We start from the raw sequence: 57,671 nt of genomic DNA on the forward strand, positions 1-57,671 counted from the left end.
GTGAACAAAAAAGCATTACAAAGAATGTACGGTTTGGAAGAAAAAGATGTGCCTATATTCGCCATGGTTACTAGATTAGTTGAAAATAAGGGGCTTGAACTTGTAAGATACATTATGGATGAGTTTTTGACGACGGAAGATGTACAAGTGATAATTTTGGGTACAGGCGATTATTCTTATGAAGAAATGTTCAAATATTATGAGTGGAAATTCCCAGATAAATTAAAAGCAAATATTTATTATAATAATGAAGAATCACACAAGATTTATGCAGGAGCAGATTTCTTGATGATGCCATCAATATTTGAACCTTGCGGAATATCTCAATTAATTGCTATGAGGTATGGGACAATACCAGTAGTGCGTGAAACTGGAGGATTGAGGGATACTGTTCAATCATTTAACGAATTTAGCAAAGAAGGAAATGGATTCTCCTTTACAAATATCAACGCGCATGACTTCTTGTACACACTGAGACGTGCAATATCTTTTTATTACAATGATGATTTCAAAATAATTCAAGAAAATGCTATGAAGTCAAAAAATGATTGGGAAAAATCTGCAAAAGAATACATCCAACTTTATGAGGAGATCATTAAATGATTGATATTTCCGAAGATCGATTAAGAAAGTTATTGCAGATAAAATTATCGTATAACTCATTAGTCGATCTTCAAGATGCGGATGTCTATGAAATTAGAATAGCATTAAATGAAGTAATTAAAGAAATTATTTCTGAACAATACACAAATATAACTACTAACAAATCTTCTAGAACATATATAGTGTCGTTTGAACTAATGGTAGAAAATTTGTTTGAAGATTATATTGAAAAACTCAATTTAAAAACTCCATTACAAAAAATATTACAAGAAAAATATGAAGATATTGTAAATATGGACAATGATCTGCACTTAGGACAAAGTTATATAGGAAGATTCTCAGTAGATTTGTTTGAGAAACTTTCAAAACAAGGAAAGTTTTGTAAAGTGTATTCTATTTTTTACAAAAATTCACAGTTTAAACAACAAATAGTCGATGAAAATCAAATTGAGACAGTATTTAATAATCAAAAAACAAGCGTCGTTTTTAAAAGATCTAATGAATACGACATAGAATTAGATAATAATAAAATTAAATCACAAATATACGATATTCCTTATATAAATTGGAATACGAATTTTATCAGATTATTTGCACCGAAAGCTAATCCCAATCTTAATTACGAAAATTTTATTCGCGGAAAAATTGAGGAGATTTATTCTGAGGAAAACAAGCTAGACTCAATTTGCCAATTTGTTTACACACCTCAGATTGATGAATTTGGAAAGTATATTAAATTCTTGCAACAAAAATTTCTTGCAGATTCAATAGTGGACGACATATTTAATGACGAAATCAAATTTTTCAAAAATCCAGATAATATCGAAGACCATATTCAAATTAATATCGTTGAAACAAATGTTGCTCTGGTAATAATCGCATTCTTGCAAAAATTATTGGATTTTGGATATGATTTTGAAAAAGCTTTTGAAAAATCTAATAAAATTTTCAAGTATTATAATATTAATCTGCACAGAGAGTCATTTGAATTAATGGATTTGAGATTTTTTTATCAGTTTGATTATATTAAAAATATTATTCATTTGCTAAATGAAAATGCTCAGAAAAATGAGTACGCACAAATTATCAAAGACAATTTTCTAGATTGCTTTAATCTTATTGCTTTCGTAACACATTCTATAATTGTTGGGTCTGATTATCAAAAAAAATATCTATTGAATAGCAAATATGTAGATATCACCAGAAACGTTGAAAGTAAAATTGTGATAGAAACCTATGGGTTTAACGACGATTTATTCTATAAAAGTCTGGAATGTGATAATTTGTATTCTAGCAAACTAAAATATAAGAAAAAACTTGTAGAAAAGTATAGTTTAGAAAATATAAATGATAAGAGCATTTTTAATATGCAATTATCAGATTTCCACGAGGGTAAGAGACAAGCTCTAAATGTCTTTTATATTTTGTATTTGTACTTAAAACTAAAAGATAATGTGAATACGATAATTACTCCTACGACGTTTTTTATTGGAGGGATGAGTTCGTTTGATTATTTGTTTTGCAAAAAAACAATTAGTTTGTGTCTTGGTTTATCTAAGATAATTAATTCGGATAAGCTAATTCAAGAAAAAATAAAATTAGTGTTTGTCGAAAATATTATGCTTGATAAAATGCCAGATTTCGCCAAAGCTTGTGATGTTTTCAATTATATACCATATAAAAACTTCGATATTTCAAACACATATCCTTACGCATTTATGAATAACGGTTCAATTATTTTGACAAGTAATTCTAATGTTTATGAAAATATGAGTCGATTAAAAGATATTGGAGTATTCAAGTTTGATGAAGAAAATTTCGCAAATACAGAATCCAGTTGTATGGATTTTATATTAAAAAATATAGAATTATTAGAAAACAAAAAATTCATAGATGAATTTTATGAGATTTATAATTTGATTCTTAAATACAACGATAGTTTTAATGTGATAAATTCTTTTGATAATTTTGTTAAAGTTAATGAAAAAATTCAAAAATGGTATTTGAATGAAAATTTATGGAATGATTTAATGATTAAAAATATAGAAATATCCAAAAAATTCGGAATTAACTATTTAAAGGATGTTTAGGAGTTATAAATGTATGATTTAGGGTTTAATTATAATAAAGAATATACAGTTTTTAAGATTTATGCTCCGCAAATAACTAGTGTCAAATTATTGTTGTACGAAAATTACGATGATGTCAGATACAACTCCATAGATATGAAAAAAAGTGGTGGATATTTTGAAGTTAAGGTTGAGGGAGATTTGGAAGGAGTTTATTACAAATATCAGCTTGATGAAAAGTTTGAAATTGTAGATCCATTTTGCAAAGCTTCTTCAATCAATAGTCTAAAGTCATGTGTCGTAGATTTGAATTCCACAAATCCAGTAGGGTTCATCGATGAACAATACAAAATAGCAAATAGGAATGAAGCTATAATTTATGAATTGTCGATAAAAGATTATTCTTCAGATATTTCTAGCAAAGTTGATGAAAAGTATCGCGGAAAATTTTTGGGACTGGTAGAAGAAAATCATGTTTCAGGAATAAATCATTTAAAAAATTTGGGCATTACACATGTTCATTTAATGCCTGTATTTGATTTTGTAGGGGTTGATGAGAGAAATTCAGAAAAATTTTCTGAAGATAATTACAATTGGGGTTACAATCCTGAAAATTATAACTGTATTGAAGGTAGCTTTGCTACAGAACCAGAAAATCCAAAGAATCGAATTTTTGAATTGAAAAAAATGATTCAAACTTTACACGCTAATAATATCGGTGTGATTATGGATGTGGTTTATAATCACACTTTTAGAAATAAAGATCATCCATTTAATTTGATTTATCCACAATTTTATAGACGCGATAATAATGGAGATTTTACAAATGGATCTGGTGTTGGTAATGAATTAAACACAGAAGATGAATTTGTGAGAGATTTTATTATTCATAGCTTATTATATTTTCAAAAAGAATTTCACATTGATGGTTTCAGATTTGATTTGATGGCTCTGATAGATTCAGAAACAACTGATAAAATCGTAAGTGAACTTCGAAAAGAAGATGATAATGTAATTATTTACGGAGAGCCATGGATGGCAGATGAATCTCCACTACCAAAAAACAGAAGAACCACTTTTGGTAGTCAAAAAGGAAAAGATTATGCGTTATTCAATCCTTTTTTTAGAAATGCCATTAAAGGTGATAACGATGATATTTCTACAGGTTTTGTTCAAAAAAATGTAGATAAAATTAGTTTGGAAGTAGGAATTTGTGGATCAATTTACTATGACGAAGAAAGACGTGGGTTTTGCAAAAGTTCTAATGAATCTATTAACTATTTTAATTCACACGATAATTTAATACTTCAAGATAAATTACTTAAAACAAATGCAGATATTGTAACATCTACAAAACTTTGTTTTGATTTGATAATGCTAAGTCAAGGGATACCATTTTTCCATTGTGGAAATGAGTTTTTGAGAAGTAAATTGATGCTTAAAAATACTTATAATCTACCTCTTGATATTAATGCAGTGAATTGGAAGTTGAAATATGATAACAATGAAATATATCAATATGTAAAATCGTTAATTGAATTTAGAAAAATACATTCAGAATTTAATCTAAAAGATGAAAATGAGATTAGAAACAAAATCAAATTTTACGATTTAAATGATTTTTGTATTTGTTTTAGTATTAAAAATGATAAAGGATTTTTGCTTGTTTTTATAAATTCAGGAGAAAAATTCGAATTTGATTTGAGCAATTATTTTAAATATTTTGTAAATTGCACGAAGATTTTTGATGAGAAAATAATTGAAACAGAAGTAAGCGGAAATGTAATTTTGATTGGGGAGAGAAAAAGCGGGGTATATTCAATAAGTATGGAGAAATAATGGATACTAGATATGAACTTAAAGATGTAGATAAATTTTTGAGTATAGAAGGTTTCTTTGGTGGAGATCAACAATGGTTTGAAGATGTTTTGCATTCAAACTATCTTACTAAAAAAGGTTGTTCAGTAATTGCCATCACAAATTTTCTTATCTACATTGCAAATACAAAAAAAGAATATGCTAAGTTAGTTCCAGAAAATTTTATCGGCAGTCCGATAAATAAGACTGATTATATAAAATTTGCTGACAAGTTATCTACATTTGTTAAACCTAAACTATATGGCGTTCCATTTTTATTTCCAATGAACAGTGCTATTCGAAAGTACGCTAAGAAAAACGGAGCGAACCTTGTTGTACAAAACTACAATTTTACTTGGAATATCAGAAATATAGTGACATATATTATTGGCGCAATCGCAAATGGATATCCAGTTTTGATGTTGACGTTGAATCACAAAAATCCTGATGTTAAATTTCATTGGGTTACGATAACTGCGATTTATTATGATGATAGTTGGAAAATTGAATGCTCAAACTGGGGAACGAAGAGAGTGTATGATTTAGAAAAATGGTTTAAGGAAAAGTCTTTGTATAAAGGTTTAATTTATTATCAATAGGAGGATTTTATGGATTATTTAAAAAAATATAATGAATGGTTAAATGATGAGTGTTATGATCAACAAACCAGAGACGAATTGATGTCAATAAAAGATGATGATGAAGAAATAAAAGATAGATTTTATAAATCATTAGAATTTGGTACTGCAGGTTTGAGAGGAAAAATCGGGGCAGGTACTAATAGAATGAACAAGTACAACATAATGAAAACAACACAAGCACTTGCAGATACTATAAAAAATTACGGCGATGAAGCTTTGAAAAGAGGCGTAAGCATTAGCTACGATGTTAGAAAATTCTCCAAAGAATTTGCAGAAATATCGGCAAACGTATTAGCTTCTAATGGAATAAAAGTTTATTTGTCTGACGATATTAGACCAACACCAATGTTGTCTTATTCAATCAGAAAATTCAATTGTATTTCAGGAATTATGATTACAGCATCTCACAATCCAAAAGAATATAATGGATACAAGGCTTATTGGGAAGAAGGTAGCCAAATTCTTGAAGATAAGGCTAATGAAATTTTGAATAATTTGGACAAAATAGAAAGTTTTACAGAAGTGAAGATTGGAGATTTTGAAAAATTAATATCCGATGGGAAAATAGAATATTTTGGAGAAAATTTGGATAAAGATTATTTTGATGATGTTCTAAGCCTTACAATTAATGACGATAATATTGATAAAAATGTTAAAATCGTATACACTCCTTTAAACGGAACCGGAAATAGATTTGTAAGACATATCCTAGATGTTAGAGGATTCAAAAATGTTTATGTTGTAAAAGAACAAGAAAATCCAGATAGTAACTTCACAACTGTTCCTTATCCAAATCCTGAAAATCCAGAAGCATTTGAATATGCCATTAATTTGGGAAAAGAAGTTGGAGCTGATTTGTTATTGGCAACAGACCCAGACGCAGACAGAACCGCTGTAGAAGTTTTAAGTGATGGAGAATATGTCTTCTTAGATGGTAATAAAATTGGAGCATTATTGACTAATTATATTTTAAGTCAAAGATACGAAAAGCATGATTTGCCAGAAAATCCAGCAGTTGTTAAATCAATTGTAACAGGAGATTTGTCTGCTAAAATTGCAAAAAAATACGGCGTTGAAATGATTGAAACATTAACTGGATTCAAAAATGTTTGTGGAAAAGCAAATGAATACGAAAAAACTGGAGAAAAATCTTGGGTATTCGGATATGAAGAAAGTATTGGTTATTCCTATGGAACATTTGTAAGAGATAAGGATGCTGTAAGCTCTTCAATGATGATTTCAGAAATGTTAGCTTTTTATAAGAAACAAGGAAAGACATTGATTGATGTTTTAAATGATTTGTATGAAGAATTTGGATATCATGAAAATTCACTTTCTTCTGTTGTGTTAGAAGGATTAGATGGTCAAGAAAAAATCGCAAGAATTATGGAAGAATTCAGACATAATCCAATTAATGAAATAGGTTCTACAAAATTAGTTGAAACAAAAGACTACAATGTAAATTATGCGGATTTTGGAACTCCAAGATCAAATGTTTTGAAATATTACTACGACGATGGATCATGGTATGCTTTAAGACCTTCTGGAACTGAACCGAAAATCAAACTATATATTTATTCTGTTGCAGATTCAAAAGAAAAAGCTGAACAAAAAGTTTTGGATATCGAAAAAATAGCAAAAGAAAAAATGATGAATGTTAAATAATTTAAAATATCACTTGCCCTTTCATTCTTGGGTAAGTGATATTTTTTAATTGGCAAATATTGAGATTTTTTGATATTGTATGTATAATATACTATATTAAATTCTAGGAGAGAAAAATGAGAAAACTTGAAGAAAGAATAATGAAAGATGGTCAAGTATTACCAGGAAATATACTTAAAGTAGACAGGTTCATTAATCACATGATTGATCCTGCTCTTTTTGAAGATTTGGCAAATGAATTTTATGAAAAGTATAAGGATAAAAAAATAAACAAAATACTTACGATTGAAGTTAGTGGAATTGCAATTGCGTATGCATGTGGGATTAGATTTAATTGTCCTGTTGTTTTTGCAAAGAAAACAAGTTCAAAAACTTTGGGAGATAATTGTTACAGAACAGAAGTGTTTAGTTTTACTAAAAATAGAAGCTACGAAGTAATGGTTTCAAAAGAGTACTTAGATGAAAATGATCATGTTTTATTAATTGATGATTTCCTTGCAAATGGTAAAGCATTGGAAGGTTTGATTGATATTTGTTCACAAGCGAATGCAACTGTTGAAGGAATTGGAATCTTGATAGAAAAAGTTTTTCAAAAAGGTGGAGACCATTTAAGACAACAAGGTTACACTATAGAATCATTGGCGAGAATTAAAGGATTCACCGACGATTCTGTTATATTTGAGGATTAATTTTGACAAATTGTAACTTTATTATTCATTTTTTAAGTCCAAAATATGATATATTAGATTAGGATAAAATGTGAAAGGATGGGAGCCTATGAAATACATTATTGACATATTGGACGCATTCTTTTCTATACAAATTACTCCAAATTTAAAATTATATAATTTAATTTCTATGTTTTTTAAATATTTGTTTGTAATAATAATTTACTATTTTATTTTCAACATAATCAAGATGATTTATTTGGACATAAAAGGAACAAACAATATGAATTACAGTTCAAATACTTATTTAAAACTAATTAATAGAAAAGAAAATTTGCCTTTTAAAATACAAGAGCATTATTTTATAGGAAGAACTGCTACTATAGGAAGAGACGACAGCAATCAAGTTGCATTAAAGGATAGGTTTATATCGAAGAGACATGCACGTATTTATAAAGAAAAAAATAATTATTATATCGAGGATTTGAATTCTGCTAATGGAACTTTTTTGAATGGACATAAATTGATTAATTCTGCAAGATTGAACGACAAAGATTTGATAGATATCGGGCAAATTGAATTTATGTTTGTAAATGGTGACAAAGATGCAAACTAAACGTAAGAAAAATAGCAGATTTAAAGAATTTATCGATAATTTAAAACCAATGCGTGTAAATAGTAAAATGATAAAGCCAGTTTATTTGATATTACTGTTTAACATATTTGGTTTTTTTCTAGCTTTGGGTTCAAACGAAAAAGGATTAGATTCGAAAGCTTTAGCTTATTTTTTGTTTGCTACAATTTTAATGTTTTTGGCAAATAAATACGTAACGAGAATCACTAAAGGTGATGGATATATATTACAAATCGCTTGTATGCTATTTAGTATTGGTATAATCGTGATTTATAGGCTTAATCCTTATGAAGGATTGAAGCAGATAATGTGGTTTACTATAGGGATATTATTGTTTTTTGGAACATTTTTTATTTTAAAAAGCTACAAAAAGTGGTACAAATTCACAGCACTTTATTTGATAGGTTGTGTTGTGATGTTTCTATTGACATTACTTCTTGCTGAAGATAAATACGGAGCTAGAAACTGGATTAGCATATTTGGAGTTGGATTCCAACCATCTGAAATTACAAAAATTTTGTATGTATTTTTCTTAGCTAGTTATGACTATAACACTGATTTGTTAGATAAGATAAATATAAAGTCTGCGCAAAAATACAAAAAATATCTACCTATAATCAAAAGATATTTCTTGATGATTGTTGTGTATCTGTTTATTGGGATGTTTTTCTTGCAAAAAGATTTGGGAACTGCAATGATTTTTTACGGGTTATTTTTAGTTTACCAAATTGTAAATCAAGAAGACATCAGATTAATTTTGTTAAATTTACTCATAGCTATTGCCGGAGCGGTAGCTGCATATATGCTTTTTTCCCATATACGAATAAGAGTGTCTACATGGCTTGATCCATGGAAGAATATCGATGGAATAGGATATCAAATCACACAAGCTTTGTTTGCGATTGCGAGTGGAGGATTTTTTGGAACTGGACTGGGACTAGGAAGACCTGATGTAGTTCCTGTAGTCACAAGTGATTTTATTTTCGCAGCGATATGTGAAGAAATGGGGACTTTCACAGGAATGGGTGTAATAATGTTGTTTTTGATTTTGATTTACAGAGGAATGAAAATTTCTTTGTATCAATCAAATAAATTTTACAAGATTGTGGCGCTTGGAATTTCTGTTATTTTTGCAATTCAAGGTCTTGTTATGTTTGGCGGTGTTATGAAGTTGGTTCCTTTGACAGGAATTACGATACCATTTGTAAGTTACGGTGGTACTTCAATGGCGATGTCATTTATTTGCCTTGCTATTTTACAATTCTGTTCAACTGATCAAGGAGAGGAAGATATTTATGCAAAATAAAATGAACAAAAGAATTATTGTGGTTTTATCTTTCTTGATGACTATATTTGTATTGTTGGTTTTGTATTTGACTTATTTCCAAATAGTAAAAGCTGATAAAATTGCAAACAATGAATACAACAAAAGATTGTGGGTAGATGAAGATAAGGTTGAACGTGGAACAATCTACGATAGAGATAAAAATGTTTTGGTAGAAACTAAGAAAGATTCATCTGGGAAAAATTATAGATTTTTTGATTATGCCGATATTTATGGAAATATAACTGGATACAATTCAAAAACCTACGGTACAGCTGGTCTTGAAAAATCATACATGAAAGAACTATTAAACATTAACAAAGACACGCCTTTATCACAATTGAGAAATATCGTAAGCTCAAACAATAAAGGTAACGATCTTGTTTTGACCACAAATTCCACTCTACAAAAACTTGCATACAATTTATTAGACGGCAAAAAAGGTTCAATCGTAATGATGAATCCGACAACTGGTGAAGTTTATGTAATGGCAACTTTTCCTTCATATAATCCAAACGAAGTTTCATCACAATGGCAAGAACTTTTAAATAGGGAGACATCTCCACTATTAAATCGTGCAACACAAGGAATGTATACTCCGGGATCGGTTTTTAAAATAATTACTGGTAATGCAATATTAGAAAATGAAGACAAAGTTGACAAAGTTGTAGAAGATAATACTGGTACAATTGAGTTTAACAAGTACACTATTTCCAATAATAATGGCGCTGTTTTTGGAGAGACGGATTTGAGAAAAGCTCTTGAAAAATCATCTAATGTTTATTTTGCATCGCAGGGTGTAAAATTGGGTAACAAAATTTTAGAAGATAATGCTTCAAAATTTATGATTGGCAAGAAAATTCCTTTTGATTTGCCAGTAGCAGTAAGCGTTAATGGATATTCTAAAACAAAGAGTAATGCAGATATTGCAACAACAAGTTTTGGTCAAGGAGAAACTTTGGTAACTCCATTGAATATGGCGATGGCAATGAGCGCTGTAGCAAATGATGGGCAAATGTTAAAACCTTATTTGGTTAGTCAAATAATAGACTCAGAAGGCAAAGTAATTAAAGAAACTAAGCCTGAATTATTATCTGAAGTTGGCAATAAGAAGAATATGGAAACATTGAAAGACTATTTGAGATCTACTGCAGAAAGTTACGATACACTTAATGTTAGTACATCTGTAATCGCGAAATCAGGTACGGCAGAAATTAAAGATAAAACAAGTACACACGCTTGGTTTGTCGCTGCAGCACCAGCAAAAAAACCAAAATTTGCGATAGCTGTTATTTTGGAAGATGATAACTCTTATGGTGTAAAAACTGCAGGACCTATAGCTTCAAAAATGCTCAACGCAGCAATTAATGAATTAGGATTAGAAAAATAAAACAAAACATGGATAGCTTTGATGATTCATTGCGATCCATGTTTTTTTATTACTTATAAGAATTTGTCTTTGATATTTAACCAATACCAGTCTTTTAAGAAAACTAATTTATTGATATACTGATCTGAATAAGTGAAGTTTACATAATCTACATTGTCATAACTTCTATTCAATCCATCGGCTAAAACGATGGAGCTTTTTCTGTCGAAATTGTGATCTCTAAAATACAATGTAACGTTACTTTTTGATGGAACAACGAGGGAATTTAAAAGAGAACGGTATGCTTTTGAATTAATTGGGGCAAGAGGCGTTACTTGAAAACCATCAAGCCCGTGATACAATACCGATCCACCTGCTGAGAAGTTATACGCAGTCGATCCAGAAGGAGTGGATACTATTATTCCATCTCCTGCAAAGGACTCCAAGTGGTTATCATCAATGTATACATCCAAATACACAATCGATGAGTCATCGGTTTTTACTACAAATTCGTTCAGCGCTTTGTGCGTATAAGTTTTGCTACTATTTCTGATTGCAGTTTTAGATTCTAGTAGAGAAATTTTTTCAATTCCGTAATTTTCGTTAATTAAATCTGAAATGAATTTGTCGATATTTGGGATTAGAATTTCTTGATAAAAGCCTAAGTGACCGGTGTTTATTCCAACAAAAGGAATAGTTGAAAATTCGTATTTGTGAACTGCTCTTAAGAATGCTCCATCTCCACCGATACAAAGATTAATCAGCGCATTCTCATCAAAATCGAATGTAGGTTTGAATCCTTTTTGTTCTAATTTTTCCTTTACAATTAAAGCTGTTTCAAGTGATTTTTGGTTATCGTTTACATATATATTTATAATTTTGCTGTTTTTGTTCATTTATACTAAAAGCTCCTAATATTTGATATAATTTTATTATACCAAATAACTGGAGATTTAAACAATGAAACAAATTAGTTTTGATGTAGATAAAAAAATAAGATTAGATGAGTTTTTGAAATCAAATCACATTTCCAAAAATTTATTTCTCAGTATTTACAAAGATGATATTTTTATAAATGAGAAACATGCAAAGAGAAATTCTAAATTAAAACCAGGTGACAAAGTAACCATCAATCTTAGAGATGAAGAGAATAATTACAAACCAATAAATTTATACATTGAAGTTTTGTATGAAGATGATGATATTTTTGTATTAAATAAACCTGACAAACTTACAATGAATACACACGGAGAAGAAAGCTTAGCGAATTTTGTGTCTTATTTATTTGAGCAAAGAAATATTAATCAAAAAGTTAGATTTATCAATAGATTGGATCAAGATACATCAGGTGTTGTAATGGTTGCTAAGAATAAAATAGCTCAAGCTTATTATCAAAAAACTTCGTTTGAGAAAAAATACTTGGCAATCGTAAAAGGAAATCCTAAAAATCAAAAGATAGAATTAAATTTAAAACGCGATGGAATTAAAACTGAGGTTGATGAAAATGGTAAAAATAGTGTAACTATTTTACAAAATCTTAAAAATTATGGAGATTATTCATTGGTTAGTTTAAAGCTTTTGACAGGTAGAACTCATCAAATAAGAGTAAGTATGGAATATATTAATTGTCCAATAGTCGCAGATAGTTTGTACGGAGAAAAAATAGAAGGATTTTCTCAAATGCTACATGCAAATGAAATAGAATTTGTTGATATGAAAAGAAATAGGCATATTATTACGACAGAAATTCCACAAAGATTTAATAAATTTTTGAATAATTAATCTTACTTGAAAACACTTTTATGTTGTAGTATAATTAAATTAACCTCAGAAGAGGAACCCTGAAAAATTAAACCGACACACACTATAAGGGATGACGGACGTTCAATAATTGATGACGAGCCCTCTTTGAAGGGATGTCAGATGTTTGAGACAGTCAACCCACCTTCACATACTGAAGGTCATTAATTGATTAGGGTCTTCTGAGGATATTTTGTAAATAAAAGCGATTTCGCTTATTAGCATGGGACAAAATCTCATGCTTTTTTCTTATGTGTTTAATTTGAGATTATCTATTCACTAAAGTAGTATGAGAATGTATAATATATGATAGATAAGGTGAGTGATATTATGAAAGATTCTAATTTAAAGAAATGCCCAAATTGTAATTCATTTGTTGGCGTTGAAGATAGATTTTGTAGAGTTTGTGGTCATGATTTTTCAAAAGATGATGATTTTTCTTCTGAAGGAAAAACATTTGAGGATTTTTTGTTAGAGGCTTCTAAATTTAGAAACGAAACTCAAAATCACGATCTTGGTTCTATAAAAAAAGAAGAGGATAGTTCAACAGATAATGAAAATAATTATTCTAAGATAGATAATGGCTCTAATCAAGATACAACCGATAGATTAAATGTTGTGGATATTGAATCAGAATCATTGAAAAAAGAAAGAGAAAAAGCATTCCACGAAACAAATAGCGGTGATGATTACTACGATTATTATGATGAAGATGATGAAAAATCATCGATATTTAAGAAAATTATATTTTCAATTATTGGTGTGGCTTTATTAATTGGTATTGTATTTGGTATTAAATACATAAAACCTATGTTCCAAGAAAATCTAGCTGAAAAGACCATTACAGCAGAATCTGTAAAAGGTAAATTTATTCAAGCAGTACAAGCGAAATCCTCAGAACAAATGATAAGTATTGTAAAATCATCAAATCAATCTGTGCCGTTTAGAAACAAAGATGCTGAAGAATTTATTAATGAAATAAATTCTAACCCTGAGTATCAAACAACTATTTTGAAATGGTTAGAAGATGATGAAGCAAATCTAAAATCAGATAAATCTTATAAAAGTACTAACCCATTAAAAATGGTCAAGGATAATGACGGATATAAAATCTTGATTGATCCTATAAAGTTAACAATAGAAAATCCAGAAAACGCAAAGTTGAGTTTAGAAAATGCTTCACAATACGCATTTCCAGGAAAGAAAATTTTATTAATAGAATCTAATGATTTAACATTGAGACAAAATTATGATTTATCTTTCTTCTCAAAAAATAATGCAATTAATTGGGATATTGTAGACATAAATAAAACATTACCTGATTTTGATGTATCAAGTGGAGAGAAAAATTATGAAATCAGAAAAACAATAGATGATGATTGCCTTGTATTTGTAAATGACAAAAACACTGGACTTACTACAGATAAATTTAATGAAAAAGGCAGAAAGAATTTAACAGAGGACCAAGATTTTGTTAGAATGGTTGCCAAAGGCAAAAATGGTTTATTAAAATCGCCAAAACAAACTGTAGGTTGGGAAACTTGGGTTAGATTGTATTTGAAAGATTAAAACTTTATAAATAATTCACTAATAATGTTTGAGATATGAAATTAGAGGGTATACAATAATCATAAGAAAATTTATTTAAGGAGATGTTATTATGAGTTTAATGGATTATTTAGAACATAAAAGAAGAGAAAAGGAAAGACAAATCAAATGGGAAATTGCTAAACGTAAATATGAAGACGAAGCTAAAATTACTTTAGGTACAGTTATTGGTGCTTCATTAGGTTTAGCAGCAGGATTATTATTAGCACCTAAATCAGGTGAAGAAACTAGAAAAGACATCAAAAAATTTGCAGAAGAAACTAAGAAAACAGCAGTAAATAACTTTAACGATGCAGTAGATACTGTAAAATTAACTGCTGACAATGTAACAGACAGTGTTAAAGACAAATATCAAGATTTCCAAGATAGAGGAATGACTGAATTAAATAGAGTTTCTGATCAATTCGATGAAGTTAAAACTGATTTGGGAGTTCTTGGTGAAGATCTTAAAGATGTAGTAAAAAAAGACGGAAAAGTAATCAAAGAAGACGTTAAAGACACTAAAGACCAAGTAAAAGATTCTGCAGAAAAAGTTGGAGATTCAGCTAAAAAAGTAGCAGAAGAAGCAAAAGACGGTGCAGAAAAAACTGCTGAAGAAGGAAAAAAACAAGCAAAGAAAACTGCTGACACTGCAAAAGAAGAAGCAAAAGAAGTTAAAAAAGAAATCAAAAAGTAGGTAAGAAATGATAGATGCTTTATATATATTTAAAATAATATTATATATTTGTTTATCTGGATTCTTAATTGCTTTAATCGTATTTTTGTTCAAACTTACTGACTTAATAAAGAGCATAAAAGCTGTTTTAGCAGATAACAAAAAGGATATCGATAGATCAATTGGTGAAGTACCACAAATATTAGACAATGTAACTGGTATAACTAACAAAGCCGATCGACTAATAGGTGATGTGTCTCCAGATGTAAGAAATATTACAAACAATGTAAGTAACACTTTATCACACGTTGAGTCAGTTTCAAGCAACGTATCAAATACTGTGGATTATGTTGCTGAATCTGTAACTGATACTGCAACTAATATTAAGTACGGATTCTTAAATTCTACAGATTATGTTGGTTCTGCAAGAGATATTATTAATTTCGTAAAAAGTTTAGCTAAAAGATAATTAAATAAGATTTTATAAGCCAATCGGAAAATTTCTGATTGGCTTATCGTAAATCTTTAAAAACTTTTATAATTCATGAAAACAATTGTAGAAATTGTTAAAATCCTATTGAAAAACAGTTAATTTTTTGGTATGCTATTAAGGAAAGATGGGATAGAATGAAAAGAATAAAAATTATCTCAAATCCTTCATCAGGAAGTCAAACACACGCAAGAGATTTAACAAAGCTTATTAATTATTTAATTGAGGATAATTTTGTAGTTCAGCTTTTTAAAACAAAAGGCAAGAATGATGCATATAATGAGGCGTTAAACACATCTTCTGATGAATGGGATTTGATAGTTGTTTCAGGCGGAGATGGAACGGTTAATGAAGTTGTTCATGGAATTTGCGATAGCGAAAGCGATATTCCTATTACGATTTACTCCACAGGTACAGTAAACGATTTCGCAACTTACTTAAACTTGCCCTCAACACCTTACAAATTATATAGAATGATTAAAACTGGGAAAATAATTAAAAGTGATGTTGGAAAAGTCAGCAATGAAGACTCACACAGGTATTTTATCAATGTTTTTGCAGTTGGGAATATTGCTTCTGTTAGTTATGTTACCGATAAAGCTCAAAAAGCGATTTTTGGTAGACTGGCGTATATTGTTGAAGGGTTGAAAGAACTTCCTAACACATTAAATCAACCTATGGAATTGAAGATTAAAACAAATGATGACTATCTAGAAGTAAAATCTCCTATTATGATTATTTCGAATTCAAATACTGTAGGTGGTTTTGAAAATATTTGCCCACAAGCAAAAATTGACGATCAAAAACTAGATGTTTTAATTATTAAGCATTCCCGTCTTAAAGAAGTTGCTCAGATTATAATAGATGCTTTTAGTTCAAAGCATATTTACTCTGAAGATGTATTATATTTTCAAACTGATACTTTAACCATTGAATCCAATCAAACAGTTCCAGGAGATGTGGATGGAGAATATGGTGGGAATTTACCAGTGAAAGTTGAGATTAATAATAAACCAATAAATATTTTAGTAAGGAGCGATTAAATGTCATCACCAACAATTAAAGACGTAGCAAAACTTGCTGGAGTTTCGATTTCTACAGTATCTAGAGTTATGAATGATTCCAAGCCTGTTAGTCCAGAAGCGCGTAGAAAAGTTTTAGATGCAATTGAAAAACTTGATTTCAAACCAAACGAATTGGCAAGATCTTTAGTAATGAAAAGATCAAATTTAATAGGCGTAGTAGTGAAAGATATCGGCATTCCATATATGGCACAAATTGTAAGAGGTGCTGAAGAAATTGGAAGAATGTACAAATACGATATACTATTGTCTTCTACATACGGCGATTTGGAACAAGAAAAGAAGATTATAGACTTCATGTTTACAAAACAAGTAGAAGGAATAATTTTGATTTCAGAAGACATTGAACCAGAGGTTATATTCAAGTTGAAAGATCAAACTGTTCCTTATATTCAATTGGATAAATTCTGGAATATAAAAGACGTGCATACGGTACAAATCGACTACAAAGAAGCCATGATAAATATGATTAATCATATTTATGATTTAGGTCACAAGAAAATTTTATTCGTAAAAGAAAATCAAGATACTGAAATAGGTCAAGAAAAACTTAAGGGATACAGACAAGCTTGTGATGATTTGAAATTAGAAAAAATTGAAATTTCATCAGAAGGAGTTTCAGTTAAAGATGGTTACGAAGCAGGAGATAAGATTTTCGAAATGAAAGATTCGAAAGACATAACTTGCGTAAGTTTTAGTGAAGATGCACAAGCAATAGGATTTATAAATTATTGCTATGATAATAACAAGAAAGTTCCAGAAGATATTTCCGTATCTGGATTTGGCGATATACCAATGACAAGTATTTACAGACCTACTCTTACTACAGTTCAAGAACCTTATTATGACATAGGTGCTGTATCTATGAGAACTTTAGTAAAGGTTTTGAAAGAAAATAAAATTATCAACGAAAAGGCAATATTAGGTTCTCAAATAATGAAGAGAGAATCTGTAAAAGATATCAATTAAAATATTTTCCTGTTTAAAAAATCAATTAATAGGATATAAATAAAGTAGTCATAGGAGGATTATTATTATGGTAGAACAAAATGTTATAGTAAAAAACGAAACTGGTTTGCATGCTCGTCCAGCTGCATCTTTGGTACAGTTTGTTAAAAATTTTGATGGTAAAGTTGAACTTATTAAAGATGGTAAAACAGCTAACGCAAAATCTATTTTCAACGTTATGGCTTTAGGTATTTCTCAAGATACTGAAGTCACTGTTAGATTAGATGGTGAAAACGAAGAAGAAAACCTAAAAAAACTAGTTGAATTTATAGAAAATTTAGAAGACTAATTAAAGCAAGAATTCATAGCCGTCACTTTTGTGGCGGCTTTAGTTTATCAGGAGGTATTATGAGTTTAATTAAAAAAGGTATTATTGCAAGTGAAAATATTGCTATTGGCAAAATTAAACTTATGAAAAAACAAGAAGTTAAGATAAGTAGCCAAAAAATTTCTGATGACGAAATTAAACTTCATGTTGATAAATTTAATAAAGCTTTGAATGATTACAAAACAATATTATCAGAAACAAAAGTTGACAATGATACACAAAAACAAGTAATAGAAGCCCATTTGAGTATGTTGGACGATCCTTTTCTATCAGAAAGTGTGATTTCAAAAATTAATGAAAATATTGCAAGCGACAAAGCTTTAAATGATACAATTGATGAAATGGTTATAATGATGCAGTCGCTAGACAATGAGTACATGAGAGAAAGAGCGTCAGACTATAAAGATATCGGTCAACAATTACTGTACAAAATTAAAGGAATTGAAAATCAGAAACTAGACTCATTAGAACCTAATACTATTTTGGTTTCAAAAGAGCTGACTCCTTATGAAACATCAATAATTGATAAAGATAATGTTGTGGGATTTTTAATGGACTTGGGAGGAAAAACTGCACACACTTCAATTATTGCGCAAACCTTAGGTATTGCTTGTCTTGTTGGCATGAAAGATATAACAGAAAATGTTAAGGATTCTCAAACGGTTATTATAGATTCGTATAAGGGAATCTGTATAATTGATCCTGATGAAGAAACTCTTTTAGAATACAAAAATAAAAAGTCTGAATTGGATGGTGAAAAATCAAGGCTTGAAAAAAACAGGTATAACAAAGCAATTACTAAAGATGGAAGAGACATCGATGTAATGACAAATATCGGAAATATTGAAGATTTAGAAAAAGGCTTAGAATCTGGTGCTGAAGGCGTTGGTTTATTTAGAACAGAATTTTTGTATATGTATAATGACAATTTCCCGACAGAAGATGAACAATTTGAATCTTATAAAAAAGTAGTGGAAATTTTAGACGGGAAATCTGTAATTATCAGAACCTTAGATATTGGTGGAGACAAAGAACTTCCTTATTACAAGTTTCCTAAAGAAGACAATCCATTTCTTGGTTGGAGAGCTTTGAGATTTTGTTTTGATATGAAGGATGTTTTTGATGCTCAAATCAAAGCAATATTGAGAGCTTCTGCATTTGGAAAAATAAGGATTATGCTTCCTATGGTTATTTCAGTAGAAGAAATAGAAAAAGCACTTGAAATAATTGAAAATAATAAAGATGAATTGAGAGATAAAAATATTGATTTCGATGAAAATATAGAAGTTGGTATAATGATTGAAACGCCAGCAAGTGTTATTGTCGCCGAAGATTTAATAGAATACGTTGATTTCTTTAGTATTGGAACTAATGACTTGACGCAATATATCTTAGCAAGTGATAGAGGAAATGATAAAATTTCAAGTCTTTATAACACATACAATCCAGCAGTTCTTAGAGCTATCAAAAAGGTTATTGATGTTAGCCACAAACACGGAAAATGGACTGGAATGTGTGGAGGATTTGCTGGTGATACTAAAGCAACGAAACTTCTTTTGGGTATGGGATTGGATGAATTTTCTGCGCCAGCAGCTTCAATTCCAAAAATAAAGGATGTTATCGCTAACAATTCATTTGAAGAAGCAAAAATTTACGCAGATGAAATTTTACAAATGAAAAAAACTACAGATATTGAAAGAAAAATATCTGAATAAAGATTTTGTTTTAAAAATCTGATTATTAATGATAAAATTGTATTGGTGATTATATGGAAATCAAAGAGTTACAATTTTTTAAAGATAAAAATATTTACGATTGTGAGTTACAAGATGATAAGTACATTGTAAATACAGATTCTGGTAAATATATCGTTGAAATATATGAAGGGGATTTGGAGTCTTTTTTGAAATACAACCAACAAAATAATTATTTGTTGTATGAGTTAAATGACAAATTTGCAAAGATTGAAGATAGTGGATTTGAAAATGGTTATACTTTTGTGATTAAAAAATTCATTCAAAATCTTACAGATCAAATCTCTATTGAAAAGCAAATACAACTTGGAAGTGAAATAGGCAAAATTCTCAGAAAACTTCACGAAAATAGCCAAATTAACGATGATACTACTTGGTCGAAGATTTTTAATTATAAAATCAATAATCTTATATACAACTACTCAATGACAAACTTCAGAGGAGATAAGGATTATATTGTTTTTGACTACATTGAAAATAATAGATATTTAATTGAATCGAGAAAGTTGAGTAATATTTATCTGTTTGATAATTTAGAATCTATCTACGCAGACGAAAATAATTTGAATTTTGTATCAAAAAATGTAAGTTATATGGCGGACTCTTTCTTTGAATTTAGAAAAATAAATGAAGCTGATGAGAAAAATAGAATTTTCTATTATTCCTTATTAAAATCTTATTTTAACGGAAAAATTCCTAGATTATTTTATAGAATTCTTGCCATATACACTATTTTGGACATTCTGGAACCAAAATTAAATGGAGAAAATGATGTTGATTTGACAGGAGAGTTTGATAGAATATTAAGCATTTACAATGATTTTGATTGTATAATTCCTGTGTGGATTAAGGAAACTGAAGGAAGGATAAGGGAGCTTAATGATGAAGGTAAATTGTAAGTTTTGGTTTGAAGATGACAATGGCAAGAAGTTTTTCGGTAAAGGAAATTATCTTCTGCTAAAAGAAATTGACAAGACAAAATCTCTTAACAAGGCTTCAAAAAATCTCAAAATGAGTTACAGCAAAGCTTTTAATATTATAAAAAATAGCGAAAAAATTTATGGAGAGAAGTTTGTGGATACCGAAATTGGAGGAGCCAATGGCGGAGGGTCGACATTAACAGAAGCTGGTGAAAGATTAATCAGAGAATATGAAAAAGGTATGTCAAATTTTACCAGAACTAGCAACAATTTAACAGAAAAAATTACAAAAAATTCCTAAAAAGCTTGTATTTTTTATAAAATCAGTGTAATATATATTTATCGAAGTGTCTTAATAATTAAAATCTCAATGTTTAGCATTGGGATTTTATATTTGGATACTATTTTTAATTTATAAAAGGAGTTAAAATGAAGAAAGTAGTTTTAGCATTAGGTGGAAACGCTCTCGGAAATTCACCTGAAGAACAAATCAAAGCTGTTAGAAAAACAGCTATATCTATAGTTGATTTAGTTGAAGATGGTAACGAAGTTATCGTTTGCCATGGAAATGGTCCACAAGTTGGTATGATTAATTTGGCTATGGAAACTGCTCATAATTCTAATCCACAAATTTCTAACATGCCATTTGCAGAATGTGTTGCTATGAGCCAAGGATACATAGGATATCATTTACAAAAGGCTATCAAAAACGAATTATCAAAAAGAAACATGAAAAACGCAGTGTCTACTATAATTACACAAGTTAAAGTGGATAAGAATGATGAAGCTTTTGCTAATCCAACAAAACCTGTGGGATTATTTTATTCAAAAGAAGAATCTGAAAAACTTGCTGCAGAAAGTGGATATACTTTTAAAAAAGATGCAAACAGAGGATACAGAAGAGTTGTTCCATCTCCAAAACCAATTGATATTATTGAAAAAGAAGAAATCAATACTTTGATTAAAGAAGATTTCATCGTTATTGCTGGAGGTGGAGGAGGAATTCCTGTCGTAGAAAATGATGGACAATTAGAAGGTATAGGAGCTGTTATAGATAAGGATTTCACTTCAGAGAAATTAGCGGAAATTTCTGATGCAGATTTGTTAATCATTTTAACTGCAGTAGAAAAAGTATGTATTAATTACGGGACAGAAAATGAAGAAGGCTTGGATGAGTTAAACTTATCAAGAGCACAAAAGTTAATAGAAGAAAAACAATTCGCAGAAGGATCTATGCTACCTAAGGTTAAGGCTTGCTTGAGTTTTATCCAATCAGGTGAACGTAAAACTGCTTTGATAACTTCTTTGAAAAAAGCAAAAGAAGGAATCAATGGTTTAACAGGAACTAGATTTGTAAAATAATAATAGTACTTCCAAAACAAGAAATTGATTTGTTGTTTCTGGAAGTATTTTTTTAATGCTCTTTAAATTATTTTGAATTTAATATAGAATATAGTTTGATGAAATTAAAAGGAGAGTGTATATGGAAAGTAATTCGAATTCATTATTTGATTATTATGGTAAGCCTTCCATGCTTAAATCATTTCCGATAGCTATGCAACACTTGTTGGCAATGATTGTGGGTAATGCGTTGCCATCAATAGTCTTGGCGAGTGCTTTGAAATCAAGTGAACATGCAATTACAGATGCACAAGCAATTTATTTAATTCAAGCAGGAATGTTTATTGCTGCAATAGCGACATTATTACAATTGTATCCAGTTTTAAAATTTGGTGCAAAATTACCAGTCATTATGGGCGTTAGTTTTGCTTACATTCCAGTTTTATTATCAATTGGAAAACAATATGGAATAGGTGCTGTGTATGCGTCACAGTTGATTGGTGGTATTGTAGCGATATTCACTGGAATGTTTATTGGAAAAATTAGGAAGTTTTTTCCACCGATTGTGTCAGGAACAGTTGTATTAACTATTGGGCTTAGTTTGTATTCAGTTGCTGTAAATTATATGTCAGGTGGAAATGGACCTATGCAAGGAGAAATCAGAAACTGGGTTGTAGCGATTATAACTTTATGTGTTGTTTTGTTTTGTAATATGTTTATGAAAGGTTACATAAAATTAGCGGCAATTTTGGTAGGAATTATTGTAGGATACATAATATCATTATTTTTAGGCATGGTTCAATTTGACAATGTTGTTAGTGCTTCTTGGTTTATGCTTCCACAAATTTATCCATTCAAATTCCAGTTCCATTTGGATGCTATCTTGACTATGTCAATTATGTACATCGTAAACTCTGTTCAAGCAGTTGGAGATTTAACTAGTACAACTGTTGGAGGAATGGATCGTGAGCCTACTGATGTAGAATTATCTGGAGGTATTAAAGCCAATGGTCTTGTAAGTGTTATTGGTGCATTCATAGGAGCACTTCCAACGGCAACCTATTCACAAAACGTTGGAATTGTCTCTATGACAAAAGTAATTGCTAGAAAAGTTTTGTTGATTACTGCTAGTATGGTATTTGTCTGCGGATTGATTCCAAAATTTGGAGCATTGATGCTTTCAGTTCCACAAGCTGTAATCGGTGGCGCGACAATATCAGTATTTGCACAAATAGCTATGAGTGGTATGAAACTTATAACTTCAAGCGAAATGAGCGTAAGAAATACAACTATAGTTGGATTGGGAGTTGCACTTGGTATGGGAATCACACAAGTTGGCCCAAACGCTGTAAGATATTTTCCACAATGGTTCAGAATGGTGTTCACAGCATCACCTGTAGTCGTTGCAACGTTGATAGTATTTTTCTTGAATATTATTATTCCAGAAAAAACATTAGAACAAGAAGAAAAAGAAAGAAAAGAAATAGAATAAAAAATCCCTCGTGAGAGGGATTTTAATATTTCATATATTTTTTATCGATATATCTTTTTAGTACGAATGAAAGATGAGAATACAACGTAAATCCTTTATAGTATAATAGCGCTTTTTCATTTCCACAATATAAAATTTGCATAGGATCAGTGTCTGGAACATAAGATTCTAATTCTTCATCGTTCAATGTGTGTGCTATATTTTTCATTAAAATAGGCGATTGTCTTATAGCATACACACCAGCTTTTGGTAGGTTAGGGTATTTATTGATACTAACACAATCCCCAACGGCAAATATTTTGTCAGAAATTCTCATATATTCATCGGAAATCAAGAAGTTTTTATCAGTAGTATTTAGATTTCCAAAATCAACATTCACACCGCTAGAACCAATGCACATTATCAATTTATCAAAATCTATATCAATTTCTTCAATAGAGGATACATTTTTGTTTTCGTAAACTTTTATACCTTTTTTCTTTAGCAACTTTCTGGCTTTTTTATTAGCTTTGTCACTGAATCCTTCCATATTTACGCTGCCTCTTGTTACTATGGATATATTCTTATTAGGATAAATAGTTTTGAGAACAAAAGCTAATTCCAATCCACTTGCACCGGCACCTAATATAAGTATATTTTTATCAGTGTCTTTGATTTTTTCTTTTAAATCAATAATTGTATTGATAGGTTTGGAATTTATTATATTTTCTCCAGTTCCAATAGTTTTTTGAGTAGCTCCTAAATTAATGCTTAAGTAATCGTAGTCTACTGTGTGATTTTTTGCTATGACTTTTTTATTTTCATCGTCGATTTTTATGATTTTATCGAAAATCAAATCTGCTCCGTATTTTTCACAAACTTTTCTTACATCAAAGCATATCTCATCATGAGAGTATACTCCTTCCAAAAAACCGGTATACATACCAGAATAATACTGGTGTTCGTTGTCTGTTATAACAGTTATTTTAATATCTGGATATTTTTCTTTTATATTTTTGATTACAAAAATATGTCCGTGACCACAGCCGCACAAAACTAAATTCTTCATTTTGTCTCCTTCAGTACATTTTTTATTTATAATTATATATATCATACCAGAAAAGTAAAGCAATGTTAAATTCATTTTTCGTTTGACAATATTGTTAATAATTGCTAAGATTATATTGTATAGAAGGTATCTATATTTACACGATAACAACGTTTACGTTATCAAATGAAAATCGATAAATTTTTATTAAGTTTTTTAATTGTAAGCAAATGTTATCACAAAAATTTAAGGAGGACATTATGTCAAAAGTTTACAAAAAAATAATTGCTTTATTTCTTTGTTTAAGCATGGTTTTTGCAACTGCATGTGGTGGTGCAGGCAAAGATTCATCTGATAATGGAAAATCATCAGATACTAATGAAAAGAAAGAACAAGTAAAAGTAACTATGGTTACTGACCAAGGTGGAATTAACGATAAATCTTTCAACCAATCTGCTTATGAAGGATTTGAAAATGCGAAAAAAGAAGGATGGTTGGATTACAGATATATCGAATCACACAAAGAAAATGATTATGCACCAAATATGGAAACAGCATTGGATGATGAAAGTGATGTAATATTTACAATTGGATATGCATTATTTAAAGCAACAGATGCTGCAGCAAAAGAAAACACTGACCAAAAATACGCAATAATCGACAATGCAAACGTAGAAAAAAGACCAAACATGATTGGGGTTTTATTTGCAGATAACGAAAACTCATTCTTAGTTGGATACATTGCTGGTATGACTACTAAAACAAATAAAGTTGGTTTTGTTGGTGGTATGAAGAGCGATGTAATCGACAGATTTGAATATGGATTCAAAGCTGGAGTAAAGGAAGCTGAAAGACAAAAGAAACAACCAATTGAATTCCAATCACAATATGCTGATAGTTATGCTGCACCAGATAAAGGTAAATCAATTGCTAACTTAATGTACCAAAAAGGTGTAGATGTTATATTCCACGCTGCAGGTGGTACAGGTTATGGTGTTATTCAATCAGCTATTGATAATAACAAATATGTAATCGGTGTTGATAGAGATCAATCTGAAGATGCTCCTAAAAACATGTTAGTTTCTACAGTTAAAGGTGTAAATGTTGCTGTACAAAAAATCTCAAAAGATATTAAAGACGGTAAGTTTGAAGGTGGAAGTACAGTAACTTACTCATTAAAAGATGGAGATGCTGTAGATATTGCTTATGCTAAAAATGATTTAGTAGCACAAGATGTTAAAGACAAAGTAGAAAGCTTAAAGAATGACATCAAAGAAGGAAAAATCAAAGTTCCACAAAACGAAAAAGAATTTACAGAATTCGGATTTGATAAATAAGGTTGAGAACAGGGATTGAAAAATCCCTGTTTTTATAACTGTTTTTAAAAATGAAAGGGAAAAACATGAACGATGAAAAAAACATTGTTGTAGATTTAAAAGACATATCAAAATCTTTTGGCAGCAATAAAGTACTTGATAATGTAAATTTCACACTCCATGAAGGAGAGGTTCATGCTTTGTTAGGTGAAAACGGAGCTGGGAAGACAACTCTAATGAATATACTTTATGGGTTGTATGAACCTACATCTGGAAGTGTTACAGTAAAAGGAAAAACTTTTGATCAAATGACTCCTAAATTAGCAATACAAACTGGTATAGGAATGGTGCATCAACACTTTATGCTTATAGAACCATTTACTGTTTATCAAAATATTGTTTTAGGAAAAGAAATAACAAGTAAAGGTGGAATTTTGGATAATAAAAAATCCATCGATGCTGTAAAAGAATTGTCCGAAAAATACGGTTTGATGATTGATCCAGAAGCGAAAGTTGCTGATATTTCAGTAGGAATGCAACAAAGAGTTGAAATCTTAAAATGTTTGTATCGTGGAGCGGATATTTTGATATTTGATGAACCAACAGCGGTTTTAACTCCACAAGAAATAGATGATTTTATAAAAATTGTAAAAAATCTTACAGAATTAGGAAAATCAATAATAATAATTACACATAAATTATCTGAAATTAAAGCAATGGCAGATTACTGTACAGTAATTAGACGTGGAAAATTTATCGATAAGTTAAACGTCAAAGAAATCGATGAAAATATTTTAGCAGAAAAAATGGTTGGTCGTGATGTAAGATTTAATGTTGAAAAAGAAGACCAAGAGCCAGGCGAAGTTGTATTAGATATTAAGAATTTGGTTGTAAAAGATTCCAGAAATATTGATGCTGTAAAGAATTTGAATCTTCAAGTAAGAAGAGGAGAAATTGTTGGCGTTGCAGGTGTAGATGGCAATGGCCAATCGGAATTGATTGAGGCAATCACTGGTCTTAGAAAAATAGAATCTGGACAAGTTACATTAAAAGGAAAAGAAATCACTAATCATTCTCCAAGAGATATTATAGATTCAGGAATGAATACTATACCAGAAGATAGACAAAAACACGGACTTATATTGGATTATTCTATAGCCGACAATTTAATTTTGGAAAATGTTAAAAAGAAACCTTTTAGCAAAGGATTAAAGCTAGATTTTGATGCTATAAACGACAATGCAAAACAATTAATCGAAAAATTCGATATCAGACCTAATGATTATCATCAAAAAACAAAGAATTTATCAGGTGGTAATCAACAAAAGGTAATTATTGCAAGAGAAATTTCCAATGATCCTGATTTGTTAATAGCAGCTCAACCAACTAGAGGATTGGATGTTGGGGCAATAGAATTTATTCACAAATATTTAGTGGATCAAAGAAACAAAAACAAAGCAGTATTGTTAGTTTCATTTGAATTAGATGAAATAATGGATTTATCAGATAATATAGCAGTAATATTTGATGGCAAAATCGTTGGAGAAAAACCAGCAAAAGAAACTAATGAAATGGAACTTGGTAGATTAATGGCTGGAGGTGTTGTAGATGAAAAATAACAATGAAAAAATTTCAATATTCACAAAGTACAACAAGCTATTCTTCATGCTTTTATCTATTTTGATAGGTCTGTTAGTTGGAGCTTTGGCTTTAATATTAGCAGGTTATAATCCTTTAGAAGCATACAAGCTAATGCTTGAAGGAATATTTAAAAGACCGAAAAATGTTGGCTGGACAATTGTAAATGCCATTCCAATTATATTCACAGGACTTGGTGTTGCGTTTGCATTTAAAACAGGATTATTCAACATCGGGGCAGAAGGTCAATACATTGTTGGAACAATGGTTGCATTTTTATTAGGATATAATCTTCACTTACCAGCATTTATTCATGTACCTGTAGTAATAATTGTTGGAATGTTAGCTGGGGCAGCTTTTGGAGCATTAGCTGGATTTTTGAAAGCTAAATTTGGAATACATGAAGTTATATCAACAATAATGCTTAACTGGATAGCTTTTTACTTTAACAATATGGTTGCGAATTATCCAAAATTCAAAGCACCGAACTCTATGGGAACTCACGAAGTTCAAGAAAGTGCGAAAATTACATTGATGCAAAATGTAAAAGGGCTACCAAAAGCAATCGACAACTTCTTCAAAGCTCCAATTCACTTGGGATTGATATTAGCAATTGTAGCAGCAATTTTATTATGGTATATTTTGAAGAAAACTAATTTAGGATATGAATTAAAGGCTGTAGGTCTTAACCAAGATGCGGCAAAATACGGTGGAATTGATGTCAATAAAAAATTGACATTATCTATGGCAATAAGTGGTGCAGTGTGTTCACTTGGCGGAATCACTCAAGTTTTAGGATACAGATACACAATTTCTGCATTATCTAGTATGGAGAACTTTGGATTTGATGGACTTGCAGTAAGTTTACTTGCAAATAATAACCCAATAGGTTGTATTTTCTCTGGATTATTTTTTGGTGGATTGAAATACAGCGGTGCAAACGTACAAAGAGTTTTGCATGCGCCAACCGAAATGATTAATATAATAATGGGAACCATTATTTTGTTCACAGCAATTCCATTGATGTTCAGAATAATAAAATCTAGATTTAAAAATAAAGGAGGCAAATAATGAACTTAGTACTTTTAGGATTAGTAATAGGTAATACATTAATCAATGCGACTCCTATTTTATACGCTGGATTAGGTGGTATGATTTCTGAAAAGTCTGGAGTTACAAACATCGGACTTGAAGGTATGATGACAATAGGTGCATTAATTGCAGCCACTGTGGGATATTATACTCACAACCCTTGGTTAGCGTTTTTGTGCGGTGGGCTAAGCGGTATGGTATTTGCATTAATTCACGCAGTTGTATCCATCACATTTGCAGGAGATCAAACTATTTCCGCAATAGCTATAAATTATTTAGGACCTGGTGTTGCTTTATTTGTTTCTAGAATATTCTTCGATGGAGCAACTCAAACGAAACCAATTGAACCACAATTCAAAATTCCAGTATTATTTGACGGAATTCAAAATAAATTCTTAGCTAACGTAATTTCATTACCTGCTACAGTTTATTTGGTATTTGTTTTAGTATGTTTGATTTATATATTTATGTACAAAACAAAATGGGGAATGAGATTGATTGCAGTTGGTGAACATCCAAAAGCAGCAGAAACTTTGAATATAAATGTATTTTTCGTTAGATACATGGCTGTTTTATTCTCAGGATTTATGGCTGGTTTAGGTGGAGCTACAATGTCTATTTCCCTTGTATCTTCATTCTTCCCTGCATTAGTTGCTGGACAAGGTTTTATAGCTTTGGTTACAGTAATATTCGGAAAATGGACTCCACAAGGTGTTATGTTAGCAGCGTTATTCTTCGGATTCGCTCAATCAATATCTGTTGTGTTGGGAGGAACAAATCTACCAATACCATCAGAATTAATATCAATGATTCCATATGTTGCAACATTAGTTGTATTGATACTATTTGGTGGAAAAACAAAAGCACCTACAGCAGATGGAATTCCTTATTTGAAAGATGATATAGCACTTTAATTGAACAAAAATAAAGGTAGTGTGAATTTCACACTACCTTTTTAAAATTCAATCTAAATTAAATTACGCTCTACATAAAAGCTCAAGATTTTTCCGTCGTAAGAAATTATTCCAGAGTCAACCATTGAGCCAAGTAGATTTATATCATTATAATCTGATTCCCATCCCAATAAATTTGCATAATAATCTTCAATTTGAGGAGATCTTCTTACATTGATAAGTCTTTTCATATCTTCAAGATGTTGTGGTGTTTTTGTTGGCATTCCTTCGGCAATAATTATCAATTTATCATCTTTAAATTCTGAATCAATTCTGATACTTTTTGTGTCGTACATGAAAAAATAACTTAATATTTCTGATACAATTAATTTAGCTTTTTTTTCTTCGTTACTAATCATCGTTTTTTAACCTCACTCTCATTAAGAAATTATCCATTTCACTAAATACTGGAACTAAAATACCAGCGACAAATCCTCCTGAAAATCCATTGTTGTACAAATTAACTCCGCCATGAACTACTCCTATGTTTAGAACCATAGCCATGTGGAAAAATCCTGCTAAAATACCTCTGAAAAAGCCAAACTCACCAGCGATTGGAGCAAGAGTCGTTCCAAATAAAGCAGCTAAAAGGCTTGATGTAGATAGAGGATTAACTGTATTTAAAATAGAAGCTAGGAATACACCAATTAAAATAGGGATAGTGTTTTTAGGGTGTTTACCAAATGCAGAAAAACCTGTTACAGTAAAAATTCCTCCTATTATTGGTCCACTTATCTTGCCACCTACAATTATGATGTAGCTTGTCGCAATTAGTCCCATAATGCCCATATTAATCATCGTTTGATATAAACCATCAAGCGATATAAAATCCGTCGCCAATCTACCCGAATTGTACATTATATTTTCATATCCATGGAAGGATAAATTATTCTTTATAAATCCTAACAAAAATATGGAAATAAAAAGCAAATACAAAAATATTATTATTCTTATATCATTAACTGGATATACCAAGTTAACAGATTTTATAGTCACATTAAACATTCTTAAAATTCCTACATAAAGCATTCCAACAATTCCGGCTGTAAATCCCATGTTGTATAAGTTATAACCTTGATGAAATCTCAAAAAAGTTCCGGATAAAGGAACCATAATAATTCCTAAACTTATTCCAACTAAATAACTTAATATAATTGAATGTACAATAGATAAATTTGAGTCAAATGCTATTTCGCTAATTAGAGGACCTAATGCACTACCAAATAACGCTGGAAGTATTACAGATGCTCTTGATGTATTTTCTATTTTTGCATAAATCAACACTCCAATAGTTATTGGAATTGTGTTGAAAATATTTTTGCCAAAAAAAGCAAATCCAGTCATAGTGAAAACAGCTGCAACTCCTGGACCAGAAATAACAACATTAAAACTATGTGATAAAATAGTTGATAATAGACAAATCAAGCCAGCATTAAAAAATGCCGCTCCAATATTTGCTAAATACATATAATCAGTAATTAAAGTACAGGGACTTTTAATTATAGTTATCAAACCGTTAAAAATTTCTGTCGGAGAATTAAATAAAAACGCCACTACCATCAGTAATCCAGCTAATGTGTAAAGAAGTTTATAAATTCCCTTTGAGTGAAAAACTTTTTCTTTATCTTTCATAAGACCTCCATTTATAATTTAGTATATTTTATTATAAAGAAGTATAAATTTCAACAAAAAAGGAGCGATATTAAAATATCACTCCATAAAATTCTAGTTAGGTTTATTTAACAGTCTGTTTTTTAATTCTTGTTCCATTGCCATTAATTCTTGTTTTGCTTTAAGTCTATTTTCGTGACCTTCGATTTGAATGTTTCGAACTTCATCTAATGCACTGATAAGTTGCTCGTTAGTGTGTCTAATTGTTTCGACATCAACAATTCCTCTTTCGGTTGCTTTTGCAGTTTCTATAGTACTCATCTTCAATGTGTCAGCGTTTTTACGCAATAAATCATTAGTCAAGTCTGTAACCTTCTTTTGCGCTTCTGCTGCTTGAGAATTATGGTAAACACCTAATGATAAAACCATTTGGTTTTTCCAAATAGGAATAGTATTCACTATTGTAGATTGGATTTTTTCTACCATAACAGCATTAGAAGATTGCACCATTCTTATTTGTGGAGCCATTTGCAAACTCACCATTCTCGTAAGCTCAAGATCATGTAATTTTTTTTCGAATCTAGTAGCTAAATCTCTTAAATCATTTGCTTTTTGCGCAGTGATAGAATTAGGAGAATTTTCGGCCTCTTTGAGCATATTTGGAAGTTCTTCATTTCTTACTTGATCCAATTTCTTTTGTCCAGCAAGAATGTACATGCTTAATTCCTTAAAATATTGCTCATTTAGCTTATACATTTGGTCTAACAATGAAATATCTTTCATCAAAGTAATTTGATGATTTTCTAAAATTTTTGAAATCTCATCTACATTTTTTTCAGCCTTTTCGTAGTTTGCTCTCAAAGCAGTAATTTTATTTGCACCTTTTTTGAAAAAACCAAACACACCTTTATCTTCAGTTTCATCAAATGATTTTAATTCTGTAACAACGGAAGATAAAAGATTACCAACTTCTCCAAGATCTTTTGTCTTTACTGAATTTAAAGTTTTTTCAGAGAAACTAGCGATTTTCTTTTGGGCTCCAACTCCGTATTGTAAAACGATGTTGGAATTAGATAAATCAATTTGTTTAACAAATTCATCAACAGTTTTTTGTTCCTCAGGAGTAAGGTTAACTTTTTGTTCAAATTCTGGGTAAAAAACTTCATCTTCTTTAACTTCATTTAGTGTAGGTTCTTCTACATCCAAGGTCAATTTAATAGGTTTATCTTCCATTATTCAGCACCTCTCTTAAACATAGTATTTTTCTCAATCAATCCATCTTGTGACAACAAAGTATTCATAACTTCGATTTCCGAGTTAATATTCAAAATATCATCGCTGTACAAATCTGTTAAAAGCTTTGAAAAAGCTTTATTGATATTTTGAATAGCATTTTTAATATCATTTTTTGATTTTTCTACGCTTAATATATCATTCTTTTCATTTTCAAATTGAATATAATTTTTCACCAAATTTATAGCAGTTGGAGTGTAATAATCAACGAATTTATTAAGCCCATTGACATCAGAATTTTCGTTTTGAATTTGATTATTTATCGACACTAACAAATCCTTTAATTTAATGACATCTTGTTTGAAATCAAAATCCTTTACAGATGTGATTAAATTTTCAGTTATCGTAATATAATTAGTAATATCTCTGTTAGATTCAATCTCTTTTTGGTTTTCTTCTGATTTGCTTTCATCTAAGTAATGAGCTTTGTATGCATCGTAGCTTGTCCTGTCCAATAAAAACAAATGACCATTTTCAACGACACGAGCTTGTGGGAAGTATCTTTTGTTTATGAAATAAATTAGTTCCTTACTACATTTTTCGACAGGAAGATTAACAGCCGATGCAAAATCTTCTACGCTTAAAATTTTATTGTCTCCAATTTCTGTTTTGTATCGTAAAAATCGTTGTAATTTTGATGCGTGTATATGTGACAAAAATCCCACAACACCAAATCCCAAACTTATCATAATACCAGAAAACAGATCAGGTAAACTATGGGTCAACGATGAGACAGAGCCAAATAAAGTCATAGCGCCTATAGCATAACTAATATTTCTTAGTGCAAAATAACTTTTTGGATTAATCTTTTTTTGAGTTACTAATTTAGAGTCTTTGTTTGCCAGATATTGTTGTTTTGGTTTAGGTTTTAGATTAAATGTGTTCATAACTACATTTAAACCGTTTTTTGATAAATCCAACGCCATATCAATAGATTTTTCTATTATTTCACCAACTTTCGAAAAATCATTGTCGCTTATAGCGTTATCTATATATTCTTCTAATTTGTTTTTCTTCATTTCACACCTTCCTATTACTATTGTATCATATATAGTAGTTGAAATTAAATGAATTTTATTTACAAAAATTCAAATCGATTTTTAAATATCGCTTTGACTTTTAAATATTTTCAATTCAGTTTATAATAGTATTAGATTTTCAAAATAAAATACAGGAGGATATATGGAAGAAATAAGTGCAGGTGGGGTTGTTATCAATAATGGTAATGTTGCTGTGCTTAAAAAGTTCCGTGGTGAATGGGTTCTTCCTAAAGGTAGGGTAGAGAAAGGAGAAAGCTTAGAAGAAACTGCAATTAGAGAAGTTTTTGAAGAATCGGGACTAAGAGCTGAGATTGTTAAGTATATTGGATATGTAAAATATAAATACAGACACATGGATGGCACGAAAGTTCTTAAAACAGTTCACTATTTTTATATGGTAACGAAAGATAATAATATTATCCCACAAAGAGAAGAAGGCTTTGCAGAAGGAGATTTTATGAATCTCGACAAAGCTTTAAGATATGTGCGTCACAGCGCAGAAAAAAATATGATAAAAACAGCTAAATCGTTTATAGAAAAAAGGTAAAGATATGAGCTTTTCATCTGATATTAAAACTGAAATAATAAGTAATCTTGATGACTATGATGTTTTGGCAATGCTATCAGCTTTTACTAAGACAATAGGTACCTTGAATTACAATTCATTAGGTGTAAAGATTACATTAAAAACAGAAAGTAATCCAGTTGCAAGATTAATCTTTTCTAATTTAAAAAAACATTACAATTATGAATGTGATATGAAAGTTATTCACAACAATAATCTTCGTAAGAAAAATATCTACGAAATATTGATTGATGATAAGATATCAAAACAATTTTGTGAGGATACGCACACTTCAACTAGCCCTTTTGACTTTGATTTGGGAATTGATGAAGAATTAATTGATTCCAATACGAAGAAAATTAGTTTCCTACAAGGGGCTTTTTTAGGGACGGGTTTTTGTTATGACCCATCAAAAATGTATCATTTAGAGATGATTTTCAAGCAAGAAAATGTTGGTAACCAAGTAAAAGGCTTACTTCAAGGTTTTGGAATAAAATCTTCTATTTTTGAGAGAAGTGAAAATTATGTTTTGTATATCAAAGAAGCTGAAGCAATTTCTGATTTTTTGAGTTTGGCTAAAGCATATAATAGTGTTTTAAAACTTGAAAATATCAGAGCATTCAAAGATATAAAAAATAATGTCAACAGAAGGTTTAATTTTGAGACAGCAAATTTGAATAAAACGGTTGATGCTGCTTTGAAACAAAAGCTTATAATAGAAAAAATTGATAACACGATAGGTCTTGAATCGCTAGATCCACTATTGTTGGAATTAGCTTATGCCAGAATAGAAAATCCAGATGTTTCATTAAAAGAATTAGGAGAAATGATGACTCCTAAGATTTCAAAATCTGGAGTTAGTTACAGACTTAATAAACTTAAAAAAATTGCTGATGATTTATAATTGTCAGCAATTTTTCTTTTAAAATAACCAAACTTATTATAAAATAAGGCTAAAGGAGTTTGAAATGATAGATACGTTTACGCATTTACATGTTCATACAGAATACAGTTTACTAGATGGATTTTCTCCAATAGAAAAACTTTTAGATAAAGTTGAAGAATTGCAAATGAAATCCATCGCTATTACTGATCACGGTAGTATGTTTGGAACAGTAAAGTTTTATAAGGAATGCAAAAAAAGAAACATAAAACCTATTATTGGTTGTGAAATCTACACGACTAATAAGGATCATAAAATTAAAAATCCAGAAAATAAATTCTACAATCATTTAGTTCTTTTGGCTAAAAATCAAATAGGTTATTCTAATTTGATGAAAATTGTGTCACTTGGATATGTTGAAGGATTTTATTATAAACCAAGAGTGGATAAGGATACTTTGAGAAAATATTCTGATGGAATCATTGCTTTGTCTGCGTGTTTGAAAGGAGAAGTACAAGAATCTCTAATTAGATATGGATATGATAAGGCAAAAGATGTTGCAAAGGAACTAAAAGATATTTATGGAGAAGACTTTTACTTAGAATTACAAAACCATTCTTCACGAGAAGATATGGTTGTTATGGAAAATATTCCAAAAATCGCTAAGGAATTAGATATCGGACTTGTGTGTACTAATGATGTTCATTATATTGAAAAAGAAGATTATAAAATACACAATATTTTGATTTGTCTTCAAACAGGCAAAACAATCGAAGAAGACAATAAAATGAGCTACATTCCAGGGGAGTTTTTTCTGAGAAGTGAAGAACAAATGAGAGATTTGTTCAAAGATTATCCTGAAGCAATCGAAAACACGAAGAAAATTGCAGAAATGTGTAATGTTGAACTTGAATTCGGTAATCTTCATCTACCTTATTTTGCGATTCCTGACGGATTTACAAACAGTAGCTATCTAAAAAAACTCGTTTTTGACGGATTAGAAAAAAGATTTGCAAATGATGACAGAATAGAAGAAGCGAAAGAAAGATGTGAATATGAACTATCTGTAATTGAAAAGATGGGATATGTTGATTACTTTTTAATCGTCTGGGATTTTATAAGATTTGCAAAATCACAAGGCATTCCTGTTGGACCTGGACGTGGTTCTGCAGCGGGAAGTATTATAAGTTATTGCTTAGAAATTACAGATATCAATCCATTGGATTACAATTTAATTTTCGAAAGATTTTTGAATCCTGAACGTGTTTCTATGCCAGATATTGATATAGATTTTTGTTATGAAAGAAGAGAAGAAGTAATAGATTACGTAGTTAATAAGTACGGCGAAGATAAGGTTGCTCAGATTGTAACTTTTGGAACAATGGCAGCTAGAAATGCTATAAGAGATGTTGGAAGAGTTCTTGCTATGGATTTTAAAACTGTGGATGATACAGCCAAGAAAGTTCCTAATCTTTTGAATATCAATATAGACAAATCACTGGAAATTTCTCCGGAATTTAGAAAAGCTTACGAAGAAAACCGTGATGTAAAAAAATTAGTCGATGTTGCACGAAGAGTTGAAGGAATGCCACGTCACACATCAACTCACGCAGCTGGTGTGGTTATTTCCAAGCTTCCAATCATGGAATATGTTCCGTTGGCAATTAACAAAGATGCTGTCATTACACAATTCAATATGACAGAACTTGAAGAGCTCGGATTGCTGAAGATGGACTTTTTAGGTCTTAGAACTTTAACTGTAATCAGTGATTGCATGAAATTTATCAAAAAAAATAAAAATATAGATGTAAGCTTTGAAGATATGGACGAAAATGATCCTAAAGTTTTGTCAATGTTTACAGTTGCACAAACTCTGGGAATATTTCAATTTGAATCACAAGGCATGAGAAATTTCTTAAAAGAATTAAAGCCAACTAAATTTGACGATTTAATTGCTGCAAATGCTTTGTTTAGACCTGGTCCAATGAATGAAATTCCGACTTACATTCACAATAAACACAACGAAAAAGATGTTGAATATTTATCTCCGTTACTTGAAGATATTTTGAAACCAACTTACGGTACGATTGTTTACCAAGAGCAAGTTATGCAAATTGTACAAAAAATCGCGGGATTTAGCTTGGGAGAAGCTGACAATTTGAGACGTGCTATGAGTAAGAAAAAAATGAAAGTTATGGAAGATGGTAGGAAAGAATTTATCTTTGGAAAAGAAGATGAAGATGGAAATATTTTGATTGAAGGAGCTATTAGAAGAGGAGTTGGTGAGGATATTGCAAATAAAATCTACGATTTGATGATAGACTTTGCAAAGTATGCATTCAACAAATCTCACTCTGCAGCCTATTCGTTAGTAGCAATGAGGACAGCTTGGTTAAAATATTATTATCCAGTAGAATTCTTAGCAGCGCTTATATCTTCGGTTATGGGAAACACTTCACAACTTTCGTTGTATATTGAAGAAGCAAGAAGACTTGACATAAAAATTGAGGCGCCAGATATCAATTACAGCTTAGATAAATTTGACGTGAAAGATAATTCTATAATTTATGGATTGAAAGCTATAAAAAATGTAGGAACGAATTTAATAGAGCAAACAATTATTTCAAGAAATGAAAATGGTAAATTCAAAAGTTTTAGAGATTTTGTGGAAAGAATTTATGCAAAAGATAAATCAGCTATAAATAAAAGATCGATTGAATCATTAATAAAAGCGGGAGCGTTTACATCTCTGGGAGAAACAAGAGCGACATTAATGCTTCAATATCAATCTATCATTGACTCAGTTCAATCGGGTTTAAAAAACAACGTACCTGGTCAATCAAATTTGTTTGATATGTTTGAGTCCAAAGATGACGATGATCGAGACGATTTTACTAGAAGAGAAGAGTTCGATAAATCAGAACTTTTGAGAATGGAAAAAGAGGTATTGGGTATATATTTATCAGACCATCCTTTAAGAACTTACTCAAACATCATAGAGAAATATTCCAATTTTTCTACAGGAGACTTAGAAGATGATGCTTACAATGAGAAAAACTTCGACGGGAAAAGAGTTAAAGTCGTAGGAATAATTGAATCAATCAATAAAAAATTCACCAAAAATCAAAAGATAATGGAATTTGTTAAATTTGAAGATTTGTATGGAACTATGGAATTGATAGTTTTTCCACAAAAGTACGAACAATATTCAGATATTTTAAATGAAGATGAAATTTTGATTGTGAGTGGAAGATTGAATATTATTGAAGGAGAAGATCCAAAAATTTTGGTAGATAACATTCAAAGTATCAAAACTATTTCAAACGTTGAAAAACAAGATGAAACACAGCCAAAATTATTTTTAAGAATTACAAAAAATATGCCAAGTTATATCTTGGATAAAGTCAAACCAGTACTACTCAATAGCAAAGGAAATACTCAATCAAATATATATTTTGAAGAAAAGAAACAAAACTACTTGCTTGGAAATGAATTTAGAATTTCTGTGGAAGATGATACTATTGATCAATTAGTTTCATTATTAGGAAGAGAGAATGTAGTTTTAAAATAGAGGTTAATTATGAAAACAATAGCAATATTGACAAGTGGTGGCGATGCACCTGGAATGAATGCCTGCATTCGTTCTATAGCTAGAACTTGTATTTACAATGGAATAAGAGTAATGGGAATAAGATCTGGATATGATGGTCTTATGAATGGAAATATTTACGAAATGAATGTGTCTTCAGTTGCAGATATTATCCACAGAGGTGGAACTATTTTGGGTTCTGCTAGATGTAATGAATTTAAAACTGAAGAAGGTCAAAACAAAGGCGCACAAATATTAAAGGATTTCGGAATAGATGGGCTAGTCGTTTTAGGAGGAGATGGTTCATTTAAAGGTGCAAGTGCACTAAGCAAAATAGGAATATCTACGATTGGAATTCCTTGTACAATTGATAACGATATGGGTTATACTGATTATACGATTGGATTTTTTACTGCCGTTGAAACAGTAAGTGATGCGATATCAAAATTAAGAGATACATCTTCAAGCCATGGTAGAGCAAATATAATTGAAGTTATGGGAAGAAATTGTGGAGATATTGCTCTTTATTCAGGTGTTGCATCTGGAGCAGAATCAATCCTAGTTCCTGAAGTTGAATTAAATATTGATGAAGTCACAGAAAAGATAGAACGAGGAAGAAAAAGAGGAAAGCTTCATCATTTAATCATGCTTGCTGAAGGAGTCGGTGGAGCTTACGATATTAAAGACATAATTGAAGAAAAAACAGGAGTTGAGACAAAAGTTACAATTTTAGGTCACGTTCAACGTGGAGGTACACCTTGTACTTTTGATAGATTAATGGCAACTCAAATGGGAAATTTAGCAGTAAAATTAATCATGGAAGAAAAAACAGGATTAGCAATAGCTATGAAAGACAATAAGATAATCACAGTTCCAATAGATGAAGCAGTAGCAACAAAAAGAAATTTCAGAGAAGATTTGTACGAAATATCTAAGGAAATTTCAATATAGATAGGAGTAAATATGTTAAAGAAAACTAAAATAGTCTGTACTATAGGTCCAGCATCAGATTCTTTAGAGACTTTAAAAACATTGATGCAAAGTGGAATGAACGTGTGTAGATTGAACTTCTCACATGGAAGTCATGAAGAGCATTTACAAAGAATAAAAAACATAAAACAAGCACGAGAAGAATTGGATTTGCCAATAGCAATAATGTTAGATACAAAAGGTCCCGAAATTAGATTGGGAGATTTTGGAGTTGATCAAGTTAAACTTTCAATTGGTGATCAATTCACATTAACTACAAGAGACGTAACTGGAGATCAAAATATCTGTTCAGTGAGGTACAAAGGACTTCCAGATGATTTGGATATCGGGAAGAAAGTATTGATAGATGATGGATTAGTTGAATTAGAAGTTGTAGAAATAAAAGATACAGATGTGATTTGCAAAGTTAACAACTACGGTATTTTGAAGAGCAAAAAAGGAGTCAATATTCCTAATTCAAAGGTAAAATTACCAGCGATTACTGAAAAAGATATTTCAGATATAAAATTCGGAATTGAAAATGGAATTGATTATATAGCTGCATCTTTTATCAGAAAATCACAAGACGTATTAGATATTAGAAAAATATTAGAAGAAAATAACGGAAACGACATAAAAATAATATCTAAAATTGAATCTCAAGAAGGCGTGGATAATTTGGACGAAATTATCAACACTTCTGATGGAATTATGGTAGCAAGAGGAGACTTAGGTGTAGAAATCCAAACTGAAATTATGCCTATAGTTCAAAAAGAAATAATCAAGAAAACTTCATTAGCTGGAAAACCAGTTATTACTGCGACACAAATGTTAGATTCTATGATTAGAAACCCAAGACCAACCAGAGCGGAGGTTACAGACGTAGCGAATGCGATTTTGGACGGTAGCGATGCTGTTATGCTTTCTGGAGAGACTGCAGCAGGAAATTATCCAGTAAATGCTGTAAAAGTTATGAATGATATCGCAATTAATACTGAAAATTCTGAAGAGTTTAAAGAAGCAGCGAATAAAAGGTTGAAATGGTTGGACATTACAACAACGAATGCAATAAGTATTGCAACTAGAAGTATTAGTGAACAATTGGGAGCAAATGCGATTGTAGTAGCTACAACTTCAGGTTCAACAGCTAGAAATGTTTCAAAATATCGTCCGTTGTCACCAATAGTTGCAGCTACTACAGCAGAAAGTGTAATGAGAAAACTATCTTTAATTTGGGGTGTTCATCCAGTTCTTAGCGAATTGAGTGAAAACACTGATGAAGTAATTGATAGATCAATTTCTGCGGGTATCAAAAAAGATTTGGTTCACGAAGGAGATTTAATTATAATCACAGCAGGCCTTCCGGTTGGAGTTTCTGGAACTACAAATTTATTAAAAGTACACACAATTGGTGATATTTTGATTGAAGGAACAGGAATTGGTAAAAAATCCGTTACTGCAAAAGCTAGAGTTGCCAAAGGTGTAGAAGATTTGGCTTCTAAATTTGAAGATGGAAATGCAATTGTATTGTACAGTTTGGAAAGAGAATTCGTTCCATATATTCAAAAAGCTTCTGCAATTATTGTGGAAGAAGGTGGACTAACATCACCTGCTGCAATTGTTGGATTGCATTTGGGAATTCCAACGATTGTAGGATGTAAAGATGCTGTAAGTAAAATCAAAGATCAAGAAATTTTGACTATTGATCCAATAGCTGGGTTAGTTTATCGCGGAGCAGCCAAGATTTTATAACGGTAATGTGGTACAATAAACTTAGAGGTAGAAAATGAATACTGTAATATTTGATATGGATGGCGTAATAATTGATAGCGAAGTAATTTATATTGATTTTTTCAAAAAAGTACTTCAAGATTTTGACGTCGAAATATCTGAAGAAGATTTGTTTTCTCTTGCTGGTTTGAGTCAACAAAAAACCGATGAATTTTTGAAATCAAAACTTCATAGAAAACCTGAGGAAGTATATAGTTTGATGAAAAAATATATCGATGATGATAAAATAAACTACAGTTCTATAGTAATGGATGGATTTTATCCATTACTAAAAGAACTAAAAAGAAAAAATTTTAAGATTGCATTAGCATCTTCATCACCAAAAAAAACTATTAACAATGTTTTAGAAGAATTAGATATAAAGGATGAATTTGATGCGATAATAAGCGGTGAGGATTTTAAAGAATCAAAGCCAAATCCCGAAATTTACATTAAAACATGTGAGATTTTGGGAGTACGTCCCAAAGATGCTATTGCAATTGAAGATTCTGATTACGGTATTGATTCTGCAAAGAATGCAGGATTAACAGTAATTGCCAGAAGAGAGAATAGATTTAATTTTAAACAAGACAAAGCTGATTTTATTGTCGATAATTTACAAGATATTAAGATTATATTGGAAAAATTTGAAAAAGAAAAAAATGGCGTTTACAAAATCAGAAGAAAATCAAAAGAATTTGTAAAAGCAATGTTTTTTATTGATCGAGAATCTTTCAATGATAATGTGGATGATTGTGATATTTATTGTTTATATCGAAATGATAAAATGAAATCTGCAATCATAAAAAAACATGATAAAATAATATACAAGAATGTAGAATCAGAGATGGATTATAAATTAATACTAGAAGGAATAGAAAATAAGGAAATAGATGAGATTAGATAAATTTTTAAAAAATTCAAGGATTATTAAAAGAAGAACTGTAGCCAAGACTGCTTGTGAATCCCAAAGAGTTAAAATCAACGACAAAATCGCTAAACCTGGAGACAACGTAAAAGTCGGAGATATAATTGAAATAAGTTTTGCTCAATCGGTTTTAAAGGCAAAGGTTACTGAATTGATAGATAATCCAAAGAAAGACGATGCAGATAAAATGTTTGAAACTTTAGGAGATTAAAATGAATACCAGGGATAATCAGATAAGAAAAAGAAGAAAAAACGTTAATAAATTTAGAATAATAGTTTCTGCAATAACTATTTTTGCTTGTGTTACGTTGTTATTTACAATTTTTAAACAACAAATTCAAATCAGAAACATTAATAATGTTAAGTTGGAACAACAAACAAAAAAGGATGAACTTGAAAAAGAAATAAAAAAATTATCTGAAGATTCCAAAAACTTAGACAATCCTGAGTTGATAGAAAAATATGCCAGAGAAAAATTAGGTATGGTAAAACCTAACGAAGTTTTGATTAAGGATGAAAAGGAAAAACCAAAAAAAGATTCAAATTTTACACCGTCGCCAACTTTTGACAAAAAGTCTGATAAATAATTATTGACACCGTTTTTTTAGTAGTATATACTGGTATATAGTATTATATTAGGAGGAAGATATTGCGTATGTCTATATCAGTGGGCGATATTGTTGAAGGAAAAGTAACAGGAATTACTAAGTTTGGGGCATTTGTAGAATGCGAAGACGGAACTAAAGGATTAGTTCATATTTCACAAATTTCTAATGACTACATAGAAAAAGTTGAAGATGTGTTAAAAGTTAATGATGTAATAAAATGTAAAGTTATGAGCATTGAAGATAATAAGGTTAGCTTTTCAATAAAGGAATGTCTTCCGAAAAAAGAACACAAAAAAGAATTTTCAAAGAAAACTTATTCAGAAGATGATAAGAATTCAAACAAAGAATCTAGCAAAGAATCGACTTTTGATGATTTACTTTCTAAGTTTATGAAAGAAAGTAATGAGAGATTAGATTCCATTAGACAAAGAGAGAATAAAAAGTTTTCGAAGAAAAGAAAGTATAATTAGGAGTAACGCCGCAGATTTATGCGGCTTTTTTATTATTATGGATTTGATACACAAAATAAAAAATACTATTATAAGAGAAAACTTAATACAAAAAAACGACAAAATTTTGATAGGATTATCAGGTGGGGCAGACTCAGTATTATTATTCAATGTTTTATACCAACTAAAAGATGATTTAGATTTTGAGATAAAAACATGCCACATTAATCATTCTTACAGAGTTACTGCCGATCGAGATGAAAATTTTTCAAGGGAAATATCTGAAGAAAAAAATGTTCAATTTTTTTCAAAAAAAGTAGATATGAAACAATTTTCCATCGATAATTCTATTAGTTTGGAAGACAGTGGTAGGATTTTAAGATATAATTGTTTCAACAAAATTTTAGAAACAGAGAATTTCAATAAGATTGCTGTAGCACACCACTTGGACGATCAAGTGGAGACTTTTTTCTTACATTTGTTTAGGGGAAGTGGAATTGATGGATTGTGTGGAATACAATATCGAAACAAAAATGTAATAAGGCCACTTTTAGATGTATCAAAAAAAGAAATCCTAAATTATTTAGATAGCAATAATATTGAGTATGTAACTGATGAGACAAATTTCATAGCCGATGTCAAAAGAAATAAAATTCGACTTGAAATGTTGCCATATATTCAAGAAAATTTCAATAATTCTATAAACGAATCGATATATAGGACTATAAATATTTTACAAGATTCAAAAGAAATAATTGATGATATTACTAATCTTAAATTCGAAAAATTAGTTAGTCAAAGAAATGGTGAATATTCTATAGATGTAAAATTATTTGAAATCGAAAAAACCTCTATTCAAAGAAATATAATTAGAAAACTTTTAATTGAATTAAATGGGTCTAACCAAAACATTAGAATGGCTTATATAGATGATATTATAGAATTATTTGATTTAAAAAACGGCAGCGAATATATATTTAAAGACTACAGTTTTTTCAAAAGTTATGATAAAGTAATAATTAGGAAAAATGTAGACAACAAAAAAAGTCAAAGTGTAAAATTTGAACTTGGGACAATCATTTTTGGGGATTTTAAAATTAGTAGTTATCTATCAAAAAATACTAATATTAAACCTTCAAGAAATAAAATGGTTTTTGATTCTAAAATTCTATCACATAATCTTGTTTTACGAAGAAGAGAAAATGGAGATAGAATTAAATTAAAGGGATTTACCAAGAAAATTAAAGATGTATTTATTGATAATAAAGTTTTACAAATTGAACGCGATAATTATCCCATTTTGAGCGATGAAGAAAATGTATATGCTATTTTATCGTTGAAAAGATCAAATTTGTACATGAAAAATTCTAACAGCAAAGAAGTTTTAGTTATAGAGGTGACTTATGAAAAGTAATTTATGTGATGCAGTCGAAAAGGTGCTAATACCAAAATCAGAAATCGACAAAAGAATTGAAGAATTAGGAAAAGAAATCACTGAAGAATACAGAGGTAAGGGAGAACTTATCGTAGTTGGTATTCTAAGAGGCGCAGCGATGTTTATGAGTAATTTAACATTGAATATCGACTTAGAAGTTGGAATAGATTTCATGGCAGTATCAAGTTATGGACATTCTTCAGAATCGAGTGGAACTGTAAGAATCATAAAAGATTTGGAAGAAGATATCGCCGGAAAAAATATCCTTATAGTTGAAGATATTGTGGACAGTGGTCGCACATTAAGTTACTTGGTTCGAAACTTAATGGATAGAAAAGCAAAATCAGTTAAGATAGCGAGTCTTTTGGATAAACCTGAAAGAAGAACTAACGAAGTAGATGTTCAATTCAAAGGTTTTACTGTACCTAATGAATTTATAGTTGGTTATGGATTGGATTTTGCACAACAATTTAGAAATATTGAAGATATTTGCGTATTGAAGAAATCTTTTTATGAAAAGGAGATTTAATGAAAAAAGTAACTAAAAGTTTAGCGATTTATCTTGTTCCAATTATTTTAATAGCTTTTTTCGTGACTATGACTCAAAACAATACATTGAGCACAAAATATTTTACTGTCAACGAAATGATTGTAAATGTCAAGAAAGATAATGTTAAAGAAATTGTTGCAAGAGGAAATGATATAAAAGGCGTTCTAAAAGATAGCAAGGGTACTCCTTTTAGAATGTATATGCCATCAGAAATGTGGGAAGTTTTTTACAATAATTATCTGAAGGAATCTGTTGAAAAAAACAAGATAGTTTTGAAGACTGAAAAAGATCCTGGCAAACCATGGTATGTTGATATAATGCCAACTATATTAATTATAGTCGGGCTTGGAATAATTTGGTTTATGTTTATGAATCAAACACAAAACTCTGGAAATTCTAAGGCTATGAATTTTGGAAAATCAAAAGCAAAACTCAACCAAGATTCAAAAGAAAAGGTTGTGTTTGCTGATGTAGCGGGATTAAAAGAAGAAAAAGAAGAATTGATGGAAATCGTAGATTTTCTGAAAAATCCTTCTAAGTATATAGACATTGGTGCAAGAATTCCTAAAGGAGTTTTGTTAGTGGGACCTCCAGGAACTGGTAAAACATATTTATCGAGAGCAGTCGCAGGTGAAGCAAAGGTTCCATTTTTCAGCATTTCTGGTTCTGATTTTGTCGAAATGTTTGTTGGTGTCGGTGCATCAAGAGTTCGTGATTTGTTTGAACAAGCTAAGAAAAATGCTCCTTGTATCATTTTCATCGATGAAATAGATGCAGTAGGTAGAAAAAGAGGAGCAGGACTTGGCGGAGGTCATGACGAAAGAGAACAAACGTTGAATCAATTACTTGTTGAAATGGATGGTTTTGGTAAAAATGAAGGCGTAATTGTAATGAGTGCCACTAATAGACCTGATATTTTGGATAAAGCATTATTGAGACCTGGAAGATTTGACAGAACTATTTATGTAGGACTTCCTGACGTTAGAGAGAGATTAGAAATATTAAAGGTTCACACAAAAAACAAAAAACTTGAATCAGATGTGGATTTGGAGAATATTGCAAAAACAACTACTGGTTTTTCTCCAGCTGATTTGGAAAATTTGTGCAATGAAGCAGCACTTCTTGCAGCAAGAAATAATGAAGCAGAAATTTCAAATGAAGTGTTCAAAGAAGCATCTATAAAAGTTGTTGCTGGTCCAGAAAAAAAATCACAAGTTGTAATAGAAAAAGAACGTGTGCTTACAGCTTATCACGAATCTGGTCATGCGATTGTATCCGGATTCTTGGAAGATAATGACAAAGTTCACATGATTACAATTATTCCTAGAGGAAGAGCCGGAGGATTTACGGCATATCTTCCACAAGAAGATGCGAAATTTATGACTAAAAGACAAATGCAACACAAATTGATTTCGCTTTTAGGTGGACGTGCAGCAGAAGAAGTTGTGCTTGACGATATCTCCACTGGAGCAAGTAACGATATTGAAAGAGCAACAAAAATCGCACATGCAATGGTAACAAAATACGGTATGAGTAAGAGATTGGGACCTATGATGTACGGTGGAGATGACTCTGAAGTATTTTTAGGTGAAGAGCTTGGTAAGAACAAGCAGTATTCTGACAAGATAGCTTATGAAATTGATTCTGAAATGAGAGAACTAATCGATGAAGCGTACAACAAAGCTTTAAATATTTTAAATGAAAACATCGATTTGTTACATGCATTGGCAAACAGGCTTTTAGAAAAAGAAACTATTGGACAAGAAGAATTCGAAGCTATATTTGACAAATACACTAAGACTAAAATTCACGAAAATGAACCAAAAGAATTAGTCGATGTAAGAAAAAAAGACGAAGAAATAGAAAACAATATAGAAAATCAGGAGAAATAATGAGCGCACAAAATATTATTAATGTGATGTATATATTGATTTTGCTTTTTGGATTGAAGCAAATGTACAATGTATACAAAGTCAAAAAAAATATTGGTAGAGTCATCAAAAACTTTAACCAAAGAAAAAGAGTTTTAATGATGGTTGCATCATATTCAATTGTAATATTGGGATTATTGTATCTTTACCAACAAAAAACATGGTTCCCATTAATTTATATATTACTTGGAGTAATATTCATTTATTTAACATTCGAAAAAATCTCATTCACAGATAAAGGGATTTATTTCAATGGATTTTTGGCTGAATATGAAGACATCAAACAATGGAAATACTCCAAAGATAAGAGATTTTTGGAACTAACTTTGAAAAATTCCAAAGCTACTAACAAACTTATTCCGATCAATCCAAGTGATGCTTCTGAAATGCAAGTAATCATAAAAAAGAATAAGAAAAAACAATAAAATACTTGACAACAAAACTGTGATTAAATATAATAAAAAAAACACTATTTTTGTTTTTCATAAATTGGCTTTCTTTGATTGCCAATTTTTTTTATTTTAATACATGGAGGTATTATGGATACAAATAAAATTTTTGGGATTGACACTTTTGATAAAAAACAAATGAAAGATTCACTACCATTTCCGATTTATCAAAAATGGAAAAACGCAGTTAGAAAAGAAGATTTACTTGATATTGAAACAGCAGAAATAATTGCGCATGCGATGAAAAAATGGGCGATTGAAAGAGGAGCCACTCATTTTTGTCATTGGTTTCAACCGTTAAATGGATTAACAGCAAAAAAACACGATTCATTTTTGGATAGAGGAGACGATAATACTCCAATAAATAGATTTTCGGCAAAAGAATTAATTAAAGGAGAACCAGATGCTTCATCGTTTCCTACAGGATCAATTAGATCTACGTTTGAAGCAAGAGGTTATACTTATTGGGACTGTACATCTAACACCTTTATTGTAGATAATATTATGTATATACCATCGGTATTTGTATCTTATGATGGAACTACACTGGATAAAAAATTGCCACTACTTAAAAGCTTGGATTATTTGTCAGATTACGCGACAAAACTTTACAACGAAATTTCTGATGAGCACTGTTACAGAATGAAAGTCAAAATCGGATTGGAGCAAGAATTTTTCCTTATAGATGAAAATGTCTACAAACAACGTATTGATTTAATTAATACAGGAAGAACTCTTTTAGGTGCACAAGCTCCCAAATCGCAAGAACTTACTGACCATTATTTCGGCTCAATTCCACAAAGAGTTGAAGCATTCTACAAAGATTTTGACGAGAAATTATTCAGACTTGGAATATACGCTAAGACTGAACACAATGAAGTTGCTCCAAATCAATTTGAAGTAGCAATTCTTTTTGAAAACGCAAATATTTCTGTAGATGATAACCACTTAGTTATGGAAATACTTAAAACTACTGCAAGAAAACATCATTTAGTATGCTTATTGCACGAAAAACCATTTAAAGGTGTAAATGGTTCCGGTAAACACAATAACTACTCTTTAGTTACTAATCACGGTAGAAATGTATTTTCACCAAAAGCTGATATGGAAAATGACCTTGTGTTTTTGATATTCACAGCATGTTTGATAGAAGCTGTAGACAAATCACAAGCACTTTTAAGATCCGCATCTTCAACTACGTCCAACGACTATAGATTAGGAGGAGATGAAGCACCTCCATCAATAATATCTATGGATTTGGGGCAAGATATTGAAGAAACATTTAACTCTCTTATGAATGAAGAAGAAATTGTCAGAAATTATCCTGAATTTTCGATAAATAGATTTGATTACATTCCACCAAATATGACTGACAGAAATAGAACAAGTCCATTTGCCTTCAGTGGAAACAAATTTGAATTTAGAATGTTAGGCTCTTCAAATAGTGCAAGCGATGTGAACATAGTTTTAAATACAATGTATGCAAATGCAATTAAAAGAGTATATGAAAAATACAAATCTCAAAATGAGAATATAGAACAATTTATTAAATCAGAAGTTGTCAATATTTTGAAAAATCACAAACATATTTTGTACAGACAAGACAACTACACAGAACTTTGGAGAGAAGAAGCAAAGAAGAGAGGTTTATTGGATTTAGTTCATTATTTTGATTCTTTATATTCCTTGATTTCAAAAGAATCTATCAAGGATTTTTGTGGTATACTAAGTGAGGAAGAATTACACGCAATCTACGATGTTGGATTGGAAGATGTAATAACAACTCATGAAATTGAAGCGAAGACTTTGATTTATATGTTAGATAAATTCGTTATTAATGCTTTCTCAAAGCAACTTATTCAAAACAGCAATTTAATTGAAAAATGTGGCATTAATAGTTTGGATTCTACACAAGAAAAATTGAAAAATGGTTTGAATGAAATCATCGACAAGAGAAATAATTTGGAAGAAATGATACAAAAATCTGATTTTGAATCTAAATACGATAAGGCTAAATATTTTCAATATGAAATTAGTCCATTAATTGAAGAAATCAGAGAAATACACGACAGTCTTGAAAAATTTGTCTACAAAGAAAATTATAGTTTGTGTGATATTCAAGACATATATTCATCATTAATATAATTATAGGAGGAGTAATGAGTAAATTTATTTTTATTACTGGAGGAGTTGTCTCTGGTATAGGTAAGGGAATCAGCGGTGCAAGTATTGGTAGAATGCTAAAAGATAGAGGCATTTCTGTGTTTATGCAAAAATTTGACCCGTACTTGAACATAGATCCAGGTACTATGAGTCCTTATCAACATGGAGAAGTTTTTGTAACAAAAGACGGAGCAGAAACTGACCTAGATTTAGGCCATTATGAAAGATTTATTAACGAAGAATTAACTCAAAGATCTAACATTACTACAGGGAAAGTCTACAACGACGTTATCAAAAAAGAAAGACGTGGAGATTACAACGGTAAAACTGTACAAGTTATTCCACATATTACTGATGAAATAAAAAAAGCGGTGTATAAAGCAGCTGAAGAATCTCAAGCAGATATTGTTATAACTGAAATTGGCGGAACTGTTGGAGATATTGAATCATTGCCATTCTTGGAAGCAATTAGACAAATCCACGCTGAAAATGAAAAAGAAGATGTATTATTCATTCATACAACTTTGGTTCCAACAATTCCTGGAAGCAATGAACTAAAAACAAAACCAACACAACATTCTTATAAAGAATTGATGAGTTTGGGAATTAAAACAAATGTAATAATCCTTAGAAGTGAAGGAATAGTTACAGATGAATTAAAAGAAAAAATCTCATTATTCTGTGATGTTCCAGTTGAGGCTATTATTCAATCATTTAATGTTGACTTTATCTACGAAGTTCCATTGAAATTCCAAGAACAAAATTTGGATAAATATATCATGAGAAAAATGAAACTAAAATCCAAAGGTGAAGAAGATGGAAAATGGAGAAAAATGATTGAAAACTACAGAAAAGCAACTGAAACTGTAAATATCGGTTTAGTTGGAAAATACACAGAACTTCACGATGCTTATCTTTCTGTAGAACAAGCTTTGATAGATGCAGGGTATGCAAACAATCACAAAGTTAACATTCGTTGGATTAATTCAGAAGAATTAAATAAAGATAATATCAAAGAATCATTCGAAGGATTGAATGGTATTATCGTCCCAGGCGGATTTGGTGGAAGAGGCATGGAAGGAATGGTTGAAACTTCAAAATATTGTCGTGAAAACAATATGCCATATTTCGGAATTTGTTTGGGAATGCAAATCGCAGCAATAGATATCGCTAGAAATATACTTGGTTTAGCTGATGCTAATACAGCAGAAGTTGTTGCTGATTGCAAAAATCCTGTAATAAGTTTAATGAAAGAACAAAGAGATATTGAAGATATAGGTGGAACATTAAGACTTGGTAACTATGAGTGTCATTTGAAAGATAAATCTTTGGCAAAAGAATTGTACGGTGAAGAATTCATACAAGAAAGACACAGACACAGATATGAATTCAACAACGATTACAGAGAACAATTTGAACAAAATAATGTTGTATTCTCAGGAATTAATGACCAATACAACTTGGTAGAAATGCTTGAAATACCACAAAATAAATTCTTCTTAGGTTGCCAATTCCATCCGGAATTCAAATCAAGACCTAACAAAATTCATCCTTTATTCGATGGATTCATAAAAGCATCCATTGAAAACAAATAAAGAAGGTGGAAGATATTTTACTTGTAATAGATATTGGAAATACTAATATTGTTTTGGGTATTTTCAAAGATGATGAGTTGATTTTTGAATGGAGAATATCTACAGATTTGAGAAAAACGAGTGATGAATACGCTCTAACATTAAGACAAGCTTTGGAATATTCAAACGTCAAAAAATCAGATATAAAAGAAGCTATTATTGGTTCAGTTGTACCAAATCTAATGCCAACTATACCAAAGGCAGTAAAAAAATATTTGGGAATTGAACCGTTGATAGTAGATGAAAATATAAAGACGGGAATAGTTAATAAATACGCAAGTCCAAAAGAGGTCGGTGTAGACAGAATAATCAACGCAGTAAGTGCTTGTAAAAAATATTCTACTCCAGTTATTATTGTAGATATTGGAACGGCGATTACTTTTGATTATATTTCGGAAAATAAAGAATATTTGGGAGGAGCAATAGCTCCAGGGATTGCAATCTCATCAGAAGCATTATTTATGAAGACTGCAAAACTACCAAAGATTGAAATAGAAATGCCGGATAAAGTTATTGGAGATAGCACCGTAAAAAGTATGCAATCTGGAGTTGTATTTGGATTTATAGGGTTAATAGATTATATAATTGAAAAAATCCTAGAAGAAAAACACAAAACAAAAGATGAAGTTACAATTATTGCAACTGGTGGTTTTTCTTATTTGATTGCAAAACAATCAAAGTACATTACAATTATTGACAAACTAATCACTTTGGACGGTTTAAAAATTATTAACGATTTAAACAGAAATGATTAAAGAAAAATTGAACTTAAATAGTAATTTGTTTTTGGCACCATTAGCTGGAGTTACAGATATTCCATTTCGAATAATCTGTGGAGAATTGGGAGCGGGGTTGTGCTTTACAGAAATGATAAGTGCCAAAGCACTTTACTATGATGACAAGAAAACTAAAAAACTTTTAGATACAGATCCAAGAGAGAACAATACATCTGTTCAAATATTTGGACACGAACCAGAAATCATTGCATATGCAACTAGATTTCTGACTGAAAATTACAATTTCAAATCAATTGATATAAATATGGGATGTCCTGCACCGAAAATTTTCAAAAACGGTGACGGCTCAGCTTTAATGGGAGATTTGAACTTAGCGGAAGATGTTATCAGAGCTTGTAAGAACAACACTGATTTGCCAGTTTCTGTAAAATTCAGACTTGGAATCGATGAAAATTCCATGAATTACATGCAGCTTGGACAAATTTGTGAGAGATTGAAAGTAGATTATATTACACTTCACGCTAGGACAAGAAAAATGTTTTATTCAGGAGAAGCTGATTGGTCTCATATAAAAAGATTAGTGGAAAATGTAGACATACCTGTATTTGGCAATGGCGATTGTTTTACAAAAGAAGACATTAGAAAAAATATGGAATACTCAAATTGCGATGGAGTTTTGTTGGCAAGAGGTGCAATGCAAAATCCATTTATTTTTAGTGATGATGAAATCAAAACTAAAGAAGAAGTTATCGACACAATAAAAAAACACATGCAATTGAAATTGGAATTTTACGAAGAAAAACGTGCGATTTTGGAAATGAGAAAGCACATTCAATGGTATCTGAAAGGATTTAGAAATTCTAATAAAGTTAAGAACAAAATCAATCAATTGACAGACCTTGTTGAAATATACAAAATACTAGATGAATTTAAAAATGAATAGTTTAATCATATACTAAAAACTTGACAATTATGCCTTTTGTTATATAATTTTAGAATATATGGTTAAAATAAGGAGAATAGATTATGGCAGATAAAGAATTTTTATTAACTCAAGAAGGATTAGATCAACACAAAGAAGAACTTGAGTTTTTAAAGACTACTCGCAGAACAGAAATAGCTGAAAAAATTAAAGTTGCTAGAGGATTTGGCGACCTTTCTGAAAACGCAGAATATGATGAAGCTAAGAATGAACAAGCGCAAGTAGAAGAAAGGATTAACTATCTTGAAAACTTGCTATTATATGCAAAAGTTATTAAAGATGACGAAAATCAAAAAGACGTTGTGACTGTGGGCTCAACAGTAACTTACAAAAATTTAAAGTCAAACAAAGAAATGACATATAAAATAGTAGGAACAGCAGAAGCTGATCCTTTTGAAGGTAGAATTTCAAATGAATCACCAACAGGAAAAGCTCTGTTAAATCTAAAAGTTGGTGACACTACTACAGTTGAAACACCGGGTGGAATCGTAGAATTAAAGGTATTAACTGTAAAGAAAGGATAAAAATGGAAAATTTAAACGAAATGCTACAAATTCGTAGACAAAAGTTACAAGAATTATTAGATGCAAATGAAAATCCATACGTTCATGAAAAATTTGACAATGCTAATAATACAAAAGAAATCCTAAATAACTTTGACGAATTTGACGGAAAAGAAGTTAAAATCGCCGGAAGAATTATGAGTAAAAGAGGACATGGAAAAGTTAACTTCATGGACTTACAAGATTCTGTTGGTAGAATTCAATTATTTAATAAAGTAAATGAATTAGGCGAAGAAAATTATGCAAAAGTAAAAAATATGGATATCGGAGATATCGTTGGTGTAGAAGGATGTATCTTCAAAACACAAAGCGGAGAAGTATCCATTAGAACAAAAACTGTAGATTTATTATCTAAATCATTACAAATATTACCTGAAAAATGGCACGGACTAAAAGATCCGGATTTGAGATATAGACAAAGATATGTGGATTTAATTATGAATCCTGAAATCAAAGATACATTCATAAAAAGATCTAAAATTATTTCAGCAATCAGAGAATTTTTGGATACAAGAGGATTCTTAGAAGTTGATACTCCAATTTTGAACACAATAGCTGGTGGAGCAAATGCTAGACCTTTTATAACTCACCATAACACATTGGATATCGATATGTATTTGCGTATAGCAAACGAATTATACCTAAAGAGATTAATTGTAGGTGGATTCGACAAAGTTTATGAAATGGGCAGAATGTTCAGAAATGAAGGAATGGATCACACTCACAACCCAGAATATACGGCAATAGAATTGTATCAAGCTTACGCTGACTACAATGATATGATGGATATCACAGAACAATTAGTTGCTTTTGTTTGTGAAAAAGTTAATGGATCTATGAAGGCTCAATTTGGAGAAACAGAAATAGACTTTACACCACCATGGAAAAGAATAACAATGGTTGATGCAATAAAAGAATACGCAGACATAAATTTTGATGAAATTGAAACAGATGAACAAGCTCGTGAAGTTGCCAAAGCAAACAATGTTGAAATCTCAGACAATATGTCACGTGGCGAAATTATCAACGAATGTTTCGAACATTTCTGCGAAGAAAAATTAGTTCAACCAACATTTGTATTGGGTCATCCAGTTGAAGTAAGTCCATTGGCTAAGAGAAATCCAGATGATGAAAGATATACTCACAGATTTGAAGCATTTGTATGTACAAAAGAAATCGCAAACGCATTTAGCGAATTGAACAACCCAATAGATCAAAAAGAAAGATTCTTAAAGCAAGTTGAAGCTAGAGAGAATGGCGATGACGAAGCTCAAATGATGGATTATGATTTCTTGAATGCATTAGAAGTAGGACTTCCACCAACAGGCGGTTTGGGAATTGGTGTTGATAGACTTATAATGATGTTAACTAACAACGAATCTATAAGAGATATAATGTTGTTCCCAACAATGAAGCCCATAGGTGCTGAAAACCAGAAAATTCAACCATCTTTGGATGATGAAGAATAAAAAGACAACAAAAAGACAACAAAATTGACATCAACAGTACTTGATAATAGTCAATAATACTTTAAAAGAGAATATTTGAAGATTTCATGCATGAATAAAAAACTGCATATTTCGAGAAAGGGACGAAAGAGATAGTGTAATAGCTATCTCTTTTTCATTTACAAAAAGAAGGGAGGGAAGTGGTGGAAAAGATAAGCTTTGATTACTACTATGGCAAAGAAGCTGACCAATTTACTTTTTTTAGGATTCCCAAAATTCTATTTACTGACAAGGTATTTAAAAAATTATCTGTAGATGCAAAAGTTCTTTATGGCATACTTTTAGACCGAATGAATCTATCTATGAAGAATAAATGGCTTGATGAAAAAAATAGAGTATATATCGTTTATCCTATTGAGGAAATTGCAGAAACTTTTGGCTGTGGAACGCAAAAAGCCACAAAAATACTTCAAGAGTTAGATGAGAAAAAAGGAATTGGTCTAGTGGAAAAGAAAAGACTAGGATTGGGTAAGCCTAATATTCTCTATGTAAAAAACTTCATAATTAATGGAATAGAAAAAACAACTGAAAGTTCACCAGAAAAAATCACAAAACCAGACTTATTAAAATCACAATTCAAGAATAGTGAAAATCACAATTCAGGAATGATGAATAACACAAAACAAGAATTGTTAAAATCACAAGGTAATAATACTAATATTAATAAGACTGATTATAGTAATACTGATTTTAATAATACCACCTCCATCTTCTCGAAAGATAAACCTATAGAAGAGTTAAAAAGAAATAGGGAGGAGGATTTAAAAGAAAAAATCAAAGATAATATTTCTTATGAGAAATTAATAACCACCTATCCCAATGAAGAAGGAAGAATTGATTTAATTCTCTCTCTTGTAACAGATTTATTGATAAATAAAAATCCTTTAAAAATAAATGGGATCTATGTGAACCATGAAACAGTAAAGGAAAAGTTTTTAGACTTAGAATTTAAGCATATAGTCTATGTTCTAGATTACCTCAATAAAGTCCCTAAAAAGCAGATTAAGAGCCTAAAGGCCTACCTGTTAACCATTCTCTTTAATGCAGATGAAAATCTAAAATTAGAGGGGGTTTCAAAAAGACCAGACAGCCAAGATGACATCACATATGACCAAGACGCAAGAATTTGGAAGGAGTTTTTAAATAAGTCTTAAAAACGATTAAAAAAAGCTAGGAAGGAGGTTTTTATGGAAAATATAAGCGCTTTATTAGGCGAAGTAATAACTAAAAGAGGCAAAGACAATATAAGCAAAGAAAAAGATATGGAAGAATCCTTAGACTATGTAGATGAGAAAACCAATCTTTTAACCTGTGGTCATTGTCATACTGCAAAAGAAAAACTTATTGACTTTATGGGAGACAAGAAAAAAGTTCATATATCCTGCAAGTGTATGCAAGAAAAAGAAAGAGAAGAAAAAGAAGCTAGAAGAAAATATCAGCAGATGTTGAGAATTAATGAACTAAGGCGATCTTGCTTCGAAGACAGTATTTTCCTTAAAGCGAGATTTGAAAACATGGATAGGGATTCTGAACACAGAGATATAGCAGAAAACTATGTGGATAAATTTGAGGAAGTCTATAAAAATAATTTAGGTCTAATATTAACAGGGGATGTAGGCTGTGGAAAGACGCATTTAGCGGCAACCATAGCCAACGGACTTATAGACCAGTGTATATCTGTTAAAATGACAAATTTCACAAGTATTCTAAACGATATGACCAATTTCGATATAAATAAGGGCAAATATATCAATAGCTTAAATGAGAAAAAACTCCTCATCATTGATGATTTTGGCATGGAGAGGACCACAGACTTTGCCTATGAACATATCTTCAATATTATTGACGCGAGGTATAGGGTAGGGAAACCTCTAATTATAACGACAAACTTAAATATCTCTCAATTAACTAATCCTATAGGAGTAAGAGAAAAAAGAATTTATTCAAGAATATTGGAAATGGCAAGTCCCATTATCTTTACAGGAAAAAACAGACGAATCAAAAAGATGAAAGACAAATCAAACCTCATCTATGAACTTTTAAAGGAAGGTGAGATATGCAAAATGAAGAAGTAAATTCAAGAGTGATAGCCATAGTAAAGCAAGGCGGCAAAATTACAGCCGAACAATTAATCAAACTAATGAAAAAACTGTTAGAAGGAAGAAAGGGTAAATCAAAATCCACACAAGAAAAAGAAGGTTTATTAAGTAAATTTAAAAAAGTCAAAGTTAAAGACTTAGTGAAAAAAGGAAAGGTTGAAACCTTAGAATTAAATGATATTGACTTAAAGAATTTAAAAAAAGAATTAAATCATTATGGCGTAAAATTTAGCATAAAGAAAGATTTATTCTCAGGCAACAACATCATCTTTTTTCAAGCCAAGGACGAAAAAGTCATGGAGCAAGCCTTTAAAAGTACGGTAAACAAATTTATGAATAAGGATAAGGGAAGGGAATCAGTCATAGAAAAGCTTAATAACTTCAAAGAAAAAGTCAAAGCTAGTCTTGATAAGGATAAGGTAAAACATAAACACCAAGAACACTCCTTATAGCTTGAGAGAAAAAAGAAAGGCAGGTAATCTTACGAAAATACTGGAAAATATAATAAAAGATTTGAAAAATATTTTTAAAATACGAGACAAGAAGAAGTTTGTATTAGAAAACCTACCTTATCTCGTATT

Annotated in this window: 54 protein-coding genes (2 of these 54 cut by a window edge); 48 read left to right on the top strand and 6 right to left on the bottom strand. The window is 30.5% G+C overall.

Going from position 1 to position 57,671, the window contains the following annotated elements; genetic code table 11:
* From glgA to ACU68U_RS01385, 9 genes are all read left to right on the top strand, one after another.
* Positions 1-603 carry the 3' portion of a glycogen synthase GlgA gene (gene glgA / locus ACU68U_RS01345; RefSeq protein ID WP_094207308.1) on the top strand. The gene continues 822 nt to the left of window position 1, outside the view, so 603 of the gene's 1,425 nt are visible here — the last part of the coding sequence; its start codon lies beyond the left edge, outside the window; its stop codon occupies positions 601-603.
* Positions 600-2,693, top strand: coding sequence for a glycogen/starch/alpha-glucan phosphorylase (locus ACU68U_RS01350; protein WP_154271811.1), 2,094 nt, complete (start codon positions 600-602; stop codon positions 2,691-2,693). Before glgA ends, ACU68U_RS01350 begins: the two co-directional genes overlap by 4 nt.
* Positions 2,694-2,702: 9 nt before the next feature.
* Positions 2,703-4,511: a type I pullulanase gene (gene pulA / locus ACU68U_RS01355; protein WP_446762569.1), complete on the top strand. Its 1,809-nt coding sequence runs from the start codon at positions 2,703-2,705 to the stop codon at positions 4,509-4,511.
* Positions 4,511-5,128 (top strand): hypothetical protein, encoded by a 618-nt coding sequence (locus tag ACU68U_RS01360; RefSeq protein WP_446762570.1) that lies wholly within the window; start codon positions 4,511-4,513, stop codon positions 5,126-5,128. Before pulA ends, ACU68U_RS01360 begins: the two co-directional genes overlap by 1 nt.
* 9 nt (positions 5,129-5,137) lie before the next feature.
* A complete protein-coding gene (locus ACU68U_RS01365) occupies positions 5,138-6,835 on the top strand; it encodes a phospho-sugar mutase (protein WP_446762571.1) in 1,698 nt (565 codons plus the stop codon).
* A gap of 116 nt (positions 6,836-6,951) precedes the next feature.
* Positions 6,952-7,524 (top strand): xanthine phosphoribosyltransferase, encoded by a 573-nt coding sequence (locus tag ACU68U_RS01370; protein WP_110058050.1) that lies wholly within the window; start codon positions 6,952-6,954, stop codon positions 7,522-7,524.
* A gap of 88 nt (positions 7,525-7,612) precedes the next feature.
* A complete protein-coding gene (locus ACU68U_RS01375) occupies positions 7,613-8,119 on the top strand; it encodes an FHA domain-containing protein (protein ID WP_094205909.1) in 507 nt (168 codons plus the stop codon).
* Entirely contained in the window at positions 8,109-9,443 is a 1,335-nt protein-coding gene (locus tag ACU68U_RS01380; RefSeq protein ID WP_446762572.1) for an FtsW/RodA/SpoVE family cell cycle protein, read from the top strand. Before ACU68U_RS01375 ends, ACU68U_RS01380 begins: the two co-directional genes overlap by 11 nt.
* Positions 9,433-10,851 (top strand): peptidoglycan D,D-transpeptidase FtsI family protein, encoded by a 1,419-nt coding sequence (locus tag ACU68U_RS01385; protein WP_094207302.1) that lies wholly within the window; start codon positions 9,433-9,435, stop codon positions 10,849-10,851. Before ACU68U_RS01380 ends, ACU68U_RS01385 begins: the two co-directional genes overlap by 11 nt.
* A 53-nt stretch (positions 10,852-10,904) precedes the next feature.
* On the opposite strand, the gene ACU68U_RS01390 is transcribed toward ACU68U_RS01385, so the two are convergent.
* The gene (locus tag ACU68U_RS01390) at positions 10,905-11,726 is read right to left on the bottom strand and encodes an NAD(+)/NADH kinase (protein WP_094207301.1); all 822 of its coding nucleotides are present in this window, start codon (positions 11,724-11,726) and stop codon (positions 10,905-10,907) included.
* A 64-nt stretch (positions 11,727-11,790) separates the two neighbouring features.
* Between ACU68U_RS01390 and ACU68U_RS01395 the strand changes: the two genes are divergently transcribed.
* From ACU68U_RS01395 to ACU68U_RS01450, 12 genes are all read left to right on the top strand, one after another.
* Positions 11,791-12,612, top strand: a complete 822-nt coding sequence (locus ACU68U_RS01395; protein ID WP_094207300.1) for an RluA family pseudouridine synthase — start codon at positions 11,791-11,793, stop codon at positions 12,610-12,612.
* 348 nt (positions 12,613-12,960) lie between these two features.
* The gene (locus ACU68U_RS01400; protein ID WP_094207299.1) at positions 12,961-14,199 is read left to right on the top strand and encodes a zinc ribbon domain-containing protein; all 1,239 of its coding nucleotides are present in this window, start codon (positions 12,961-12,963) and stop codon (positions 14,197-14,199) included.
* Positions 14,200-14,290: 91 nt separating this feature from the next.
* Positions 14,291-14,914: a YtxH domain-containing protein gene (locus ACU68U_RS01405; protein ID WP_094207298.1), complete on the top strand. Its 624-nt coding sequence runs from the start codon at positions 14,291-14,293 to the stop codon at positions 14,912-14,914.
* Between the two features lie 7 nt (positions 14,915-14,921).
* Positions 14,922-15,362, top strand: coding sequence for a hypothetical protein (locus ACU68U_RS01410; RefSeq protein WP_446762573.1), 441 nt, complete (start codon positions 14,922-14,924; stop codon positions 15,360-15,362).
* 158 nt (positions 15,363-15,520) lie between these two features.
* On the top strand, positions 15,521-16,426 hold the full coding sequence (locus ACU68U_RS01415; RefSeq protein WP_094207297.1) for a diacylglycerol/lipid kinase family protein: 906 nt from the start codon (positions 15,521-15,523) through the stop codon (positions 16,424-16,426).
* On the top strand, positions 16,427-17,434 hold the full coding sequence (locus ACU68U_RS01420) for a LacI family DNA-binding transcriptional regulator (RefSeq protein WP_094207296.1): 1,008 nt from the start codon (positions 16,427-16,429) through the stop codon (positions 17,432-17,434).
* Positions 17,435-17,501: 67 nt separating this feature from the next.
* Positions 17,502-17,762 (top strand): HPr family phosphocarrier protein, encoded by a 261-nt coding sequence (locus tag ACU68U_RS01425; RefSeq protein WP_002836732.1) that lies wholly within the window; start codon positions 17,502-17,504, stop codon positions 17,760-17,762.
* Positions 17,763-17,821: 59 nt separating this feature from the next.
* A complete protein-coding gene (gene ptsP, locus ACU68U_RS01430; protein WP_094207295.1) occupies positions 17,822-19,516 on the top strand; it encodes a phosphoenolpyruvate--protein phosphotransferase in 1,695 nt (564 codons plus the stop codon).
* Positions 19,517-19,569: 53 nt separating this feature from the next.
* Complete coding sequence (locus tag ACU68U_RS01435) at positions 19,570-20,454, top strand: hypothetical protein (protein WP_446762574.1); 885 nt, start codon at positions 19,570-19,572, stop codon at positions 20,452-20,454.
* Positions 20,435-20,776 (top strand): winged helix-turn-helix domain-containing protein, encoded by a 342-nt coding sequence (locus ACU68U_RS01440; protein WP_446762575.1) that lies wholly within the window; start codon positions 20,435-20,437, stop codon positions 20,774-20,776. The genes ACU68U_RS01435 and ACU68U_RS01440 overlap by 20 nt, the downstream gene beginning before the upstream one ends.
* A 128-nt stretch (positions 20,777-20,904) precedes the next feature.
* Positions 20,905-21,837: a carbamate kinase gene (arcC, locus tag ACU68U_RS01445; protein WP_446762576.1), complete on the top strand. Its 933-nt coding sequence runs from the start codon at positions 20,905-20,907 to the stop codon at positions 21,835-21,837.
* A gap of 121 nt (positions 21,838-21,958) precedes the next feature.
* Positions 21,959-23,308 (top strand): uracil-xanthine permease family protein, encoded by a 1,350-nt coding sequence (locus ACU68U_RS01450; protein ID WP_446762577.1) that lies wholly within the window; start codon positions 21,959-21,961, stop codon positions 23,306-23,308.
* Between the two features lie 22 nt (positions 23,309-23,330).
* Here the strand turns inward: ACU68U_RS01450 and ACU68U_RS01455 are convergent, their stop codons facing one another.
* The gene (locus ACU68U_RS01455; protein ID WP_446762578.1) at positions 23,331-24,356 is read right to left on the bottom strand and encodes an NAD(P)/FAD-dependent oxidoreductase; all 1,026 of its coding nucleotides are present in this window, start codon (positions 24,354-24,356) and stop codon (positions 23,331-23,333) included.
* A 239-nt stretch (positions 24,357-24,595) separates the two neighbouring features.
* Here ACU68U_RS01455 and ACU68U_RS01460 point away from each other — a divergent pair, with 239 nt between their 5' ends.
* From ACU68U_RS01460 to ACU68U_RS01475, 4 genes are all read left to right on the top strand, one after another.
* Positions 24,596-25,672, top strand: a complete 1,077-nt coding sequence (locus tag ACU68U_RS01460) for a BMP family lipoprotein (protein WP_154254589.1) — start codon at positions 24,596-24,598, stop codon at positions 25,670-25,672.
* Between the two features lie 65 nt (positions 25,673-25,737).
* Positions 25,738-27,270, top strand: a complete 1,533-nt coding sequence (locus tag ACU68U_RS01465; protein WP_353317185.1) for an ABC transporter ATP-binding protein — start codon at positions 25,738-25,740, stop codon at positions 27,268-27,270.
* On the top strand, positions 27,260-28,360 hold the full coding sequence (locus tag ACU68U_RS01470; RefSeq protein ID WP_094207287.1) for an ABC transporter permease: 1,101 nt from the start codon (positions 27,260-27,262) through the stop codon (positions 28,358-28,360). Before ACU68U_RS01465 ends, ACU68U_RS01470 begins: the two co-directional genes overlap by 11 nt.
* The gene (locus ACU68U_RS01475; protein ID WP_094207286.1) at positions 28,360-29,295 is read left to right on the top strand and encodes an ABC transporter permease; all 936 of its coding nucleotides are present in this window, start codon (positions 28,360-28,362) and stop codon (positions 29,293-29,295) included. Before ACU68U_RS01470 ends, ACU68U_RS01475 begins: the two co-directional genes overlap by 1 nt.
* A gap of 53 nt (positions 29,296-29,348) precedes the next feature.
* Here the strand turns inward: ACU68U_RS01475 and ACU68U_RS01480 are convergent, their stop codons facing one another.
* From ACU68U_RS01480 to ACU68U_RS01495, 4 genes are all read right to left on the bottom strand, one after another.
* The gene (locus tag ACU68U_RS01480) at positions 29,349-29,693 is read right to left on the bottom strand and encodes a hypothetical protein (RefSeq protein ID WP_094207284.1); all 345 of its coding nucleotides are present in this window, start codon (positions 29,691-29,693) and stop codon (positions 29,349-29,351) included.
* Positions 29,686-30,966 (bottom strand): DUF1576 domain-containing protein, encoded by a 1,281-nt coding sequence (locus ACU68U_RS01485; protein WP_446762579.1) that lies wholly within the window; start codon positions 30,964-30,966, stop codon positions 29,686-29,688. Before ACU68U_RS01485 ends, ACU68U_RS01480 begins: the two co-directional genes overlap by 8 nt.
* Positions 30,967-31,059: 93 nt before the next feature.
* The gene (locus ACU68U_RS01490; protein WP_094223567.1) at positions 31,060-32,178 is read right to left on the bottom strand and encodes a toxic anion resistance protein; all 1,119 of its coding nucleotides are present in this window, start codon (positions 32,176-32,178) and stop codon (positions 31,060-31,062) included.
* On the bottom strand, positions 32,178-33,257 hold the full coding sequence (locus ACU68U_RS01495; RefSeq protein ID WP_094208775.1) for a 5-bromo-4-chloroindolyl phosphate hydrolysis family protein: 1,080 nt from the start codon (positions 33,255-33,257) through the stop codon (positions 32,178-32,180). The genes ACU68U_RS01490 and ACU68U_RS01495 overlap by 1 nt, the downstream gene beginning before the upstream one ends.
* A 163-nt stretch (positions 33,258-33,420) precedes the next feature.
* On the opposite strand from ACU68U_RS01495, the gene ACU68U_RS01500 reads away from it, so the two are divergent.
* The 23 genes from ACU68U_RS01500 to ACU68U_RS01610 all read left to right on the top strand — a co-directional run.
* Positions 33,421-33,825: an NUDIX hydrolase gene (locus ACU68U_RS01500; RefSeq protein ID WP_002836712.1), complete on the top strand. Its 405-nt coding sequence runs from the start codon at positions 33,421-33,423 to the stop codon at positions 33,823-33,825.
* A 4-nt stretch (positions 33,826-33,829) separates the two neighbouring features.
* Positions 33,830-34,747 (top strand): DNA-binding protein WhiA, encoded by a 918-nt coding sequence (gene whiA, locus ACU68U_RS01505; protein WP_154272784.1) that lies wholly within the window; start codon positions 33,830-33,832, stop codon positions 34,745-34,747.
* Positions 34,748-34,811: 64 nt separating this feature from the next.
* A complete protein-coding gene (locus tag ACU68U_RS01510; RefSeq protein ID WP_446762580.1) occupies positions 34,812-38,297 on the top strand; it encodes a DNA polymerase III subunit alpha in 3,486 nt (1,161 codons plus the stop codon).
* A gap of 9 nt (positions 38,298-38,306) precedes the next feature.
* Positions 38,307-39,266 carry a 6-phosphofructokinase gene (gene pfkA / locus ACU68U_RS01515; RefSeq protein WP_094207277.1) on the top strand — a complete coding sequence of 320 codons (960 nt, stop codon included), beginning with the start codon at positions 38,307-38,309 and terminating at the stop codon, positions 39,264-39,266.
* A gap of 12 nt (positions 39,267-39,278) precedes the next feature.
* Positions 39,279-41,036 carry a pyruvate kinase gene (pyk, locus tag ACU68U_RS01520; protein ID WP_316529581.1) on the top strand — a complete coding sequence of 586 codons (1,758 nt, stop codon included), beginning with the start codon at positions 39,279-39,281 and terminating at the stop codon, positions 41,034-41,036.
* 34 nt (positions 41,037-41,070) lie between these two features.
* Entirely contained in the window at positions 41,071-41,961 is an 891-nt protein-coding gene (locus tag ACU68U_RS01525; protein WP_446762581.1) for an HAD family hydrolase, read from the top strand.
* The gene (locus ACU68U_RS01530) at positions 41,948-42,193 is read left to right on the top strand and encodes an RNA-binding S4 domain-containing protein (protein WP_094203802.1); all 246 of its coding nucleotides are present in this window, start codon (positions 41,948-41,950) and stop codon (positions 42,191-42,193) included. Before ACU68U_RS01525 ends, ACU68U_RS01530 begins: the two co-directional genes overlap by 14 nt.
* 1 nt (position 42,194) lies before the next feature.
* Positions 42,195-42,569, top strand: coding sequence for an FtsB family cell division protein (locus ACU68U_RS01535; RefSeq protein WP_094207274.1), 375 nt, complete (start codon positions 42,195-42,197; stop codon positions 42,567-42,569).
* A 68-nt stretch (positions 42,570-42,637) separates the two neighbouring features.
* The gene (locus ACU68U_RS01540) at positions 42,638-43,060 is read left to right on the top strand and encodes a S1 RNA-binding domain-containing protein (RefSeq protein WP_094207273.1); all 423 of its coding nucleotides are present in this window, start codon (positions 42,638-42,640) and stop codon (positions 43,058-43,060) included.
* Positions 43,061-43,097: 37 nt separating this feature from the next.
* The gene (tilS, locus tag ACU68U_RS01545) at positions 43,098-44,453 is read left to right on the top strand and encodes a tRNA lysidine(34) synthetase TilS (RefSeq protein WP_094207272.1); all 1,356 of its coding nucleotides are present in this window, start codon (positions 43,098-43,100) and stop codon (positions 44,451-44,453) included.
* On the top strand, positions 44,443-45,003 hold the full coding sequence (hpt, locus tag ACU68U_RS01550; protein ID WP_094207271.1) for a hypoxanthine phosphoribosyltransferase: 561 nt from the start codon (positions 44,443-44,445) through the stop codon (positions 45,001-45,003). The genes tilS and hpt overlap by 11 nt, the downstream gene beginning before the upstream one ends.
* Positions 45,003-46,916, top strand: a complete 1,914-nt coding sequence (gene ftsH, locus ACU68U_RS01555) for an ATP-dependent zinc metalloprotease FtsH (RefSeq protein WP_094207270.1) — start codon at positions 45,003-45,005, stop codon at positions 46,914-46,916. Before hpt ends, ftsH begins: the two co-directional genes overlap by 1 nt.
* A complete protein-coding gene (locus ACU68U_RS01560) occupies positions 46,916-47,380 on the top strand; it encodes a DUF5673 domain-containing protein (RefSeq protein WP_094207269.1) in 465 nt (154 codons plus the stop codon). The genes ftsH and ACU68U_RS01560 overlap by 1 nt, the downstream gene beginning before the upstream one ends.
* A gap of 114 nt (positions 47,381-47,494) precedes the next feature.
* Positions 47,495-49,549, top strand: a complete 2,055-nt coding sequence (locus ACU68U_RS01565; protein WP_094207268.1) for a glutamine synthetase III — start codon at positions 47,495-47,497, stop codon at positions 49,547-49,549.
* A 14-nt stretch (positions 49,550-49,563) separates the two neighbouring features.
* Positions 49,564-51,162: a CTP synthase gene (locus tag ACU68U_RS01570; protein WP_094203794.1), complete on the top strand. Its 1,599-nt coding sequence runs from the start codon at positions 49,564-49,566 to the stop codon at positions 51,160-51,162.
* A gap of 5 nt (positions 51,163-51,167) precedes the next feature.
* On the top strand, positions 51,168-51,956 hold the full coding sequence (locus tag ACU68U_RS01575) for a type III pantothenate kinase (RefSeq protein ID WP_094207267.1): 789 nt from the start codon (positions 51,168-51,170) through the stop codon (positions 51,954-51,956).
* Positions 51,949-52,881, top strand: coding sequence for a tRNA dihydrouridine synthase DusB (gene dusB, locus ACU68U_RS01580; protein WP_154254617.1), 933 nt, complete (start codon positions 51,949-51,951; stop codon positions 52,879-52,881). Before ACU68U_RS01575 ends, dusB begins: the two co-directional genes overlap by 8 nt.
* Positions 52,882-52,964: 83 nt before the next feature.
* Positions 52,965-53,444, top strand: coding sequence for a transcription elongation factor GreA (gene greA / locus ACU68U_RS01585; RefSeq protein WP_094207265.1), 480 nt, complete (start codon positions 52,965-52,967; stop codon positions 53,442-53,444).
* 2 nt (positions 53,445-53,446) lie between these two features.
* Positions 53,447-54,952 (top strand): lysine--tRNA ligase, encoded by a 1,506-nt coding sequence (gene lysS / locus ACU68U_RS01590; RefSeq protein ID WP_446762582.1) that lies wholly within the window; start codon positions 53,447-53,449, stop codon positions 54,950-54,952.
* A gap of 182 nt (positions 54,953-55,134) precedes the next feature.
* Positions 55,135-56,145 carry a replication initiator protein A gene (locus tag ACU68U_RS01595; protein WP_019035357.1) on the top strand — a complete coding sequence of 337 codons (1,011 nt, stop codon included), beginning with the start codon at positions 55,135-55,137 and terminating at the stop codon, positions 56,143-56,145.
* Positions 56,146-56,178: 33 nt separating this feature from the next.
* On the top strand, positions 56,179-57,066 hold the full coding sequence (locus tag ACU68U_RS01600; RefSeq protein ID WP_019035356.1) for an ATP-binding protein: 888 nt from the start codon (positions 56,179-56,181) through the stop codon (positions 57,064-57,066).
* Positions 57,048-57,542: a PcfB family protein gene (locus ACU68U_RS01605; RefSeq protein WP_019035355.1), complete on the top strand. Its 495-nt coding sequence runs from the start codon at positions 57,048-57,050 to the stop codon at positions 57,540-57,542. The genes ACU68U_RS01600 and ACU68U_RS01605 overlap by 19 nt, the downstream gene beginning before the upstream one ends.
* Before the next feature lie 37 nt (positions 57,543-57,579).
* Positions 57,580-57,671, top strand: partial view of a VirD4-like conjugal transfer protein, CD1115 family gene (locus tag ACU68U_RS01610; protein WP_340412727.1) — the 5' portion only. It continues 1,696 nt past the right edge of the window; 92 of the gene's 1,788 nt are visible here — the first part of the coding sequence; it begins with the start codon at positions 57,580-57,582; the stop codon falls past the right edge of the window.

Source organism: Finegoldia sp. P3-F-LR (assembly GCF_052932165.1).

Excerpts from the sequence above, each read along its gene's own strand:
- ACU68U_RS01435 (WP_446762574.1), top strand. The coding sequence starts at position 19,570 with ATGGAAATCAAAGAGTTACAATTTTTTAAAGATAAAAATATTTACGAT.
- ACU68U_RS01400 (WP_094207299.1), top strand. The coding sequence starts at position 12,961 with ATGAAAGATTCTAATTTAAAGAAATGCCCAAATTGTAATTCATTTGTT.
- tilS (WP_094207272.1), top strand. The coding sequence starts at position 43,098 with ATGGATTTGATACACAAAATAAAAAATACTATTATAAGAGAAAACTTA.
- ACU68U_RS01465 (WP_353317185.1), top strand. The coding sequence starts at position 25,738 with ATGAACGATGAAAAAAACATTGTTGTAGATTTAAAAGACATATCAAAA.
- ACU68U_RS01395 (WP_094207300.1), top strand. The coding sequence starts at position 11,791 with ATGAAACAAATTAGTTTTGATGTAGATAAAAAAATAAGATTAGATGAG.
- ftsH (WP_094207270.1), top strand. The coding sequence starts at position 45,003 with ATGAAAAAAGTAACTAAAAGTTTAGCGATTTATCTTGTTCCAATTATT.
- ACU68U_RS01485 (WP_446762579.1), bottom strand. The coding sequence starts at position 30,966 with ATGAAAGATAAAGAAAAAGTTTTTCACTCAAAGGGAATTTATAAACTT.
- hpt (WP_094207271.1), top strand. The coding sequence starts at position 44,443 with ATGAAAAGTAATTTATGTGATGCAGTCGAAAAGGTGCTAATACCAAAA.
- greA (WP_094207265.1), top strand. The coding sequence starts at position 52,965 with ATGGCAGATAAAGAATTTTTATTAACTCAAGAAGGATTAGATCAACAC.
- arcC (WP_446762576.1), top strand. The coding sequence starts at position 20,905 with ATGAAGAAAGTAGTTTTAGCATTAGGTGGAAACGCTCTCGGAAATTCA.
- ACU68U_RS01470 (WP_094207287.1), top strand. The coding sequence starts at position 27,260 with ATGAAAAATAACAATGAAAAAATTTCAATATTCACAAAGTACAACAAG.
- ACU68U_RS01390 (WP_094207301.1), bottom strand. The coding sequence starts at position 11,726 with ATGAACAAAAACAGCAAAATTATAAATATATATGTAAACGATAACCAA.
- lysS (WP_446762582.1), top strand. The coding sequence starts at position 53,447 with ATGGAAAATTTAAACGAAATGCTACAAATTCGTAGACAAAAGTTACAA.
- ACU68U_RS01455 (WP_446762578.1), bottom strand. The coding sequence starts at position 24,356 with ATGAAGAATTTAGTTTTGTGCGGCTGTGGTCACGGACATATTTTTGTA.
- ACU68U_RS01495 (WP_094208775.1), bottom strand. The coding sequence starts at position 33,257 with ATGAAGAAAAACAAATTAGAAGAATATATAGATAACGCTATAAGCGAC.
- pfkA (WP_094207277.1), top strand. The coding sequence starts at position 38,307 with ATGAAAACAATAGCAATATTGACAAGTGGTGGCGATGCACCTGGAATG.
- ACU68U_RS01560 (WP_094207269.1), top strand. The coding sequence starts at position 46,916 with ATGAGCGCACAAAATATTATTAATGTGATGTATATATTGATTTTGCTT.
- ACU68U_RS01540 (WP_094207273.1), top strand. The coding sequence starts at position 42,638 with ATGTCTATATCAGTGGGCGATATTGTTGAAGGAAAAGTAACAGGAATT.
- ACU68U_RS01475 (WP_094207286.1), top strand. The coding sequence starts at position 28,360 with ATGAACTTAGTACTTTTAGGATTAGTAATAGGTAATACATTAATCAAT.
- ACU68U_RS01375 (WP_094205909.1), top strand. The coding sequence starts at position 7,613 with ATGAAATACATTATTGACATATTGGACGCATTCTTTTCTATACAAATT.
- ACU68U_RS01565 (WP_094207268.1), top strand. The coding sequence starts at position 47,495 with ATGGATACAAATAAAATTTTTGGGATTGACACTTTTGATAAAAAACAA.
- ACU68U_RS01420 (WP_094207296.1), top strand. The coding sequence starts at position 16,427 with ATGTCATCACCAACAATTAAAGACGTAGCAAAACTTGCTGGAGTTTCG.
- ACU68U_RS01415 (WP_094207297.1), top strand. The coding sequence starts at position 15,521 with ATGAAAAGAATAAAAATTATCTCAAATCCTTCATCAGGAAGTCAAACA.
- dusB (WP_154254617.1), top strand. The coding sequence starts at position 51,949 with ATGATTAAAGAAAAATTGAACTTAAATAGTAATTTGTTTTTGGCACCA.
- ACU68U_RS01450 (WP_446762577.1), top strand. The coding sequence starts at position 21,959 with ATGGAAAGTAATTCGAATTCATTATTTGATTATTATGGTAAGCCTTCC.
- ACU68U_RS01350 (WP_154271811.1), top strand. The coding sequence starts at position 600 with ATGATTGATATTTCCGAAGATCGATTAAGAAAGTTATTGCAGATAAAA.
- ACU68U_RS01385 (WP_094207302.1), top strand. The coding sequence starts at position 9,433 with ATGCAAAATAAAATGAACAAAAGAATTATTGTGGTTTTATCTTTCTTG.
- whiA (WP_154272784.1), top strand. The coding sequence starts at position 33,830 with ATGAGCTTTTCATCTGATATTAAAACTGAAATAATAAGTAATCTTGAT.
- ACU68U_RS01380 (WP_446762572.1), top strand. The coding sequence starts at position 8,109 with ATGCAAACTAAACGTAAGAAAAATAGCAGATTTAAAGAATTTATCGAT.
- ACU68U_RS01360 (WP_446762570.1), top strand. The coding sequence starts at position 4,511 with ATGGATACTAGATATGAACTTAAAGATGTAGATAAATTTTTGAGTATA.
- ACU68U_RS01370 (WP_110058050.1), top strand. The coding sequence starts at position 6,952 with ATGAGAAAACTTGAAGAAAGAATAATGAAAGATGGTCAAGTATTACCA.
- ACU68U_RS01525 (WP_446762581.1), top strand. The coding sequence starts at position 41,071 with ATGAATACTGTAATATTTGATATGGATGGCGTAATAATTGATAGCGAA.
- ACU68U_RS01490 (WP_094223567.1), bottom strand. The coding sequence starts at position 32,178 with ATGGAAGATAAACCTATTAAATTGACCTTGGATGTAGAAGAACCTACA.
- ACU68U_RS01510 (WP_446762580.1), top strand. The coding sequence starts at position 34,812 with ATGATAGATACGTTTACGCATTTACATGTTCATACAGAATACAGTTTA.
- ACU68U_RS01460 (WP_154254589.1), top strand. The coding sequence starts at position 24,596 with ATGTCAAAAGTTTACAAAAAAATAATTGCTTTATTTCTTTGTTTAAGC.
- pyk (WP_316529581.1), top strand. The coding sequence starts at position 39,279 with ATGTTAAAGAAAACTAAAATAGTCTGTACTATAGGTCCAGCATCAGAT.
- ptsP (WP_094207295.1), top strand. The coding sequence starts at position 17,822 with ATGAGTTTAATTAAAAAAGGTATTATTGCAAGTGAAAATATTGCTATT.
- ACU68U_RS01425 (WP_002836732.1), top strand. The coding sequence starts at position 17,502 with ATGGTAGAACAAAATGTTATAGTAAAAAACGAAACTGGTTTGCATGCT.
- ACU68U_RS01480 (WP_094207284.1), bottom strand. The coding sequence starts at position 29,693 with ATGATTAGTAACGAAGAAAAAAAAGCTAAATTAATTGTATCAGAAATA.
- ACU68U_RS01570 (WP_094203794.1), top strand. The coding sequence starts at position 49,564 with ATGAGTAAATTTATTTTTATTACTGGAGGAGTTGTCTCTGGTATAGGT.
- ACU68U_RS01365 (WP_446762571.1), top strand. The coding sequence starts at position 5,138 with ATGGATTATTTAAAAAAATATAATGAATGGTTAAATGATGAGTGTTAT.
- ACU68U_RS01410 (WP_446762573.1), top strand. The coding sequence starts at position 14,922 with ATGATAGATGCTTTATATATATTTAAAATAATATTATATATTTGTTTA.
- ACU68U_RS01405 (WP_094207298.1), top strand. The coding sequence starts at position 14,291 with ATGAGTTTAATGGATTATTTAGAACATAAAAGAAGAGAAAAGGAAAGA.
- pulA (WP_446762569.1), top strand. The coding sequence starts at position 2,703 with ATGTATGATTTAGGGTTTAATTATAATAAAGAATATACAGTTTTTAAG.
- ACU68U_RS01605 (WP_019035355.1), top strand. The coding sequence starts at position 57,048 with ATGCAAAATGAAGAAGTAAATTCAAGAGTGATAGCCATAGTAAAGCAA.
- ACU68U_RS01530 (WP_094203802.1), top strand. The coding sequence starts at position 41,948 with ATGAGATTAGATAAATTTTTAAAAAATTCAAGGATTATTAAAAGAAGA.
- ACU68U_RS01600 (WP_019035356.1), top strand. The coding sequence starts at position 56,179 with ATGGAAAATATAAGCGCTTTATTAGGCGAAGTAATAACTAAAAGAGGC.
- ACU68U_RS01535 (WP_094207274.1), top strand. The coding sequence starts at position 42,195 with ATGAATACCAGGGATAATCAGATAAGAAAAAGAAGAAAAAACGTTAAT.
- ACU68U_RS01440 (WP_446762575.1), top strand. The coding sequence starts at position 20,435 with ATGATGAAGGTAAATTGTAAGTTTTGGTTTGAAGATGACAATGGCAAG.
- ACU68U_RS01500 (WP_002836712.1), top strand. The coding sequence starts at position 33,421 with ATGGAAGAAATAAGTGCAGGTGGGGTTGTTATCAATAATGGTAATGTT.